45 protein-coding genes and 1 pseudogene (1 of these 46 running past the window's edge) are annotated in these 57,671 nt (G+C 39.9%); 26 read left to right on the top strand and 20 right to left on the bottom strand.

Annotated features, from left to right (window positions below; genetic code table 11):
- The 4 genes from H6G76_RS14860 to H6G76_RS14845 all read left to right on the top strand — a co-directional run.
- Positions 1-909: the 3' portion of a glycosyltransferase family 2 protein gene (locus H6G76_RS14860; protein ID WP_190701710.1), read on the top strand. Its footprint begins 24 nt before the window's first position; 909 of the gene's 933 nt are visible here — the last part of the coding sequence; the start codon falls outside the window, past its left edge; its stop codon occupies positions 907-909.
- A gap of 15 nt (positions 910-924) precedes the next feature.
- Complete coding sequence (locus H6G76_RS14855; protein WP_190701707.1) at positions 925-1,866, top strand: glycosyltransferase family 2 protein; 942 nt, start codon at positions 925-927, stop codon at positions 1,864-1,866.
- A gap of 81 nt (positions 1,867-1,947) precedes the next feature.
- Positions 1,948-2,529: a hormogonium polysaccharide biosynthesis acetyltransferase HpsU gene (gene hpsU, locus H6G76_RS14850; RefSeq protein WP_190701705.1), complete on the top strand. Its 582-nt coding sequence runs from the start codon at positions 1,948-1,950 to the stop codon at positions 2,527-2,529.
- 372 nt (positions 2,530-2,901) lie between these two features.
- Positions 2,902-3,987 carry an ABC exporter membrane fusion protein gene (locus tag H6G76_RS14845; protein WP_190701702.1) on the top strand — a complete coding sequence of 362 codons (1,086 nt, stop codon included), beginning with the start codon at positions 2,902-2,904 and terminating at the stop codon, positions 3,985-3,987.
- Positions 3,988-4,054: 67 nt separating this feature from the next.
- On the opposite strand, the gene H6G76_RS14840 is transcribed toward H6G76_RS14845, so the two are convergent.
- Together H6G76_RS14840 and H6G76_RS14835 are read right to left on the bottom strand one after the other, a co-directional pair.
- Positions 4,055-4,270, bottom strand: a complete 216-nt coding sequence (locus H6G76_RS14840; protein WP_242056400.1) for a hypothetical protein — start codon at positions 4,268-4,270, stop codon at positions 4,055-4,057.
- A gap of 7 nt (positions 4,271-4,277) precedes the next feature.
- Positions 4,278-4,772, bottom strand: coding sequence for a hypothetical protein (locus tag H6G76_RS14835; protein WP_190701700.1), 495 nt, complete (start codon positions 4,770-4,772; stop codon positions 4,278-4,280).
- A 271-nt stretch (positions 4,773-5,043) separates the two neighbouring features.
- On the opposite strand from H6G76_RS14835, the gene H6G76_RS14830 reads away from it, so the two are divergent.
- The gene (locus H6G76_RS14830; RefSeq protein ID WP_190701697.1) at positions 5,044-6,252 is read left to right on the top strand and encodes an FtsX-like permease family protein; all 1,209 of its coding nucleotides are present in this window, start codon (positions 5,044-5,046) and stop codon (positions 6,250-6,252) included.
- 26 nt (positions 6,253-6,278) lie between these two features.
- On the top strand, positions 6,279-7,511 hold the full coding sequence (locus H6G76_RS38040; protein ID WP_190701694.1) for an ATP-binding cassette domain-containing protein: 1,233 nt from the start codon (positions 6,279-6,281) through the stop codon (positions 7,509-7,511).
- A 10-nt stretch (positions 7,512-7,521) separates the two neighbouring features.
- Here the strand turns inward: H6G76_RS38040 and H6G76_RS14820 are convergent, their stop codons facing one another.
- The 4 genes from H6G76_RS14820 to H6G76_RS14805 all read right to left on the bottom strand — a co-directional run bounded on the left by H6G76_RS14820 (position 7,522) and on the right by H6G76_RS14805 (position 12,992).
- Entirely contained in the window at positions 7,522-8,484 is a 963-nt protein-coding gene (locus H6G76_RS14820; RefSeq protein WP_190701691.1) for a class I SAM-dependent methyltransferase, read from the bottom strand.
- Positions 8,485-8,771: 287 nt separating this feature from the next.
- A complete protein-coding gene (locus H6G76_RS14815; RefSeq protein ID WP_190701689.1) occupies positions 8,772-9,530 on the bottom strand; it encodes a DUF928 domain-containing protein in 759 nt (252 codons plus the stop codon).
- 61 nt (positions 9,531-9,591) lie between these two features.
- Positions 9,592-11,925, bottom strand: coding sequence for a CHASE2 domain-containing protein (locus tag H6G76_RS14810; RefSeq protein WP_190701685.1), 2,334 nt, complete (start codon positions 11,923-11,925; stop codon positions 9,592-9,594).
- 98 nt (positions 11,926-12,023) lie between these two features.
- Positions 12,024-12,992, bottom strand: coding sequence for a DUF1822 family protein (locus tag H6G76_RS14805; RefSeq protein ID WP_190701682.1), 969 nt, complete (start codon positions 12,990-12,992; stop codon positions 12,024-12,026).
- Between the two features lie 117 nt (positions 12,993-13,109).
- Between H6G76_RS14805 and H6G76_RS14800 the strand changes: the two genes are divergently transcribed.
- Positions 13,110-14,273, top strand: a complete 1,164-nt coding sequence (locus H6G76_RS14800) for a glycosyltransferase (protein WP_190701679.1) — start codon at positions 13,110-13,112, stop codon at positions 14,271-14,273.
- On the opposite strand, the gene H6G76_RS14795 is transcribed toward H6G76_RS14800, so the two are convergent.
- Positions 14,234-15,433, bottom strand: coding sequence for a glycosyltransferase family 4 protein (locus tag H6G76_RS14795; RefSeq protein WP_190701676.1), 1,200 nt, complete (start codon positions 15,431-15,433; stop codon positions 14,234-14,236). The two genes, H6G76_RS14800 and H6G76_RS14795, sit on opposite strands and share 40 nt — an antisense overlap.
- Before the next feature lie 162 nt (positions 15,434-15,595).
- Here H6G76_RS14795 and H6G76_RS14790 point away from each other — a divergent pair, with 162 nt between their 5' ends.
- From H6G76_RS14790 to H6G76_RS14780, 3 genes are all read left to right on the top strand, one after another.
- Complete coding sequence (locus H6G76_RS14790) at positions 15,596-16,507, top strand: hypothetical protein (RefSeq protein WP_190701674.1); 912 nt, start codon at positions 15,596-15,598, stop codon at positions 16,505-16,507.
- A gap of 75 nt (positions 16,508-16,582) precedes the next feature.
- Positions 16,583-17,254 (top strand): hypothetical protein, encoded by a 672-nt coding sequence (locus tag H6G76_RS14785; RefSeq protein ID WP_190701670.1) that lies wholly within the window; start codon positions 16,583-16,585, stop codon positions 17,252-17,254.
- A 3-nt stretch (positions 17,255-17,257) separates the two neighbouring features.
- Complete coding sequence (locus H6G76_RS14780; RefSeq protein WP_190701667.1) at positions 17,258-17,863, top strand: FHA domain-containing protein; 606 nt, start codon at positions 17,258-17,260, stop codon at positions 17,861-17,863.
- Between the two features lie 157 nt (positions 17,864-18,020).
- Here the strand turns inward: H6G76_RS14780 and H6G76_RS14775 are convergent, their stop codons facing one another.
- Entirely contained in the window at positions 18,021-18,545 is a 525-nt protein-coding gene (locus H6G76_RS14775; RefSeq protein WP_190701664.1) for a DUF937 domain-containing protein, read from the bottom strand.
- A 248-nt stretch (positions 18,546-18,793) separates the two neighbouring features.
- Between H6G76_RS14775 and H6G76_RS14770 the strand changes: the two genes are divergently transcribed.
- On the top strand, positions 18,794-20,347 hold the full coding sequence (locus H6G76_RS14770) for a YcjF family protein (protein ID WP_190701661.1): 1,554 nt from the start codon (positions 18,794-18,796) through the stop codon (positions 20,345-20,347).
- A 766-nt stretch (positions 20,348-21,113) separates the two neighbouring features.
- Complete coding sequence (locus tag H6G76_RS14765) at positions 21,114-21,725, top strand: PEP-CTERM sorting domain-containing protein (RefSeq protein ID WP_190701658.1); 612 nt, start codon at positions 21,114-21,116, stop codon at positions 21,723-21,725.
- A gap of 243 nt (positions 21,726-21,968) precedes the next feature.
- Here the strand turns inward: H6G76_RS14765 and H6G76_RS14760 are convergent, their stop codons facing one another.
- Positions 21,969-22,835 carry a metallophosphoesterase gene (locus tag H6G76_RS14760; RefSeq protein ID WP_242056399.1) on the bottom strand — a complete coding sequence of 289 codons (867 nt, stop codon included), beginning with the start codon at positions 22,833-22,835 and terminating at the stop codon, positions 21,969-21,971.
- Positions 22,836-22,976: 141 nt separating this feature from the next.
- Here H6G76_RS14760 and der point away from each other — a divergent pair, with 141 nt between their 5' ends.
- The 8 genes from der to H6G76_RS14720 all read left to right on the top strand — a co-directional run bounded on the left by der (position 22,977) and on the right by H6G76_RS14720 (position 32,997).
- Positions 22,977-24,338: a ribosome biogenesis GTPase Der gene (gene der / locus H6G76_RS14755; RefSeq protein WP_190701654.1), complete on the top strand. Its 1,362-nt coding sequence runs from the start codon at positions 22,977-22,979 to the stop codon at positions 24,336-24,338.
- A 67-nt stretch (positions 24,339-24,405) separates the two neighbouring features.
- On the top strand, positions 24,406-25,323 hold the full coding sequence (locus tag H6G76_RS14750) for an energy-coupling factor transporter transmembrane protein EcfT (RefSeq protein ID WP_190701651.1): 918 nt from the start codon (positions 24,406-24,408) through the stop codon (positions 25,321-25,323).
- A gap of 14 nt (positions 25,324-25,337) precedes the next feature.
- A complete protein-coding gene (locus H6G76_RS14745) occupies positions 25,338-26,891 on the top strand; it encodes an anthranilate synthase component I (RefSeq protein ID WP_190701833.1) in 1,554 nt (517 codons plus the stop codon).
- Positions 26,892-27,367: 476 nt separating this feature from the next.
- The gene (gene pipX / locus H6G76_RS14740; RefSeq protein WP_190701648.1) at positions 27,368-27,646 is read left to right on the top strand and encodes a transcriptional coactivator PipX; all 279 of its coding nucleotides are present in this window, start codon (positions 27,368-27,370) and stop codon (positions 27,644-27,646) included.
- The gene (locus H6G76_RS14735) at positions 27,643-28,311 is read left to right on the top strand and encodes a YggS family pyridoxal phosphate-dependent enzyme (RefSeq protein ID WP_190701646.1); all 669 of its coding nucleotides are present in this window, start codon (positions 27,643-27,645) and stop codon (positions 28,309-28,311) included. The genes pipX and H6G76_RS14735 overlap by 4 nt, the downstream gene beginning before the upstream one ends.
- A 364-nt stretch (positions 28,312-28,675) precedes the next feature.
- Positions 28,676-29,272 (top strand): cell division protein SepF, encoded by a 597-nt coding sequence (locus H6G76_RS14730; RefSeq protein ID WP_190701643.1) that lies wholly within the window; start codon positions 28,676-28,678, stop codon positions 29,270-29,272.
- A gap of 93 nt (positions 29,273-29,365) precedes the next feature.
- Complete coding sequence (gene proC / locus H6G76_RS14725; protein ID WP_190701640.1) at positions 29,366-30,178, top strand: pyrroline-5-carboxylate reductase; 813 nt, start codon at positions 29,366-29,368, stop codon at positions 30,176-30,178.
- 146 nt (positions 30,179-30,324) lie between these two features.
- Positions 30,325-32,997, top strand: coding sequence for an RNA helicase (locus H6G76_RS14720; RefSeq protein ID WP_190701638.1), 2,673 nt, complete (start codon positions 30,325-30,327; stop codon positions 32,995-32,997).
- 356 nt (positions 32,998-33,353) lie between these two features.
- Here H6G76_RS14720 and H6G76_RS14715 read toward each other — a convergent pair whose 3' ends face one another.
- The gene (locus tag H6G76_RS14715; protein ID WP_190701637.1) at positions 33,354-33,737 is read right to left on the bottom strand and encodes a hypothetical protein; all 384 of its coding nucleotides are present in this window, start codon (positions 33,735-33,737) and stop codon (positions 33,354-33,356) included.
- Between the two features lie 474 nt (positions 33,738-34,211).
- On the opposite strand from H6G76_RS14715, the gene H6G76_RS14710 reads away from it, so the two are divergent.
- Both H6G76_RS14710 and H6G76_RS14705 read left to right on the top strand, forming a co-directional pair.
- Positions 34,212-34,403, top strand: coding sequence for a CbtB-domain containing protein (locus tag H6G76_RS14710; protein ID WP_190701635.1), 192 nt, complete (start codon positions 34,212-34,214; stop codon positions 34,401-34,403).
- Between the two features lie 188 nt (positions 34,404-34,591).
- Positions 34,592-35,755, top strand: a complete 1,164-nt coding sequence (locus H6G76_RS14705; protein ID WP_242056398.1) for a hypothetical protein — start codon at positions 34,592-34,594, stop codon at positions 35,753-35,755.
- Here the strand turns inward: H6G76_RS14705 and H6G76_RS14700 are convergent.
- Both H6G76_RS14700 and H6G76_RS14695 read right to left on the bottom strand, forming a co-directional pair.
- Positions 35,752-36,420, bottom strand: a complete 669-nt coding sequence (locus tag H6G76_RS14700; RefSeq protein WP_190701632.1) for a tetratricopeptide repeat protein — start codon at positions 36,418-36,420, stop codon at positions 35,752-35,754. The genes H6G76_RS14705 and H6G76_RS14700 overlap by 4 nt on opposite strands.
- A gap of 59 nt (positions 36,421-36,479) precedes the next feature.
- Positions 36,480-37,814 carry an Nramp family divalent metal transporter gene (locus tag H6G76_RS14695; RefSeq protein WP_190701629.1) on the bottom strand — a complete coding sequence of 445 codons (1,335 nt, stop codon included), beginning with the start codon at positions 37,812-37,814 and terminating at the stop codon, positions 36,480-36,482.
- Between the two features lie 244 nt (positions 37,815-38,058).
- Between H6G76_RS14695 and H6G76_RS14690 the strand changes: the two genes are divergently transcribed.
- Positions 38,059-40,035, top strand: coding sequence for a heavy metal translocating P-type ATPase (locus H6G76_RS14690; RefSeq protein ID WP_190701626.1), 1,977 nt, complete (start codon positions 38,059-38,061; stop codon positions 40,033-40,035).
- 92 nt (positions 40,036-40,127) lie between these two features.
- Positions 40,128-40,805, top strand: a complete 678-nt coding sequence (locus H6G76_RS14685) for a hypothetical protein (RefSeq protein ID WP_190701623.1) — start codon at positions 40,128-40,130, stop codon at positions 40,803-40,805.
- Between the two features lie 256 nt (positions 40,806-41,061).
- Here H6G76_RS14685 and H6G76_RS14680 read toward each other — a convergent pair whose 3' ends face one another.
- The 3 genes from H6G76_RS14680 to H6G76_RS14670 form a co-directional block, all read right to left on the bottom strand.
- Positions 41,062-42,114, bottom strand: coding sequence for an aromatic ring-hydroxylating dioxygenase subunit alpha (locus H6G76_RS14680; protein WP_190701620.1), 1,053 nt, complete (start codon positions 42,112-42,114; stop codon positions 41,062-41,064).
- A gap of 384 nt (positions 42,115-42,498) precedes the next feature.
- Entirely contained in the window at positions 42,499-42,693 is a 195-nt protein-coding gene (locus tag H6G76_RS14675) for a heavy-metal-associated domain-containing protein (protein WP_190701617.1), read from the bottom strand.
- 25 nt (positions 42,694-42,718) lie between these two features.
- Positions 42,719-43,378 carry a DUF305 domain-containing protein gene (locus H6G76_RS14670; protein ID WP_190701614.1) on the bottom strand — a complete coding sequence of 220 codons (660 nt, stop codon included), beginning with the start codon at positions 43,376-43,378 and terminating at the stop codon, positions 42,719-42,721.
- 291 nt (positions 43,379-43,669) lie between these two features.
- On the opposite strand from H6G76_RS14670, the gene H6G76_RS14665 reads away from it, so the two are divergent.
- Positions 43,670-45,109 carry an RtcB family protein gene (locus tag H6G76_RS14665; RefSeq protein WP_190701611.1) on the top strand — a complete coding sequence of 480 codons (1,440 nt, stop codon included), beginning with the start codon at positions 43,670-43,672 and terminating at the stop codon, positions 45,107-45,109.
- A gap of 2,112 nt (positions 45,110-47,221) precedes the next feature.
- On the opposite strand, the gene H6G76_RS14660 is transcribed toward H6G76_RS14665, so the two are convergent.
- The 3 genes from H6G76_RS14660 to galE form a co-directional block, all read right to left on the bottom strand.
- A complete protein-coding gene (locus tag H6G76_RS14660; RefSeq protein WP_190701608.1) occupies positions 47,222-48,745 on the bottom strand; it encodes a response regulator in 1,524 nt (507 codons plus the stop codon).
- Between the two features lie 12 nt (positions 48,746-48,757).
- Positions 48,758-50,572 (bottom strand): PAS domain S-box protein, encoded by a 1,815-nt coding sequence (locus H6G76_RS14655; RefSeq protein WP_190701605.1) that lies wholly within the window; start codon positions 50,570-50,572, stop codon positions 48,758-48,760.
- A gap of 727 nt (positions 50,573-51,299) precedes the next feature.
- Entirely contained in the window at positions 51,300-52,286 is a 987-nt protein-coding gene (galE, locus tag H6G76_RS14650; RefSeq protein ID WP_190701602.1) for a UDP-glucose 4-epimerase GalE, read from the bottom strand.
- An 858-nt stretch (positions 52,287-53,144) separates the two neighbouring features.
- Between galE and H6G76_RS14645 the strand changes: the two genes are divergently transcribed.
- Complete coding sequence (locus H6G76_RS14645; protein ID WP_190701600.1) at positions 53,145-53,549, top strand: mannan-binding lectin; 405 nt, start codon at positions 53,145-53,147, stop codon at positions 53,547-53,549.
- 257 nt (positions 53,550-53,806) lie between these two features.
- Here H6G76_RS14645 and H6G76_RS14640 read toward each other — a convergent pair whose 3' ends face one another.
- Together H6G76_RS14640 and glf are read right to left on the bottom strand one after the other, a co-directional pair.
- Positions 53,807-55,999: a family 1 glycosylhydrolase gene (locus H6G76_RS14640; RefSeq protein WP_190701597.1), complete on the bottom strand. Its 2,193-nt coding sequence runs from the start codon at positions 55,997-55,999 to the stop codon at positions 53,807-53,809.
- Between the two features lie 137 nt (positions 56,000-56,136).
- Positions 56,137-57,570: pseudogene (glf, locus tag H6G76_RS14635) on the bottom strand (UDP-galactopyranose mutase); the annotation flags it as partial.
- Positions 57,571-57,671 lie beyond the last annotated feature (101 nt).

Below are 57,671 nucleotides of genomic sequence, written 5' to 3'. Positions count from 1 at the left end.
ATTATCTGCACCCACAATCGAGACACCTATTTAGGTGCTGCGATTGATAGCCTGTTGGCGCAGGATTTTGCGGCTGACTTTGAGGTGATAGTGGTAGATAACAACTCAAGCGATCGCACTCGTGAAGTTGTAGAACAGAGAGCCTGCAATCCCCGGTTAAAGTATATCTTTGAACCCACCACCGGCTTATCGGTTGCCCGTAACACTGGTGCTAGAGTTGCTAGTGCAGAAATTCTCGCATATTTAGATGATGATGCCGTCGCAAGCGATCGCTGGTTGCAAATATTGTACTCTGCCTATGCTAGTAACCCAAAACTAGCGATCGCTGGTGGCAAAGTTACGCTTTTATGGCCGCCAACTATCCAACAACCAAAATGGCTATCTTCTGGATTAGCAGGCAACTTAGGAGCCTACGATCTAGGAGATAAAATAGTTTATATCCAGCAGCCAGGTTTAACCCCCAGAGGCTTGAATTATTCTATCCGTCGGAGTTTTTTGACAGAAATAGGTGGTTTTGATCCCCATCTCGGTCGAGTCGGAAAAAACTTGTTATCTAATGAAGAACTGCAAATGACAGAATTTGCGCTTCAACGTGGTTGGCAAGTCGCCTATCTTCCAGAGGCATTAGTTGCTCATAACGTTGCACCCGAACGTCTCAATCGCTCTTGGTTTTTGAATCGTGGTTGGTGGCAAGGTATTAGTGAGTGCTATCGAGAACAACTTGCAGGTAAAACAGGTATCGGTCAGTTACAACGCGGTAGCGAGCGATTAATTCGGGGTTTATATAAAACATTACAGTATTTTTCTGACCCAGCAGAACGCTTCGACAAACTCGTGTATGCATATTGTCAGATAGCTTATTTAAATGCTGCAATTCAGGGTTTATTGTCTACCTCCAATAAAAAATAACCAATAACAACATATATGTCAGCTAAAATTCCAGTCTCTGTACTTATTCCGGCAAAAAACGAAGAAGCCAATTTACCTGCTTGTCTTGCGAGTCTTCAAAGAGCAGATGAAATATTTATTGTAGATTCGCAAAGTACAGATAAAAGCATCGAAATTGGTCAAAATTACGGTGCAAATGTTGTCCAGTTTCAATTTAATGGACGCTGGCCAAAAAAGAAAAATTGGTCTTTAGATAATTTGCCTTTTCGTAATGAATGGGTACTAATTGTAGATTGTGATGAACGCATAACTCCTGAATTATGGGACGAAATTGCTCAAGCGATTGAAAGCAATGAATTTAACGGTTACTATCTCAATCGTCGGGTATTTTTCTTAGGTAAATGGATTCGCCACGGTGGTAAATATCCCGATTGGAATTTACGTTTGTTTAAACATAAAATCGGTCGTTACGAAAATCTGAATACCGAAGATATAGCCAATACAGGCGATAACGAAGTACACGAACACGTTATTTTGCAAGGTAAGGTGGGCTATCTAAAAAATGATATGCTCCATGAGGATTTCCGTGACTTGTTCCACTGGTTAGAAAGACACAATCGCTATTCTAATTGGGAAGCCCGTGTTTATTACAATATTCTGACTGGTCAAGATGAAAAAGGCACAATTGGCGCAAACTTATTTGGTGATGCAGTCCAACGCAAACGCTTTTTGAAAAGAGTGTGGGTACACTTGCCATTTAAACCATTCTTACGCTTTATTTTGTTCTATATTATTCAGCGCGGTTTCTTGGATGGCAAAGCAGGATATATTTATGGACGCTTATTAAGTCAATATGAATATCAAATTGGCGTAAAACTTTATGAGTTACGCAACTGTGGCGGTAAATTAAATACTGCAAATACAGCTAAATCTGCACCACCATCTCTAACCCAAGAAATCGGACAAACGGCAATTTAAACAATTGACGATTGGGTAGTAAACATTGGGGACTGGGAAAAGAATACTACCCAGTCCTTATTATTTATTGACAAATGACAAATGATAAATGATAAATCTTTCATAGACTTACGCAAGTATGACCAATCTTGGTTTGACCGAGGTCGTCCCGGCTGGTATATTTTGCTATGGTGGTTTGTACAGGCGATCGCTTTTCCTTTAACTCCACATCCTTTCAATAATCTACGTTGTGCTTTACTGCGACTGTTTGGTGCGCGTATTGGTAAAGGTGTATTAATTCGCCCAACTGTTCGCTTTACTTACCCTTGGAAAGTTAGCATTGGTGACTATAGTTGGATTGGTGATGACGTAGTTATATACAGCTTGGATGAGATTTGCATTGGTGAACATTGCATCATCTCTCAAAAAAGTTATTTATGCACTGGTAGTCATGACATCCATGACCCTGCGTTTGGCTTAAAAACAGCGAAAATTACTATTGGGAATGGCGTTTGGGTAGCAGCTGATTGCTTTGTTGGCCCAGGCGTTGAAATTGGCGCGAATGCTGTGATTGGCGCGCGTAGTAGTGTGTTTACTAATATGCCATCTAGTCAAGTATGTTGGGGAAGCCCTTGTCGTTCCCAATATCCGCGATTAAGGGAACAGGTGATAGGGGACAGGTGACAGGTGATAGATACCATTTCACGAAATAAATGATACAAATAATTTCTCCTCTGCCCCTCTGCTCCCATGCCCCCCTGCGGCCTATTTGTATCAAACTTAAAGTGAAACGGTATGACAGGTGACAGAGTTAAAAGTCGTTGAGTAAACAGTATTTCGGTTAGTACGGAAAATCGAACCTGCTTTTGAGAGCTAATGCTGTTGAGTTTTCTTGTGAAGAGTGATCAGAATTACTAGTAAAAATAATTACAGCATATATTTAAAAAATAGGAAAATACCAGTTGATTTACTCTGGTATTTTTTGCGTAATAGAACTGAAATTAAACTAAATATCTATTGCCTGTCAAAGGTTTTGCCGCTTAATTTGGAGCAAGTATGACAAATTTTTTTATTCCAGGTTACAAAAGTAAAAATACTAAGATATTTGCATTTTTAGCTACGTTAGGTGCGGGCGCGATCGCTTTCAGCAGGGTCACGATACCGCCAATAGTTAACAGTCAAGAAATCGCACAACCCAAGCAAGATGTAGTCGCTCCAGCAATACAAGCAGTCACAGCTTTAGGGCGTGTAGAACCCAAAGGAAAAGTGACTCAAGTCTTTCCACCTTCTGCAACAGAATCGGCTCGTATTCAACAGCTACGGGTGAAGCAAGGCGACTGGGTGGAAAAAGGGCAAGTGCTTGCAGTGTTGGATAATTATGCCCGTCGTTTAGCTGCTGTGAAAGCGGCCGAAGAAGAAGTGCGGGTAGCCCAAGCTAAGTTAATGCAAGTACAAGCGGGAGCAAAAAAGGGTGATTTACAAGCTCAACAAGCAGAAATCGCGCGATTAGAAGCAGAACTGCACAACTCTCAAGCCGAGGAATTACGATATCGCACTTTGTCCAAAGAAGGGGCGGTTTCAGCTTCGCAGTACGATAGCAAACGCCTGCAAATGGAATCTGCACAAAGATATGTAAATCAAGCCCGTGCTGCGTTGAATAGTTTGGCGGAAGTACGTCCAGTTGATGTGCAGTTGTACCAAGCAGAGGTAAGACAGGCTAAGGCTAGGGTATTACAAGCTATGGCAGATTTGGATTTAAGTATAGTGCGATCGCCACAAAGTGGACAAATTTTGAAAGTGCAAACTTTTCCTGGCGAACTAGTAGGAAATAAAGGCATTGTTAGTTTAGGTGATACAACCCAAATGGTAGTCATAGCTGAAGTTTACGAAACAGATATCCGCAAAGTACAGCCAGGACAAACAGCAAAAATTACCAGCCCCAGTCTCACCAAACCACTCTCTGGAACAGTCTCGCAAGTAGGGTTAGAAATTGGTAATCGGAATGTATTAGATACAGATTCCACCACAAATGTAGATGCGCGTGTAGTAGAAGTAAAAATTAACTTGAATCAGGAAAGTAGTCATGTTGTTGCGGGACTAACTAATCTTAAAGTTGATGTATCTATAGGACTTGAACACTAAAATTTCTGCTTACAAGATGAGTATATTAACCTGAGTTCGGTTTAAAGATAAGCGGTTATCTAGTTATTTATTTTTCTATAGGTGCAGTACATAAATCCTTATAGCAACGACAAGAGTTTTCTGGATGGCGTTGCATTAAGCCTTCCCAGTCCCGATTAACCCGGCGATTTTTAGCTACCACTAACCAAGTGCTTTCTGTTTCAGATAATGCAGGAGCCGTCAGTTTAACTTCTGGCGGCTCCACATTCTCTACTATTGCATCTTCTTGTTGGTTGTCTGACATACACGCTTTACACAGCACCGTGAGTAGATGGTTTGGTTAAAGGCACTTCATCAGTTTCGGCACTAAAAGCTGCCGCCAGTTCAGGGCTAGAGATCGCAATGGCACTTTCATGCCATTCATGGATTATTGCATCAATCAAATCCCATGCATTGTCAGAGACATCAGTTAAACGAAAAGCTTCAGTAACCTCTTTAATCAAATCTTGAATATCATCCGCTTCAAACACTCTCAGCCATCCATAAGGATGCTCAGAACCGATTTCTTTTCCTAACCGCAAACTGAAAGCGACGGATAACATTTCAATAACAGCTTTACTTTGTGTTATTCCCTTAACAAGGTAAGCTGCATCTTCACGACGCATCAGTGCAAAGGATTGATCATTGCGAGTAATTGTTACTGGGCGTTCACAGGCTTTGTCTAGAATTCGCCCAGGTTGACGATTTAACTCAGTGGCTGTAATTAGTTCATCTGAGTAAGCATTGCTAAAAATTGTAAGAGACATGATCTGTACGTTTTCTGGAAACGCCGATTTAATAAATTTAATGAGATGAGTTAGGTGTATACGTATTATTGTACGTAATGCCTTTTAATTGTCAATAGGTATTCAAACTTTGATTGCTGTAAGTCTTGTCAAAAAAGCATTACAGATTTTTAGCTCCCATAAAATTTAATGAGTATATCACTAGTTTTTTTCACTTGAGTTTGAGTTAAGCTGTTTGAGATAAAAGCCTGTCCATCTGAAGGCTGGGTTTCTTATGTTGAGTTTTTAGCTCATGATTCAACGTTATTTAATTGAACTACGAAAAATTCCTATTGCTTTGTTGCAGTTGAGATATCAACGCAATCAAACTATTGCGGGAGTTATTGGTATTATTTGCATTACATTTCTGCTATTTATGCAGGTAGGGCTGAGAAATGCATTTTTAGAAGGGGCGTTACAATTACCGTTAAACTTTGATGCAGATATTGTTGTAATTAGCTCTCTTTCTTCGACTGCATTGCAACCAGTAACTTTTTCTTCAAGACCTTTATATCAAACACTAGCACTCAAGCAAGTTAAATCTGTTGCGCCACTTTACATTACTTCAACTCAATGGTACGACAAAAACAACTCTGTTTATCGCATTAGAGTTAACGTTATGGGCATTTCTTTAAATGTGCCAACACTTAGTTTGCCAGGAGTAGAGGCAAACCTGCAAAAACTCAATAAGCAAAAATTTGCTTTATTTGACAAAAATGCGAGAAATGAATTTTCTTCTATTATTGCCAACGTTAAGGCAAAAGGAGAGTCTTCAGCAGAGATTCAAGTAGGAAATAGTAGCTCATTGAGAGAACTTAGGGTTGTCGGACTTTTTGAATTAGGTGTTAATAATGCTTATGATGCTAGTTTTATTACCAGTTCAACAACTTTTAGTGAATTATTTGGACGTGACGAGACAAAAATAGATGTTGGCTTGATTAAATTAAAGCCAGAGTTTAAATCTGACGCAAATATAGAACAAACTGTTAAACAATTAAGGAGTTATTTACCTACAACTATTAAAATATTCTCGAAAACCGAATTAATCCAACGAGAAAAAATATTTCATGAAAATAATTCACCGATGGGTTTTATCTTTCGGTTTATTTTAATTATGGCTGTTGTGATTAGCATTTTTATTTTATATCAAATTTTGTATGTAAAAGTAACACACAATCTTGGTAATTATGCAACTCTAAAAGCTTTAGGCTTTAGCCAAAAATCTTTGGTTAGTGTAGTTATACAAGAAGCAATTATTTTAGTAATTGCTGGATATATCCCAGGTATAATCCTATCTTACCTCGCTTATGATTATCTACTTAATGTAACCAAGATATTTATTCAAATGTCTGTAGGTGTAGCGTTATTTGTTCTATCATTAGTAAGTCTAATTTGCCTAATATCGGCAGGGCTTTCTTTATTTAAGGTTAAAGATGCAGACCCAGTAGAAATTTTTAAATAGATTAATTAATAACTTTTAGACAATTTATGAATCCGGTTATTTGCATTAAAGAACTTAATCATTATTATCAAGAAGGTGGCAGAAAAAAACAAATTTTATTTGGAGTCAATCTAGAGATTCATACCAAAGAAGTTGTAATTTTAACTGGAGCTTCTGGTTCAGGAAAGACGACACTTTTAACTTTAATTGGCTGTCTGCGTTCTGTGCAAGAGGGTAGCCTGAAAGTATTAGATTATGAATTAAATGGTGCTAGCGAAATCGAGAGAATGAAGCTAAGGCAACGCATTGGTTATGTTTTTCAGCATTTCAATTTGCTGGATTTTATGACTGTGCTTCAGAATGTGATGCTGTCTCTAGAACTACAGAAAGATTTCACACCAGGGGATGCAAAACGCAAAAGTACGGAAATATTGCAAGCAGTAGGTATGGGAAAGCACTTAAATGCTTATCCTAGGGATCTTTCTGGTGGGCAAAAACAAAGAGTAGCGATCGCCCGCGCTCTTGTCCACCGCCCGCCTTTAATTTTGGCAGATGAACCTACATCAGCTTTAGATAGACAAACGGGGCGAGAAGTCGTAGAACTAATGACCGCACTAGCAAAAGAACAAGGAAGTGCTGTTTTAATCGTCACGCATGACAGCCGGATTTTTGATATTACCAATCGCATTGTTCGTATGGAAGATGGTCAACTAGATTTAGACTATCAAGGTCGGCTATCTGTTGCCCTACCAACCTTATCGGATAACCAATTGACTGAGGTAATTCCCCAAATAAAAATGTTGACTTTCCAACCCGGTGAAATTGTGTTCCGCCAAGGTGATGTAGCTGATAAATTCTATATTGTAATGGAAGGTGAAGTAGAAATAATTTTAGAAGATCCAGACTCAGAACCAAAATTATTAAAAACATTGGGGGCAAATAGCCATTTTGGTGAAGTAGGGTTACTTCACCAAGCTAAAAGAACAGCAACAGTAAGGGCAGCAAATGGCACAACAATAAAAGTTATAGCTTTTGACCGTACAGCTTTTCAGAACATGATGCTCAATTCTGAAATGACTTCTGCACTTTTAAATTATGAAGCCATGAAAATTGAGCAAAGGGAAGCAAAAAATCGTCCTAATGTGTATCAACAACTTCCCCTTGCCAACCAAGAATTACAAATCCTTGAGGATTACTGTAGACAAACCTCAAGGACTAAAATCGATGTGTTGAGTGAGTTAGTTAATCAGCTATCAAATCAACTCAAAGATAATGAATAATAGCTGTTGTTTAACTATTAAAAAATTTCTTTCTAGAAGTTGTCTGCCAGAGCATTTTCGGTAGCCAAAAAAGGTAGTCATATACTTGTTTTACTTGGCTATACCGCATTAATAACTGAGCTTCACTGAGGAAGGTATATGGTTGAACTGCTTTCAACGTTGCTCCCAATTTATCTTTTTTTGCAGTTTGATTTGCGCCACTAACAGCATAATTTTGTAAATGTGGAGGTAAACGCCAATCAATTGTTGTATCTGGCTGATGCATCACAGGCTCAACATTTCCTCGCCATGCAACTCCCATAATTTGCATAGTTTGATAAACCATTGTGTGCCAACCTTTGGCTTTTAAATAATCCAATCCTTGTCCGACATCGGGAGAAGACAAATCATGAAATAAAATTAACGCATCTGCTTGGGCTAGTTGTTCGCAAATTATTGCATCATTAAGTGGTGCTGGTGCTTCATGATGACCATCTATAAATATCAATGACCATTTTCGGTTAAATTTATTGGCTACCTCTTCTACTGTTTGTGGGCTATATCCTGGTATTAAATTCACAGAATCTTTCACACCTGCCCGCTTCAGTGAATCTGTGACACTTTCATTAAATAATGGTTCAGATAACATCGGATCAATGACATCTAGCTCTACTCCTCCTAAAGCTAGATGACAAGCTGACCAACCCATCCAACACCCTATTTCTAAAGCTTTTTTACCTTGAAATTTTAAGGCAGTGTTGTAAAGAATATGGGCTTCATCGCGGCTAACAAACCCAACATCAGAGCGTCGCTGATCTACATACCAGTTATGCGGAATATCTCTTCGCAGATAAAGCCAAAAAGTATCATACTTATTTCCTAAAATCATATTAGGAAAACATGAATCAGGCTTAATAGTAGACAATCCTGGCGAAATGTAATCTCCTTTGGGAAATAAGTTAGGTGCGATTTCTTTGATTTTTATTTCGCTCATGTAACACTCTGCTTTGATATTTGAACTGGCTATTGAGATTCAAAAAATTCTCAAGCCCAAATTGAAAATATCAAAGATTAAAAATTAAAAGGTCAATTCTTAAGGATTTTGTCTTTTTTTGTAATTTTTGTATAGGTTAAGCTGTGAACAAAAAGATCCCAGACTTCTCTAAAAAGTCTGGGATCTGAGTAAGTGTGATTTTCATAATGAAAATAGGAAGAAAACCTTCCTTTGACTCCTTATTATTTACACCGCCAAGAGAAGTTGGCGCATCCTTACTGAAATTTTCAAGGCTTCACCGACAAAATTGGTTCTTTTGCCACATTACTCAAGCGGATGCTGGCTAATAAATCTTGCCACTGTGTTTCTAGGGTTGGGTCTTTGGGGCTTTGCTGCCGCATTTGCGCTAGTGTTGTTATGGCTTCGTGCCAAATACCATGTTCGGCATAGATGGCAAACTGTTGTTGCAATGTTGCTTTTTGTAGTTGTTGAGCGATCGCAGGATCAAGATTAACTCGTTTTACTACGCCTTCAACATATACAGGCGGAGATTTTTTATCTTTGTCACAATAGACATTAAAAAACCAACGGTATTGTTGCTCTACAGCTAGTGAAGCAGTATCAGCAGGTAGAGAGATGTTAATGATACCTGGTTGCTTAGGGAGAGCGATCGCTTTTTGATAAATTGGGTTTGCGTTCTCATCTTCTAGCACAAACTCAACCGGATAAGGAAAATCTTGGGAGTACGGCACATAAAACCAAAATGTTGGGTGTGCTGCTGTCGTTAACCCCCAGACATTAGTCACAGTGGGGCGTTCTTGATTAAAGGGTACTAAGGCCGTCAATTCAGTTTGGACTTGCGGACAGGAACCACGTTTGGCACCACCCACTATCCGACCGCCAGGAGCAGGTTCTTTAGGGGGTAAAGGTGGGTTAAAGCTGACTTTTTGGCGCGACTTTTTCGGGGTTGGTACTGGTGTTGCTATTGCCATCTGGCTAGCCAAGAAAACTGTGAAGCCCAACGCTAATCTTAAATACAGTTTCATTAGTTGTAAACTCCAGTATGTCTAAGACTAAACGGTGAATTTTATCTGCTTATATAAATAGTTAATTATTTATTTTGTGACTTTTGTAAAAAGTTTTATGTTGGATGGAAATGATACTCACTGTCCCTACTAACGCCAAAGCTGATGGGACGAAAGCCACCCATACACCCCCAATTAACAGACTCAAGCACAGTAAATACAACACACTACTAGTAATACATACTACCAATAATAATATTGGCAGCGATCGCCACCTCCAAGCCAAAATTCCCCCTAAGAGTGACCAAGCCCAAATCCAAATGATTTCCACCCCAGGCGACCAAACTGTAAGTAACGGCCGCCCATCTAAGACAGCACTCAGAATTTGACTGATCATTTGCGCTTGTACTAGCACTCCGGGCATTTGGGTTTCTAAGGTTTTGCCATAGGGAGTCGCCCAGTAGTCGGGAAAATCACCTCTCGCTGTCACACCAATCAACACAATTCTGTCTTTGATGGCATTGGCGTTAACCGGACTAGATAAAAATTGGGTGAGTGTCACCTTTTCGGCAATCATGTTCGAGGCGCGGTAGTTAAGTAAGGTTTGCCCACCATTGGCATCAATTTTTTGATATGCACCGCTACGAGATGATAAACGGGGAAAAATAACCTTACCTAACTTTAACTGCCGTTGAGGAGTAAATTTTGGCTCAATTCCCAAAGGTAAAAGATAGCGGAATGCTAATTGGGTACTGAAAGCATATTCAGCCGGACATAAAGATGCCGTCTCTGGAGTCATAAACATCAGATGGCGACGCACCACATTATCAGCATCATGAATAAAGTCACTAAAACCTAGGCGTTGTTGGGGAATTTCTGGTGGTGGTTCAATGCCTTTAATATTGGCTGTAGCATCACTTCCCTTACACACGCCAATTAAGTTATCTGTTTTTTGCAGTCGCCCAATTAAATTTGCTTGTTCAGCCGGAAAATCACGATAAATATCTAACCCGATCGCTCGCGGTTGATGTTGTTGTAATTTGGTTAGTAGGGCATTGAGTGATTTGTCAGACAGAGAAGTTCCCTTTAAAATTTCACCGTTGCGACGTTGGGCGACTAAATCAGCATCATCAATTGTGACTATTAGCAGTCGAGGATCAGGGCCTTCATCAGGACGCGATCGCATCATTTGGTCGAATGCTAGCAATTCTACACCTTGAAATACTCCCAAAAACCGCAACGTACAAATTACGGCGGTCGTCGCCAGACTAGATAATAAACCTGACTTCCATCCTAATTTAGAGGGTGGAGGTGAACTCGGAATTTCTGGCTGGGCTGTAAATACTAGTTCCTGCCAAGTCAATGGTGTCTGTGCGGGATTTTGAAAAATTACTGGTAGCCACGTAGCGCAGGGAAATTTATCTTCTAAGCCTTGTAAGCGTTCCCGCCCTTGGCGTACTGCTTGATATAAAGGTTCGCCTCTGGCAAAACTAATTAAAAAATACTTTAAAAACTCTTGGGCTACCTGGTCAGGAACAGGTTCGCGCATAATTACCATTTGGGGAATGTGTAAATCTGCCAATTCTCGTGCCAGTCCTAAACCATCACAGGAGTTGAAAATTGCTAGATGTAAACCCCTCTCAATTGCTTGCTTGAGGGCGTATCTTAACTCATTAATGCTGAGACTATCAGTTTTATTTAAATAAATCAGCCCTGTAGCATCATTTCCCAGGCTAGAACTGTGTCCAGCGAAAAATATAATATCCCAGTTTTTTCCCCAAAGAAAATCATTTAATTCTTGCCTTGTTGGTTCTACTAAAAAGGTGACATCAGCATTGGGACACTGTTGCAAAATAGTTTGGTCTGCCTGGGTATCAATTCCTTGACTATTGCCAACAATCGCTAAAATTTTGACTTTTGGGTTTTGGGTGCGTGGTTGCAGAATCCGATCATATGTTGGTGAAGCGATCGCAATTTCTGCTTTAGAATAGCGTTCAAATATTTCCCACAAATGCCAAGGTAATCTCTGTATTTGACTATTATCTGTTTGCAAAACTACCCTTATTTCGTCTGTAGGCAGTAATTTTTCTAGCCATTTTTCTCTTAACAGACGAAACTCTTCTGCTCGTAACCAAGAGTTAAACCGAGCGCCTAAGGCATGGGCTAAATCTTGACAACTTTGGCTAATAGATACATTTGTTACTTGAATTTTTTCCGCATCTAAGCGGTAAGTCTTCCCTAATTGGAGATAGCTAAATTGCCACCTGGAGTAGTAAAGCGGCATTTCTGGGCATGGTGACAGTCTACCTGTAATTTCGGAGTCAGGGCGATCGCCTTCTTCACCAATCTGAAGAGTCACAGCAAACCCTTGGTTGAAATTACCATCTCCGAATTTCAAAACCACTAACTTCGTCATGACTGTCGTTATTTGTTATTTATCATTTGTGATTCGTCATTTACAAGCTTGAAGTAATCAACTATCCAAAATCTAAAATTATTCTGCCTCCTGCCTTTTTAAATAATAAAATGTTCTGTAAAACTCATATCCCCTAAAGAGATTTGCACGCTAAACTTTTCTTGAAGGTCACCACGAAGTTGCAACTGTATATAGTTGTCTGCGCTTCTAGCTTGAGCTTCTAAAAATACCTCTCCCGACTCATCTAATACCGTGAGTTTGACTGCCTCTGGCAAATAAATCTGATTACCTATAGGATGTAATTGTAAACGGATACTGGTTTTATTATTTGTTTCCGAGCTAATTTCTACAATCAGCATTACGGGATGATTAGCTATTTGAATACCCAAATCAATTAGCTTTGCTCGTTTCGTAGGTATTTGTGACTGATGAGGTGATGTTTCGTCTGTAGTTACGCCACCGCGAAACGCATAAACGGGCGTAGAGTCTAGTAAGTCCCATAAGGATTCTACTGTTTGCCAACCGGACTCAAACTGATTAATAAACCATTGGCTTAAATTTACCAATGGTTGAACTGGAGATGTTTTTAATTGGGCGATGCAGTCAATTAATGCTTCTATAGGTTGCAATTGATTTAAACGTAATATTTCAGCATCCACAGTGCGAATAAAACCTAATATATTTGCTTCTTGCAGTGATTCATCAATTTGCACCACCACATAACCAACTCGCTCTTCCCAAGTTTCTGGTGGCATTAAACATCCTTGTGCGTGCAATTGTACAGGACGACACTCTAACCGACCAACTGATGGGATTTCTAAGTCGGCTACATTGGCACACAACTGCATGATGGGATTCCAACTATCGCTGGCATTGAGATTAGTGGGAATTTCCATCATTTGCAAGTAATCATTTACTACCAACACAGCTAATGTATTTAAGCGGACTTGTTCGGCTTTGGCAGAAGTAGGTTGTTGATTGGCAAACTGTTGAGCAATGTTACGAGCAGTTTGAGAAATTGGCAATTGAATTCCTAAATCATCTACCCTATGGGTGGTTTTAGTCATACCTGAAAACCTAGTGTTTAATATTATTGTTCGTATGCTTACCTATCATCCACATTGATTAAATTTATGCCAAAAAACTGTAAATAAGTTGAAATTGAAATTGATATTCAGAGGTTTATGAAAAGATTGCTTTTTATGACAGAAAGATTTGCCCCAGATTTAGGGGGGTTAGCTAGAAGTGCAACAAGGTTAGTGGCTACACTCTCTCAATTAGATGTAGAAGTTGATGTAGTTACATGGAGTCGTTATCTGCAACCAGGGGAAGTTTTACCACCGGAATCTATAGATGTCAAATCTCGCGTTTATCGTATTGGGCTTTATCGTCACTGGGATATGACTATGCCGCACACTTTGAATGTGCTGGAATGGTTGCACTCTTCTCGGCAGTATGATGCTGTATGGGGACATTACTTATTTCCTAGTGGGTTTCTAGCCACTTGGTTTGCCAAACTTCAGGGGTTAGTTAGTACTGTTAGCGCGCGTGGTAATGATATTGATAAAGAAATGTTTCCACCAGGAGATTTTGCCCGTCTGCAATGGACGCTACAACAAGCTAAAGTAATTACGGCTGTGAGTGCTGATATGTCGCGCAAAATTCAGCTATTAAGTGGTAGAGATGATGTGTTGATATTGAAAAATGCAGTGGATACAGAGATTTTTGCACCACAGCAAGCGACTGAAGAAATTAGCAAGGAATCTTTAGGAATTCCCCCAGATGAATTAGTTATAGGATTTTGCGGTGAATTGCGCGAAAAGAAAGGGCAACAGTTTTTGTTAACGGCTTTGGCAACAGTAAGTTATCAGCGTCCTGCTTGCTTGTTAATTATCGGTGAAGTGCGGAATTCTCAAGAATCTGTGCTGCAAGTGTATGCCAGTCAGCAAGCAGAAAGTAGCCAAAGAATTATTATTACAGGACATTTATCTAATCCTCAAGCAGTCGCGGCACATTTACAACTGTGCGATGTTTATCTCCAGCCGTCATTGTGGGAGGGAATGCCAAATGCACTGTTAGAAGCAATGGCTTGTGGTTGTTGCTGTATTGCTAGTGATGCGGGTGGTATTCCCGAAGTAATTACACATGGTGAAAATGGTTTTATCTTGCCACGTTCACAACTACACCATCTAGGCGAAGCGGTGCTGGAATTTTTGACAATGCCGATATTAGAGAAAAATCAAATTACTCAAGCTGCACGCGATCGCATCCTCTCAGAATATTCTATCGCTCAAGAACAACGGCGACTTCAAATTTTAATTGACCGCTTGATGCCTAATTCTGTATAAGCTGCAATTAAAGCTTCCCCTGCATAGTTCCATGTGTAATATTCTGCAATTCTTTTTCTAGCATTCTCTGCAAGTTGATTTGCCAATTCTTGATCATTCTGCAACTGCAACACTGCATCTTTAATAGCTTTGGCTGAACCGGGTTTAACTAATAAAAAATGTACTCCATTTTCTCCCAGTTCTCTTACTACTGGTAAGTCACTAGCAATTACAGGTGTTCCGGTTGCCATGCCTTCTAAAATTTTGAGGGGACAACAACCTTGAATTAAGTTGCGATCGTTGGGTGTTAAAGGAGCCAAAATTACATCAGCAGTATGAATATATTGCACTAACTCTGGCTGTGAGATGGGTTCTAATATATTAAGTTTATCTGTTACACCTAATTTTAATGCCTGTTGTTTTAAACTTTTGATTTGGTCAGGTCTTGCTTGTCCAATTACTGTTAAACAGGCTGGAATATCTCGATTTAATAAACCTAAAGCTTCAATTGCTAAGTTTACTCCCTGCCAAGGTGAAAGTGTACCAAAATATAGCATCTGTATATCTGCTACGCTATTGTGATTTACTATCTTGGGTTGATATGTAAACACATCTAAATCTACGCCATTAGGAATTACTTTAATTTTATTTGCTGGGACTCCGCGACTTTGTAAATATTGCGATGTCACACTACTAGGCGTAACAATTAAATCTGCGGCTGACAAACAAATTTTCTCTTGCGATCGCAATTTATGTAAAAGCTCTTTGTCATCAGCAACGGCTGGATAACGATATTTTAATTCTATAGAAGGTAAGCCATTCACTTCAAAAATTAACTTATCGCAATATTGCGGTTTATTAAGGGCAATTATAAAGCCTTCGTAAATTGAACGAATATGTACTGCTTCAAATTGCTTGTCTTTTAACCATAGCCATAACCCATAGCGAAAATATAAAATTCGCTGAATCAAATTCTCACCCAAAGCTGGTAAAGTCGTTTGAATAACTTGCGGATAAATTTCTTTACCATCTAGACATTCGGTTGTTGGTGAAACTGTTAATAAATTAATGCTGCCAAAAGCATCTACTAATGCTCTAGAAAAAGCTGCAATATGAATTGCTGCTCCCTTTGGTGCTGGAAGAGTATCAAAAGAAATATACGCTAACTTTTGTTGGTTCATAAATATCTACATAATATCATTGTCTCCTATTTTTATGTCTTGCTATACTAGCCTTGAAGTTGGATAAAATATATTAAAAAATATTTCAATTTTTATAATAAAAAACTTGAGAAGGTTAAAAAATAATTTAAAGCTAGTAAATCTCATTAAATCTGCAATAATATGCCTATTGATTTAAAACAATTCCGCCAACACCTGATCTATAAAGCGCAAGCTCCAGTCGCTAAAATAATAGATGATCTACAGGAAATAGCAGAGGTTGATCATCTCGCCGAGCTAAAACAAAAGGAATACGGACAGCAGACACTATATTATTTTTTAGGAATAATTATTACAGTTGTATTGATGTTGGTTGCACCCAATGCTATCACCAATACTGGATTACAGAGTGTGCTTGTTGCCTTGTTTGCGTTAGCTATCATCGTGTTGAGTATTGGTTTTATTTATGCCTTAGTGAATAGGTTCAAGTTTGGCAGAATCAACGTTGTTAATTCTAGATATCAGTCAACGCAAAGAATATTGCAAATGCTATCTAGAGATATGGATGCAAATGCTGATATTGAGTTGCAATTATCCTTTCAGCCAATTGAGAAAGATGAATATAAAACAAATACAACACCACATCCTATCAAGTCTGGATGGAAAATAGACCACTATCAACATGAATGGCTGAAAATTCAAGGTCAATTTTTAGATAAAACTCGCTTTGAGTTATCTGCAACTGATATATCTAAAAAGCAATATGGCTGGAAGCGTGGTAGCAGTGGTAAAAGCAAGTATAAATCAAAAACCAAGTCTGGAGGATTAGATATCAACTTAAATATTACCTATCCTCAACGCCGATATGGAGCAGTTAAACTTTTAAAAAATGAAGCCACAAATGCAATTAAATTATCTAGATTAGCTCATCTTAGAGGGTTGAGAATTACAGATAAAGCGATGCATATAGTTGTGAGAGTAGCACCAAATGTTGTAGGTAGTCCAGAAGAGGTTTATCAAACAATTACAGCCATGTTTTTAAGCGTTTATCAAATACTCAATTTAGCAAAAGTATTGTCTAAACAAAATATATAGTAGGTTACAGATGACAGGTAATAGGGTGACAGATTTAAAAGTATTTTGATGTCTAAATAAATTAAATATTGTTATATGAAAAATGCAATTTTAAAAGTCTCACTTCTTGTTTTAATAGCTACAGTTTGGGGATGTAATAGCGTAAATAAAGCTAATATAGAGCCAAATCAAGTAAATAGCACTCCAATTGCAGCAACAGCAACTAATATAGATGCTCGGACTGACAAAATTAAATTTAAAACAGAAGGCGGTTCTGATTTATTTTCGCTTAAACAGCAAGCCGATGGCGCAAAATTAGTAGATGGCAAAGAGCAAGAGTTAGCTAGAATTAAGGCAGATAAATCAGGGAAAATTAAGTTAAAAAATTCTGCTGATAAAACCTTAGGATATGTAGTAACCAAACAAGATCATTGGAAAGTAGAAAATCCAGAACAAAATAAAGATTTATATATCCTTAGAAAGCAGAATAATGGCGATTATCAACTAGAAGACGCGGCTAAAAAAGAAATCTATCAGATTAAGTCACGCAATGATGGTTTAGAAATTCTAACGCCTAATAATCAATTAGTTTACAAAATAAAAGTAAAAGAAGGAAAAATTTCTTTAAGAAATCCATCAGAAAAAACCATTTTTTCGACAAAATCAGGCATATCATCAATTGCATTTGCTTGCTTTGGTTTTGATGTTATGACTCGTGAACAGCAGGCGGCTTTGGCTTATGCTGTAAATTCGACAGGAGGGCGATAGACTGTGCAAATACAGCTAACTTGGACAGATCCAAACACCAGCACTCGTACAGAATTAAGATTAGAAACTCCCGTGGCAATAGGGCGGCAAACTGCAACTATGCCTCAACAAATTGGCGAAAAAGGAGTTTCGAGAGTTGCGATCGCAGATGATTTAATTGCAGATTATCACGCTTTAATTGATGAACAAAATCAAGAGTTAATTATTATTGATCAAAATACCAACAATGGCATCAAGATTAACGGCGTACAATCATCTAATGGCATTCTCAAAAATGGCGATCGCATTCAAATTGGTACTGCGGAAATCGTAGTTAATATCACAACTACAGCCTGGGAATGCGATCGCATGGTAGGCTTTTTATTTAAACGCCGTTGTGGACGCACCGACAGAACTAACTGTCCCTTCTGCAACGAGTCATATACAGAAGACTACGCCTATTACCCGAACTACGGTAGCTATAGAGATAGCTGGGGTAGTAGTTATTATCGGGAGACTACTTATTCTTACGAATCTGAAACAGGTAATGTAGACTTTACCGATGCTGATGGTAATAGCCTAGAAGACGAAAGAAATACTGACTTTGAAACTAATATGGGAGCGAGTTAATTAGCAAGAGTCGGGTGTAAGGGTTTAGGGGAAAGAATTACAGCAGGTAACAGGGGACAGGCTTGAAAGTCTTTTGTTACATGGCTTTTTGGTGAAAACTTGTACCTCATTCACCTACACCCTAAACCCCTACCCCCTTACACCCTTTAATTAATGCTTACCGTCTGATATACTGGCTCGCTAACTGAATCGCATCAGCAATGTCAACATCGCCATCTCCGTCGGCATCCAAAAAGCTATTGAGTACCGGATTGCCGCCAGATTGAGGATTTTGCGAGTTGGCACCAACTTTTAAGAAATTCAAAACCACAGGCACCATTAAAGGTAGGAATTGTTGAATGATCCCAGCATCTAAGCCAGTGCGTTGGGCGGCTACCTGCGCTATCTGCTGTTGCATACCCAAAGAGAACAGTGAATCTACAGCCTGGGGGTTAGGAGAAGTACCCGCATATTCATTTACTAAAGTTTGGGCTTCGGCATTACCGCCTGTAGCTTGCTTTTCTTGTAACGAAGAACGTACATAGTTGCCGACAATACCCATAACCGATTGTATGGTAGAAGAATCTGCACCAGTGCGATCGCTCAACTGCTGCACAGTGTTGACAATACTACCTATTTGCCCCAAACTACCTTGTTGATTAGGGTTAGCTACAGCACCCAGAATTTGGTCAAAAAGTCCCATAAGTTTTTTCTCCCTGAATTACATTCAATATCTGATAATTGCGGTGTATTTTTCCAATTTTGCCTATATATTAATTTTTCATCCTACTCATTTCCAGGAATTCGAGGAACTATCTCTAGTACTAAGGACAGACTATTGTTTTCTTGTCCTGCCATTTTTTAGCTGCAAAACCTTGTGCGGATTTGTTTCACTGCTGAAACTATTAAGATTAAAAGCATCTGCCCATTAAATAGTGACTCCCGCTAACCATGCCTTTATCGCGTATAGTAACGCTGATTGTTGGTCTCATCGTCATCTTGGCACTTAGCCTGTGGCTGATTGATTCTCTGTCACGCCTGTATTGGCAATTGTCCTATTCCCCATTACTAGGCAATTTACTGTTGTTGCTGCTAGTTGTCCTCATTGGTGGATTGGTTGCTGCCTTTGTTTATTACGTGTTAGTGCTGCAAGGTGGAGAAAAACGTTCTAAGCAAAATCGCAGACGCGTCACACCAGCGCAAATTCCAGCTGTGAAATCTGATGCAGCATCTTCCACGCTGCAAGCTGTACGGCAACAAGTCTCACAAATTCAAGATGAAGTAGCACGGCAAGCTTTATTGAGTAAATCGCGGGAAATTGAAGCCAATTTAGCCAGGGGAGAAATTCAAGTTGTCGTGTTTGGTACAGGGAGTGCAGGCAAAACTTCCTTAGTCAATGCGATTATGGGGCGGATGGTAGGCCAGGTAAACGCGCCAATGGGTACAACTACCGTCGGCGAAACTTATTGCTTGCGATTGAAGGGCTTGGAACGCAAGATTTTAATTACCGACACACCGGGAATTTTAGAAGCAGGGGTAGCAGGAACAGAACGAGAACAATTAGCCAGGGAATTGGCAACTGCGGCAGATTTATTGTTGTTTGTCGTGGATAATGACTTACGACGCTCAGAATATGAACCATTGCGCGGTTTAGCAGAAATCGGCAAGCGATCGCTGTTAATTCTTAACAAAACAGATTTATATACAGATGAAAATAAGGAAATAATTCTCGCCCGATTACGTCAACGGGTGAAGGGATTTATTGCCCCTAACGATGTCGTAGCGATCGCAGCTAACCCCCAATCTGCCCAATTAGAAACAGGTGAACTCTTCCAACCAGAACCTGATATTGTACCGTTGCTGCGGCGCATGGCGGCTGTGTTGCGGGCTGAGGGGGAAGATTTAGTTGCAGATAACATTCTTTTGCAATCTCTAAGATTAGGAGAGGAAGCACGAAAACTCATCGATGCCCAACGTCGCCGCCAAGCAGATAAAATCGTCGAGCGATTTCAATGGATAGGTGCGGGTGTAGTATCTGTCACACCGTTACCAGTAGTAGATTTACTGGCGACGGCAGCTGTCAATGCCCAGATGGTTGTAGAAATTGGCAGAGTTTACGGCTGTGAGTTAAACATGGAACGCGGGCGAGAGTTAGCCTTATCTTTAGCAAAAACTATTGCCAGTCTAGGTATAGTCAAGGGCGCGATTCAATTACTATCTACCGCCTTGCAACTGAATGTGGCGACATTTATTATAGGCCGGGCAATTCAAGGTGTAACCGCCGCCTATTTAACCCGAATTGCCGGGAAAAGCTTTATTGAGTATTTTCGCCATGATCAAGATTGGGGCGATGGTGGAATGACGGAAGTCGTGCAGCGACAATTTCAAATTAATCGCCGGGATGAATTTATTAAAGCTTTTATTCAAGAAGCGATCGCCAGAGTTGTCAAACCCTTACAAGATAAAGCTGAGGTCGCAGAAGAAAATATCCAAGATAAAAGTTGACTCATATCTTATTACCCTATTGCCTGTTGCCTCTTCCCTATTGCCTGTGTTTTTTATGAGACTAAATTGTAGCGATCGCTTCTTGTAATGTCTGTTATGTACTTACGTCTTAGTAATGCAGTTATTACACATCTAAGTTCCAGTAAACCAGATAGATTGTAAACTTTCTACTAAGCTACTCTCGCGTAAATACTGAATATATTTTTTAGTACTAAAGCCTACAATCCTTAATATTGCTAGCAATTTTACACTTTTTTCCCCAATCATACTGAGGCTGTTAATTTAAGCTTTTTGTAAAAAACTTCTATTAGAGTTGCCGTTCGTTTTTTCTACTGACAGTATAGAAATATGCAAAGGCAACAAACAAAAAACGAAATTCAAAGATTAGGGAGTTAACAGAAATGTAGAGTTCAGCAATATTACTTAAGTGTGTTCATACTCAATGGATATATGTATAGCGAGTGACATAAACATCTCTAAAGCTCATAATTTGATTTCAGTATATTTGTCTAGGCTATGCTTTTTGATTAGAACTATCAAGCCTACCAAACATTTTGCCAAAATCAAGAATAGAAAAACTTTTGAGTTTTAGAAGCTTGCTGATATCAAAACTGATGCAATTTTTGAGTTTTAAATCAGTTTCAAATACCTAATAAGTAACATCTCTGCAAATAGAGATCAAATCTTGATGTGTACAGGATTCATGTAAATCATTCCTGACTCACTTTGCCAATTCATCAATTCTAATGTTGGAGAAAAGAAAACCATGTTGACAACAACTTTCAAAAAATTATCTCAAGCTACTGCTGTTACAGCCCTTGGTATTGCTATGTTGGCATCTGTAGGGAATGCCCCTGCTCATGCTGTCAATTTGCAAACATTCAATCTCTCAGGACAATTTGCATCACAAGCTCTTAATGGTTCAACTGGAATAGCTGTAGATTTGCAAAATGGTTTTTTTGATGGTAGCTACACAGTAGATACAGATTTATTACCTACTACTACGCAAGTATCTTTATCCAGTTGGATTATCAATTTGAAAGATGCTTCCAACAATATTTTGAAAACCTTTTCTAGTAGCACAATTGGCAATACTGGTTTAGTAGTAAATGATGGGCTTTTATTTACAAACAAAATTGCTTCATCCAAAGGTCAAGAAACTGCAAGTTTAGGATTAGTATTTGCACCAGGATTTACTAGTCCTGTTGGTGGCGCATCTGATGGCTTGTTCAGTAGTGTAGTGTTTAAAAAAGGTACTATAGTTTCTGGACAATTACCTATCAAAGCAGTACCAGAACCTCTTTCCACTACTGGTATTGCAGTTGCAGGTGCTATGGGTTTATGGATGAAGCGTAAACAAAAAGCTCCCGTAGCATAGTTACATTTTTGAAAGTCGGGGATAATTCATCAACTGGATTGATTTGATTGCAAAGTTTAAACTCAAACACGCTCAGGGGTTCCTTCTCTCCTCGCAAGGAAGGAACCCCTTTTCATTGATATTTCCAGCCCCTAATATCATTTCAGGAAAAATCTGATGTGTATACGGATCTTGTAGAGACGCGATATATCGCGTCTCTACAAAATTTATGTATATCGCCATAGATGTGAAATGGTATAACCTCTAACCCTTAGCCCCTGGTGCAACTAAAGTAAACACCGTAATCTCAGGACGAGCAAACAACCGCAGATGCAAACCTGTCATTCCTAAGCCTCGGTTGGTATATAAAAACATATTCCCTATTTGATATTGTCCTAAATAATATTTTTTTCCCCACGGTGGCAGAATTGGCGGTTCGATAAACGGTAAACGTACCTGTCCGCCGTGTGAATGTCCTGATAGTTGCAAATCAAACCGCCCTGTAGCCGCACTGATAGTTGCAAAATCTGGTTCGTGTGCTAACAATATTGCTGCGCCTTCTTTGGGTAGCTGCTGCATAACTAAATCTATGCGACTTTTACCCATTTGCACATCATCTACACCAGCAATATGCAGCATGGCATTACCCCGTTTTAGGGTGTAAACAGCATTACCAAGGTGGACAATATTACTTTTTTGTAGTGCTTCGATAATCTTTTGTGTATCATTTTCGTGGTCATGATTGCCCAATACTGCTACAGTCTTATCTTTGGGTGTGAGGTGAGTTAAAGAAACAGTCAGCGAAGGAATTAAGTGTGGTAAGTTCCGAGTAACTAAATCTCCTGTAATTGCTACTAAGTCGGGTTTTTGTTGATTAACTAATCGTACTATTCGCTGCAAACGCCGAGTACTCATCCATCTATCTCGGTGAATATCGCTAATTTGCACAATGCGATAACCATTAAATTCTGATGCCAGGTTTGGTAATTTCAGTTGTAAAGAATTGATTTCAATCCAATTTGGTTCTATCAACTTAGCGTATAGTAAAGTACCAAAGCCTAGCAAAATGCACAATCCCATACATCGAAAGGCTGATCTGCTGGCTTTTCTCAACCATTTACGAGTTCTCAAGGCATCATCTCCTTCGACGTGAGAGCTACTTTCTAAAAATTTGGTGGTTAATTTTCTCTAATTAAATAAAATCAAAGAGAGTCTTAAAGTCGCTAAAATGAAGAAATGTGATATAGTATCTGTTTCTCTACGCCTGGTTTTATGGGACTGCCAATTGTTGCAATTATCGGCCGGCCAAATGTCGGCAAATCCACCCTGGTTAATCGTCTCGCCGGGGAACAAACGGCGATTGTCCACGATGAGCCAGGTGTGACCCGCGATCGCACTTATCTGCCCGCTTATTGGAGCGATCGCGAGTTTTTAGTGGTAGATACAGGTGGTTTAGTCTTTAACGATGACACCGAATTTTTACCCCTAATTCGCCAACAAGCATTAGCAGCCTTAGCAGAAGCCAGTGCAGCGATTTTTGTGGTGAATGGTCAAACAGGCCCAAACTCAGCTGATGAAGAAATTGCTGAGTGGTTGCGTCAACAACCAGTACCAGTGCTGCTGGCTGTGAATAAGTGTGAATCACCAGACCAAGGCATAATTCAAGCTGCCGAGTTTTGGGAATTAGGGTTAGGAGAACCATACCCGATTTCGGCAATTCATGGCAACGGTACAGGAGAATTACTCGACGAGTTAATTCAATACATTCCGCCGGTATCAGAAGTACCAGAAACAAACGAAATTAAAGTGGCGATCATTGGTCGGCCAAATGTCGGAAAATCAAGTTTGTTAAATGCCTTCGTGGGTGAAGAAAGAGCCATTGTTAGCCCTATTTCTGGTACAACCCGCGATGCGATCGATACCTCAATCGAAAGGGATGGGCAACAATACCGACTGATTGACACTGCGGGGATTCGCAAAAAGAAAAGCATCGAATACGGGACAGAATTCTTTAGTATTAACCGTGCCTTTAAAGCAATTCGTCGGGCTGACGTAGTGTTATTAGTCATAGATGCCCTTGACGGCGTTACCGAGCAAGACCAAAAATTAGCTGGGCGGATTATCGAAGAAGGTCGCGCTTGCATCGTTGTAGTAAATAAATGGGATGCGATTGAGAAAGACTCTCACACTATCTACGATTACGAAAAAACTCTGCAAGAACGGTTACATTTTACAGATTGGGCTTCTACCATCTTTGTAAGTGCTTTAACAGGACAACGGGTAGAAAAGATTTTAGAGTTAGTCGTTGAAGCAGCAGCAGAACATAAACGCCGTGTTAGTACATCGGTAATTAATGAAGTCTTAGAAGAAGCTGTCAGATGGCACTCACCACCAACTTCACGCGGTGGTCGTCAGGGCAAAATTTATTATGGTACACAAGTAACCACCCAACCCCCGACAATTGCCCTGTTTGTGAACGAAGCCAAACGCTTCAACGACAACTACCGCCGCTATATTGAAAGACAATTCCGGCAACAGCTAGGGTTTAAGGGTACACCCATTCGCTTACTCTGGCGGAGTAAGAAAGTCCGCGATGTGGAAAGTGGCAATGTTAACCGCGCAACTCGCGTGTAATAATTGCTGGTCATTAGTCATTTGTTCTTTGTCTAATGACTAATGATAAATGACTAATGACTAAATTATGGATTTACTGCGATCGCTACCACTAGGACTATATTTAGAACAACCGCAAACTTGGCTACATAAATTAGATCCGCGTGTCAAGTTTTTTTGGTTGATGAGTTTTTTGACAAGCTATAGCTTTGCCAACAATCAATGGCGTGTTTTGTTAGTTGCATTGCTAATTATTTTTACATTAGTTGCTAGAATTCCCCGACGAGTCTGGCAACAGCAGATGGGCTGGCTATTAACACTGTCGTTTTTAGTATTATTAATTGCAGCTATCAGTCCTGATGGTTTGGGGATCAATTATCAGCCGCGTCTGCCAGGCAACGAACAAGTTTTAACCCAGCGCACCCCGCCCCCTGCTCCTAATATCATATTTCCTAGTAAGGATAAATACTCTTACGTCCTATTTCATCAAGGCCCAGTCAAAGTAACTCGTCGTTCTTTAGATTTGGCAGTGCGGCTGAGTACAATTTTGTTCACTGTAATTTACAGCACTAACTTATATTTACTTACAACCGCACCAGAAGAAATTACTGCTGCGTTTGAAAGCATCATGCAGCCACTACGTAGGTTTAAAATACCTGTAACTGAAATTACCCTAACTCTAACTTTATCGTTGCGGTTTATTCCCCTTGTCTTAGAAGAAATACAAAATCTCATTCGTTCTGTCATGACAAGGGCGATTAATTGGAAAAAATTAGGGTTAAAAGGCGCCGTCAAAGTTTGGATGATAATCGCAGAAAGACTGTTAGAAAATCTACTATTACGGGCGGAACAAATGGCTAATGCCATGATGGTGCGCGGTTTTACCAGTCCCCACGAACACAAAGTGCAGTGGCATGAATTACGGCTGAAAAAATGGGATTGGTTAGCGATCGCCACTTTAACTTTATTCTGGGGTGTGCGCCTAGTTTTAGGTAATCAATTTTAAGCTTTGAATTTATGATAACCAAGCCTTGGTATTGGCGATCGCTTCCCTTAGAAAATCGTACAGGCTCAGAAATTTTCGCTGCCTTATTTCTCACAAACACACCATCAAAAATCGCCACCCTTCTAGAAAGTCCTTACCCCACACCTACTGATCAACCTCAACTCAGCCGCTATTCCATCTGTGCAGGCACACCCCGCATCATCGATGGCGTACCGCAGATGTGGACACCTACTTTAGGCCAAATTCTCCCCTTTTTAGAAGAGTTACTACAGAAGAAACAAGCAGAAAACCATCCCTGCTCCCCTGCCCCCCTGCTCCCCTGCCCCCCTGCTCCCCTGCCTCCTCCACACCTCCCCTTCACCGGCGGTTGGCTAGGGTGGCTTGGTTATGACGCAGCTTGGGAAATTGAACAGCTACCTTTTGCCAAATCTGATACCTTACCCTTCCCCGTAGCTTTTTGGTATGAACCAGACTCATTTGCTGTTTTAGATCATGTAGATCAAATTCTTTGGCTAGCAGCTAGTGACATTGATGATGTAGATAGGTTAAAAATTCTTTTAGAAGAAAAAAATTCAGGGAATTCACTCTACCAAGTTACCTCCTCACAACATACACCCATCAGTTCTGCCCCTGAGTTCTTCACATCGCAGTCAGATTATGAAACATCAGTCAATCGTGCCAAAAAATATATTCAGGCTGGAGACATTTTTCAGGCGAATCTTTCTTTGCGATTTTCCGCCTCTACATCGGCTTCTGGCTGGTCGATTTACCAAGCATTACAAAAAATCAATCCTTCGCCTTTTGCCAGCTATTGGCGGACTCCCTGGGGTGAAGTAGTTAGCTGTTCGCCAGAAAGGTTGGTACTGTTAGAAAATCAGGAGGCACAGACTCGACCAATCGCCGGAACGCGATCGCGTGGTGCGACTCCAGAACAAGATCATCAACTGGCACAAGAACTACTCAGCAATACTAAAGAACGCGCAGAACATATCATGTTGGTCGATTTAGAACGCAATGATTTAGGGAGAGTTTGTGAATGGGGTACAGTCAAAGTCGATGAATTACTCACAATTGAGCGTTATAGTCACGTTATGCATCTTGTGAGCAACGTTCAAGGTAACTTACAATCTGGCAAAAACGCCGTTGATTTGATTCGTGCCATGTTCCCTGGCGGCACAATCACAGGGTGTCCAAAAGTCCGGTGCATGGAAATCATCGAAGAACTTGAACCTGTAAGACGTAGCCTATTTTACGGTTCCTGTGGCTATTTAGACTGGCGCGGTAACTTGGACTTGAATATCTTGATTCGTACCCTATTGTTGGCTCCTACTTCTCAAGCAGGGGTGCAGGGGTGCAGGGGTGCAGGGGATGCAAGGGAAGAATATCTTACTCCCAACTCCCAACTCCCAACTCCCAACTCCCCAATCAATACCGTTTGGGGACAAGTGGGTGCAGGCATTGTCGCTGACAGTGATCCCGAAAGAGAATGGTATGAATCTCTGCACAAAGCTCAGGCACAACTAGCAGCCTTAAAACTGCTGAATCATGAAATAGGCAATAGGCAATAGGCAACAGGCAACAGGCAATAGGCTTCAGTGCTGCCTGGTTTCCAAATTTGATGTGTTGTCTGTGTGATGTCTCATATATTCAGCATATCAATCCATCGTTAGCAATTTTGCGCCACCAAGCCAGAATTATGGCAACATGGAGAGAAGCCAGCGTCAGTTTTAATCTGAGAGTCAGCTGTGCGTGGTGAAAATTTTGCAGGGTAAATACCTTTGTCAAGGCAAAGCCAAACAGAAAGCAGAGACTTTTTGATGTTACCTCAGACAAATCAAATCTCTTGTGCGTTTATCCTTCCTAACTTTTAGCTTCATCTGCTCAAAAAGCATTCGATTCATGACTTCATCAATGCTAAAAAGGGCAAAAAGTTACACAACTTCACTTAGTATTGTCTAAATATTCTGACGAAAAGGCATTATCATCGTCTGAATGTTTATTTTTTACTAAGACAAAATATACATACTCCTACCTTGACTCCTAAATGACTTCAGAAACTTCAGAAATTTACATAAATCATCCAAATTGGGGCTTGCTTTATCGGATTTGTTTGGTTGACGAAAACCAAGATCTGTTCACTACACTTTATGCCCAACGCTTATTTTTTCTGGTCACAAACGACGTTAAAGGTATTAAGTTTCAATCCATTGGGCGGACTGAGGCCAGAATGATGTTAGAAAATCGTTTGCGTACCCTACGCCGTAATGGTCAATCTCAGGAGTACGATCAGCTTCAGAGTGTTTTCCAACGCACCTTCCAATGATTAGTTCGATTGACGAACGTATTGCCTCTATTCGCGCCTCTCTGCCTCCCTCAGTCAGGTTAATTGCTGTCAGTAAGCAAGTTCCGGCTGAGGTGATTCGCCTAGCTTATAATGCCGGACTTCGTGATTTTGGTGAAAGTCGCATTCAAGAAGCCGCTCTTAAGCAGGAACAGTTACAAGACTTATCTGATATCACTTGGCACTTGATTGGGCATTTGCAAAGCAACAAAGCCAAAAAAGCCCTAGAACTATTTGAGTGGATTCACTCGGTAGATAATTTGAAACTGGCACAGCGTTTAAACCAATTAGCCCAGCAGCTAGGAGTTAGCCCTAATGTGTGCCTACAAGTCAAAATACTCCCCGATCCTAGTAAGTCTGGTTGGAGTGTTCCCGAATTAATGGCTGACTTGGCGGAACTAAACGAGTGTAAATTTTTACAATTTCAAGGTTTGATGACAATTCCGCCGCTTGGTTTGGATGATGCGGAAATTGTTGATGTATTTAATAGCACTCGTGACTTAGCCAAAGAAATTCAATTACAAAATTGGCAAAACCTTAAATTACAGCATTTATCGATGGGTATGTCAAGTGACTATCACCTAGCTGTACAAGCTGGGGCTACTATGGTTAGATTAGGAACTATATTATTCGGCGATCGCTATTAAATTCTCAAATAGTAATTGCTAGGTACTGGTAGCCGAGCCTCTAAGTAGGGAATGCAGTCAATTTTCCTCGTTTAGAGGTACAATACGGCACCAAAAATAATATTAAAAAAAATAAAGAATAATCAAAGAAACCTGGTATTAAACTTTATATCCGGAAATGTTTGGGATATAATCTTGACTCATTATTGTATCTAGGTTATTGTACAGGCGTTTACATAAGCGTCAGTTTATTACTCGTAATTGTAATAGAAGCTACAAACAGCGATAAGATTACAAAAACTGTCTGACCTTTGTAGCGATCTCAGATGGCTACATCAGCATCATCGCTAAGTCGATAAAGGTAATTTGCATCAGGAGCGTACCAATGAACAATATTTTTTCCAAACTTCGGGACTTCGTGGGGTTGAACGAGCAGGTAGAGTACGAATATTACGAAGAAGAACCAGATACAGATAACTACCAAAATCTGTACCAACAAGAAAATCCTCAACCTGCACCCGCCGAAGCCACTACACAAAATCGACGTTGGCGCGAACCCATGTCTACAATGGGTGAAGATGTAGCAACAGGATCAAAGTCTACAATGGGGAACGTAATTGGTATGCCAGGAGCAGTGAACGGGATTTCGGAAGTATTAGTACTTGAGCCTCGTACATTTGAAGAAATGCCCCAGGCAATTCAAGCCTTGCGTGAGCGGAAGTCAGTAGTTCTCAACCTGACAATTATGGATCCAGATCAAGCTCAAAGAGCAGTTGATTTTGTTGCTGGTGGAACTTATGCCCTAGATGGACACCAAGAGCGAATTGGCGAAAGCATCTTTTTGTTTACGCCAAGCTGTGTGCAAGTCAGCACTCAAGGTGGAGTTATTCACGAAGTTCCACAACCACCAGCGCGTCCTGTACGTACCGCCCCGACTGCAACACCAAACTGGGGTAATGAACCTAACCGGATGGCACAGTAAATTTACATTTGTTGTTAGTCCATTGTCCTTTGTCCTTTGTTATTCGTCCTAAAATACAAATGATTAATGACAAGGACTAATGACAAGTAACAAATGACCATAAAATTTGGCTTAATTGGAGGCGGGGTAATGGGAGAAGCACTGTTATCCCGCCTTATTGCGCGTGGTATCTACCAACCTTCAGAAGTTATAGTTAGCGAACCCCAATCAGCGCGTCAGGCTTTTTTACAGCAGCAATACGATGTGACTGTGACGACAGATAACAGCTTGGTATTTCAGCAAGCTCAAGAAGTGATATTTTTAGCTGTTAAGCCGCAGGTATTTAGTGCGATCGCTCAAGAATTAGCAGATATCATTCTGAAAGAACACTCTCCTTTAGTAATCTCAATTTTGGCGGGAGTGTCTTTACATCAGCTAGAAGCAGCGTTTCCCCAATTACCAGTAATTAGAGCCATGCCTAATACCCCCGCCACCGTCGGGGCTGGGATGACAGCCATATGTTTAGGTGCTTATACCACCACCAAACACCAGCAAATCGCCCAACAATTATTTTCGGCAGTGGGGGAAGTTGTTGAAGTTTCTGAAAGCTTGATGGATGCTGTCACAGGACTATCCGGTAGCGGCCCGGCTTATGTATCAATCCTAGTAGAAGCCCTAGCCGATGGCGGAGTCGCCGCAGGTTTATCCAGAAGTATAGCCAATCAACTCGCCCTACAAACAGTTTTAGGAACAGCACAACTACTGCACGAGAGCAAAATGCACCCAGCAGAACTAAAAGATAGAGTTACCAGTCCTGGCGGCACAACCATTGCTGGCATTAGCCAACTAGAAAAAGCAGGTTTTCGTTCTGCTTTAATTGAAGCAGTCAAAGCGGCTACAATGCGATCGCACGAATTGGGGAAATAGGGGAGTAGGGATTGGTGAATAGGGAGTTGGGAAAGTAAAAAATAATGCCTATTGCCTATTGCCTATGCCCTATTCCCTATTTCCGATGACGAAGTTGACAAAAGACCCGTTAATATAGTAAACAGTCTGGTTGCAAAAGTGATTGAGTGAATTATCCCGCAGCGTCTCCAGAACTTAATTTAGGGTTGATATTTCCCTTTGATCTGGATCAGTTTCAGAAAGATGCGATCGCGTCCCTTAATGCTGGACGCTCCGTAGTCGTGTGTGCGCCCACAGGTTCGGGCAAAACCTTGGTAGGAGAGTACGCTATTTATCGCGCTTTATCCCGTGGCAAGCGCGTATTCTACACCACACCCCTCAAAGCTCTGTCGAATCAAAAATTACGTGACTTTCGAGAAAAATTCGGCCCCGACTTGGTGGGACTGTTAACAGGAGATGCCTCTATTAATAGAGATGCGCCGATTCTGGTGATGACCACAGAAATTTTCCGCAATATGCTCTATGGCACACCCATCGGGCAAGTCGGTACTTCTTTAGTGGACGTAGAAGCAGTGGTATTAGATGAGTGCCACTACATGAACGATCGCCAGCGAGGTACAGTGTGGGAAGAATCAATCATCTACTGTCCCCGTGAAGTGCAACTAGTAGCCCTCTCTGCCACAGTTGATAATAGCGAACAACTAACAGATTGGTTAAATCACGTCCACGGCCCCACAGACCTGATTTATTCTGATTTTCGGCCAGTACCCTTGGAATTTCACTACTGCAATCCCAAAGGTTTGTTTCCCCTATTAAATGAAAGTAAAACTAAGATTAATCCCCGCCTAGTTAAGAAACACAAAAAAGGGCAAGGGGATAAAGGCAAAAATGGCAGACCAGAAGCCCCTGGCATCATCTATACCTTGAGCCAGCTACAACAACGGGATATGCTGCCCGCAATTTACTTTATCTTCAGCCGTCGGGGATGCGATAAAGCCGTGGCAGAAGTAGGTGATTTATGGCTAGTGAATGGCGAAGAGTCACAAATATTGCGCGAGCAAATCGATGATTTCTTAAACCGTAACCCCGAAGCCGGGCGTTCTGGACAAATTGCCCCCCTTTATCGCGGAATTGCTGCCCACCATGCCGGAATTTTACCTGCTTGGAAGGTGCTAGTCGAAGAATTATTCCAGCAGGGATTAATTAAGGTGGTATTCGCCACTGAAACCTTAGCCGCAGGGATTAATATGCCTGCCAGGACAACAGTTATTTCCACCCTTTCCAAGCGTACCGATACTGGACATCGCCTATTGAACGCTTCCGAGTTTCTGCAAATGGCAGGTCGGGCTGGGCGGCGAGGGATGGATAAACAAGGTCATGTGGTGACAGTCCAAACTCCCTTTGAAGGTTCTAAAGAAGCAGCGTATCTGGCAACATCTAAACCAGATCCCCTAGTCAGCCAGTTTACACCTAGCTACGGTATGGTGCTGAACTTGCTGCAAACTCACACCATAGAACAAGCCAGAGAACTTGTAGAACGCAGTTTTGGGCAGTATATAGCCAACTTGCACCTCAAGCCAGAATATGACGAAATAGCGGAATTACAAGCCCAACTAACCCAACTAGGAGAACAAATTGCCGCCGTAGACGAAAACGAAATCGCTGTTTATGAGAAATTGCGACAACGGCTGAAAGTTGAACGCCAGTTATTGAAAACGCTGCAAGAACAAGCCCAAGATGACCGTCAAGAGGAATTGTTCATGATGTTGGGCTTTGCTGTCTCTGGGACACTGTTAAGCCTGAAAGGGAAAAATATTACAGTGTCTACACCTGTACCAGCAGTATTAGTTGGCAAAAGCCCTGGCTCAGGTCAAGCACCATACTTAATATGTTTAGGGCAAGATAACCGTTGGTATGTAGCCACGACGGCGGATGTCGTCAATTTGTATGCCCAATTGCCCCGCATTGACGTGCCAGCAGATATTTTGCCACCGCCAGAAATGCCCTTTAAACCAGGACAGTCGCGCCGGGGGAATGAACAATCAGCTGCGATCGCAAAACTTATTCCTGACGAAACTGAATCTTTGAATCTGCCACCAGAAGTCGCAGAACAACTCAGTCGCGTTACCGCAGTCCAAGAACAGTTAGAAAATCATCCGTTGCATCAATCAGGTAATGCTGGCAATATTTTCAAACGCAAAGCACGCTATATCGAACTCGAAGCCGAACTCGAAGAACTGCAAAGCCAAGTCGAACAACAATCACAACGCCATTGGGAGGAATTTCTCAATTTAATTGAGATTTTGCAACATTTTGGCTGTTTGGATAACTTAGTCCCAACCGAACTAGGTCGAATTGCTGCCGCTATTCGTGGAGAAAATGAATTGTGGCTGGGTTTAGTTTTTGCCAGTGGTGAACTCAACCAATTAGACCCGCACCACTTAGCAGCTGCGATCGCGGCTTTAGTAACAGAAACCCCACGTCCAGATAGTAAAGTCAATTTTGACTTGAGTGAACAAGTAGCAGAAGCTTTGGCAAAACTACGAGGAATTCGTCGCCAAATGTTCCAACTGCAACGACGGTATAACGTAGCATTACCTATTTGGTTGGAATTTGAGTTAATTGCGCTTGTAGAAAAGTGGGCTTTGGGCATGGAATGGACAGAACTTTGCAGTAACACCAGCTTAGATGAGGGTGATGTAGTCAGGATTTTACGCCGGACTTTGGATTTATTATCCCAAATTCCCCATGTTCCCCATTTACCAGAAGTTTTGCAGCGCAATGCCTACCGTGCAATGCAATTAATTGATAGATTCCCGGTGAATGAAGTGGTTGAATAAGCTGACAAAAGGCAAATTTACATTTAACAGTGAACAGTAAACAGTTATCAGTCAAATCCTTGGCGAAAACACCACACCAATTGGTGGAAGGCGTTGGTGGTGAGTCACTGCGGTCTTGGGGTCTCCCCAAGTGAAGCAAGTGACGAACCCGTTAGGGCGCTTCTTTATCCCCCACCATACGCTTTCAGGACTGATAACTGATAACTGATAACTGTCTTAAATAAATCAGGGGGTTTGCAGTTGTGTTACTACAAACCCCCTGAAGATAGATATAAATTTGTCCTGTATCAGTCATCGATTGTGGTTAAAAATGCTTTTTTTGGTTTTCGATTGGATAGAGATATTTCATCAATCTCTTAGTAAACTAAGTTGCCAGTACCTCGTAATTGCCGCAAAGAATTGATGCAATAAGGACAATCGCACTTAAAGATTCTAATTGCAGCATCACTTTCCTCATCAGTAAAATCTAGCTGTGCAATGTTGTTGTCAGATGGCCTTGATGAAACGACCATAGATTTTGGTGGAGGCGCAGCCTTAGGATCTCTTTCACTATCTCGAATACAGACAAAATCCTTCAGCCCGTGGGGATTTGTGATACAGGTACGACCGTCATTTGTATGAATTAATCGCTGGGTCAGGTTAACGTTAGCATGGGCTGGGTTGATGATTGCCAACGTAGACATCAGAGAAGTAAAAATCGCCGAACTAGAAAACAAATTAAGTATTAATTTCTTGTTCATAGGTCTCCTAATTAATCATATATAGTTGCCAAGCCTATCCGATTCCCTTTTACTGGTCAAGTCGGTGTTCATCAGCAATATTCAAAATTAATGTTATTTTTAGCTTAATTAAGCTTTTTTTGACAATTCAACAGGGTTATCCGGCTTTTTTCTCCATTTATAAGAAATTTATAAGTAATTGGATATTGAATGATGAATCCATTAAATAGAATAATCACAATCTCAATCAATTTTGTTCAATAGTACAAGAATTATGTCTACAACAAAACATGAATTTACAGGATTGCACGGTGGTAAAATCTAATATCTTGTGTTATCTGCTTAATAATCGGTTTTAGTGGATAACTGCCACTAGAAGCTATGAGTAAAGTTTAATCCTAAACTAAAGGATTACAACTGTAAAACAGTTACAGCTACTCTTAGCTAAAATCTTGACCGATAGGTTAAATGTTTCATATTCATCCGAGGTATTTGATGACTACTCAAGCCCATCCTTCAGTTTTGAAAAAGACAGCAAGTGTGGCTATATCCACACCTGTACAAGCAACCTTGTTCGTTTCTTTATGTGCTTTAACACTTTGGACTGTTTATTTTACTACTAATCCAGCTATTCACGATCGCGTACACTCTGTACGTCACCATACTTTGCTAGTAGGTTGTCACTAGTAGCCTTGATTGTATAAACCGATGGTCAGGGAGATAAGAAATTTAAACTATTCTCCCCATCATCTGCAAAATATATCAAAATTATTGCGATCGCTAGGGCTAGAGGAACTACTCTAGCCTCTTTAAAATATATGCTTCAAATCAGAAAATTAAGGTTTTATCTACTCGTCAGTTTTGTAGTTTGTTTGATGAGTATCGGGTTTTATAACTCAGTTGGCTTTTCTCAGTCACCCCAACCAAATGTACGCATAACTACTGAACCTCCTATTAACAAAATAATACCCTTTGAGGCAGAAGCTAGTACACTTCAATCTCCGGTAAAACTGACACTGCAAGCGGTAGATGCAACAGGCAAAGCATTAGAAAATGCCAAAGTTAATTTAAAAATTTTCACTCCTCCTAAAAATCCTTGGTTTACGACAGACTTTCCCATAGTAGAAGGAACCAAGCTATTAGATATAGAAGCGATCGCGCCTAAAGGTCAACTGCAATTCCAACAAATATTACCAATTCGAGGTAATTACCAGCTACAAGTGAATGTTACCCCGATAACGCCCAATGCTTTTACCCCAATTAAACAAAACCTCAACCTGTCAGTTCCTGAAAATGGGGTTAAATACCGCAATTTTGCGATTCTCGCTGTAATTCTGTTGCTGGTTGGCTTAGGTGGTGGCTGGGTAATTGGTGGACGGCAAGAAACTCAACCAGGAGAAATTGCACCTCAACGAGTAAGATTGCTGTTGAGTGGTGCTGCTGCTGTGGCAATTGTTGCTTTATTGGCAGTTAACCTGAGTGCAGAAATGGCACAATCGCAGACATCGCACGGAGATCATCACCATCATACAGCTGCTGATTCAGCCGCAGATCACCATACATCGGCGGCTGAACCCGAAACTGATAACTATGGCATTGTTCGCCAACAGGGTTTAGAAGTGCAACTGTTGGGAGATAACAGTGCTACAGTTGGCGAACCTGCTAAATTACAAGTACAAGTCCTCGACCAAAAAACCAAGCAGCCTGTTTCAGATGTCTTGTTAAATATTAAGACTACAGCCTTAGAAGATGGCTGGGTTCCTTTTGCTTACCAAGGTATCCCAGATGCAACCGGAAAACTCTCTTGGGAACAGCAATTTTTTGATGGCGCACCCCACAACATTCAGGTAGAAGTTTCGCCGCAGCCAAATGCATCACGGCAATTTTCACCTGTGCGGGTGCAAAAAAATGTCGATGTGGAAGGAGTTGCGCCACCTTTGTCAATTAGGTTAATTGTTTTGGCTTACCTGACAGGGATTATTATTGTCGGTTTGTTAGTAGGATTGCAGCTAAAACAGAAACTTAGACTGCAATACTAACGTTGAACCTGCTGAATTAAGGTTTGTGTTTGTTGATAGCTTACGGTGTCTCCTTGCTGGCGAAAAAGTGTTGCGGCTTGCTGTAAATCCGCGATCGCGCTACGCTGATCTCCTAAAGCATTCTTGGACAGCCCGCGATTGCCGTAAGCATCAGCTAAATTAGGATTTAAGCTAATTGCTTGGTTAAAGTCAGAAATGGCTGCTTGAGGATTTTTTTGTTGAAAGTAAGCTAATCCCCGATTGTAATAAGCATCTACAGATTGGGGATCAATTTTGAGTGTAGTGTTAAAATCTGCTATTGCTTTTTGCAGATTTCCTAATTGGACATGAACTATTCCCCGACTATTGTAAGCATCTACATGGTTAGGATTAAGTTTTAGTGCTTGGTTAAAGTCGGTAATTGCTGCTTGTAAGTCTCCGATTTGCGATTTAGCTAAACCTCGCAAACAAAAGCCTTCGTAGAAGTCAGGATTCTGCTGTACTACTTGATCAAAATTTACAATTGCCGCCTTAAAATTCCCTTGTTCTAGCTTTTGTACCCCTTGTTGATAATATTCCTGAAACTTCGTTTGGTTGCTTGGTGTTTTTGCATATACAACCGCAGGTGTTACGCCAAACAAGATTGTGATTCCTAAGACTGCAATTTTTTGCTGGATATGGTTCATAATTTGACCCCTTCACACTTGCAGCACGAGTTAGGATTGCTCCTATTGCACCATTTTAACTAAAAACTCCCAAGCAACAAAGCAGAAAGAGTTTTTAAGAGCAGCCAAGCATTTAAACTAACAATTGCGATCGCTACTAACCATGATAAAACTTTCAACCACCAAGGATTAACAAATTCACCCATTAAGCGGCGATTACTGGTAAACATTACTAACGGTACTACCGCAAATGATAACTGTAAACTTAAAATTACTTGACTAAAAATTAATAAGCTACTAGTACTTTTTTCACCAAAAAACATAATAGAAATCAAAGCCGGGACAATTGCAATTAGTCTGGTGACTAATCTACGTAACCAAGGTTTCATACGTAAATTTAAAAAGCCTTCCATGACAATTTGCCCTGCTAAAGTGGCGGTGAGGGTTGAACTTTGTCCAGAAGCTAACAATGCTAAACCAAAAATTGCACTAGCTGCATTCACCCCCAACACAGGAGAAAGTAATTTATAAGCATCTTGAATTTCTGCGACATCTTGATGTCCTGAAAAATGAAACGTTGCGGCTGCCACAATTAATATTGCTGAATTTATAAACAAGGCAAAACACAATGCCAAGGTAGAATCTATCGTGGCAAATTTAATAGCTTCCCATCGTTTTTCTGTTGTTGGTTGCCAATCTCGCGTTTGGACAATTGAGGAGTGCAAATATAAATTGTGTGGCATGACTGTTGCCCCTAAAATGCCAATGGCAATGTACAGCATTTCTGGATTTTGCAAAATCTCTACTTTAGGGGCATAACCTAATAAAATTCCGCCCCAGTCAGGACGTGAAAAGATAATTTCTGCTGCAAAACAAATGCCCACAGTTGCTACTAACATAATTACTAAGGCTTCTGTATAACGAAAGCCTTTATTTTGTAGTAGTAACAATACAATTACATCTAATGCCGTGATGCACACACCCCAACTCAGAGGAATGCCAAAAAGTAATTGTAGCGCGATCGCACTACCTAAAACTTCTGCTAAATCACAAGCAGCGATCGCAATCTCACACATTAACCATAAACAAAAGCTGACACGCGGACTAAAGTAATCCCGACAAGCTTGGGCTAAATCTTTCCCAGTCGCTACCCCCAACCGCACACACAGCGACTGCATTAAAATCGCCATCAAGTTAGACAGCATAATTACTGTTAGCAGTGCATAGCCAAATTTAGCCCCGCCAGCTAAATCAGTCGCCCAATTCCCAGGATCTATATATCCTACAGAAACTAGGTATCCTGGCCCTGCATATGCCAAAATCTTACGCCAGAAACTTTTGGTATGCGGGACTTTAATACTGCGGTGGACTTCAGGTAGGCTAGGCTTTTTAGCCGAATTATCCGAAAATGGCATTCGTTTGGACTCAATTTATCATAATCTTTTCATAATTTTATAAAAGACTAAGATACATACATCTTTCCTAAGTTAAATTTGCAAATATTCATATTGACGGAAAGTTTATCAGCAAATTCAATAACATATCTAAAATATCGTTTGATAAAGATTCTCTTTCTTAAAATTTTAGCTTGCATAAAATATTGCTTTCTAATAAATTTGAATATATGCTCATACATTAAATAGATGGGATTTTAACAAAATGCAGCATAAAACACATTCAACGCATTCCAGTTGTTGCAATCACGATCATGAACATCAGCATCATGATAATCATAATCACGATCATGATGATAATCATAACCATGACCACGGGGGAGAATTTATCCTGAAAAATGAAATATTTTCTCTAGCTTTGATTGGCATATTGTATATAACTGGATTAGTTTTTGAGCAGCAACTGCATAATACACCTTACGCTATTGGTGAATATCTAATTTTTATTCCTGCCTATCTTCTTAGTGGCTGGAGTGTTTTAACAATAGCCGGACGCAATATACTCAAAGGCAGAATTTTTGATGAAACATTTTTAATGACAATCGCAACACTTGGTGCTTTAGCAATTCATAAATTACCTGAAGCTGTGGGTGTGATGTTGTTTTACAAAATTGGCGAATTATTTCAGGATACAGCCATTAGTCGTTCTCGCAACTCTATTAAAGCTTTATTAGAGGTACGTCCAGATTATGCCAATGTGGAGACAGAAGATAAATTAAATAAAGTATCTCCAGAAACAGTCAAAATTGGAGAAATTGTTGTTATTAAACCTGGAGAAAAAATTCCTTTAGATGGTGAAATTATCTCAGGAACTTCCCAGATTGATACATCTGCTTTAACGGGAGAATCTGTACCACAAACAGTTAGGGTAGGAGATAGGGTATTAGCTGGGACAATCAATCAAGTTGGATTAATTAAAATTAGAGTTATAAAACTATTTAATGAGTCTTCCATCGCCAAAATTTTAGACTTGGTACAAAATGCCAGAAGTAAGAAAGCAGCAACAGAGAAATTTATTACAAAATTTGCTCGTTATTATACGCCAGTAGTGGTTTTTATATCTCTAGCAGTAGCGATATTACCACCTTTACTTATTCCAGGTGCTACTTCTTCAGAATGGGTTTATCGGGCTTTAATATTATTAGTGATATCTTGCCCTTGTGGACTGGTAATTAGTATACCTTTAGGATATTTTGGTGGGATTGGTGGTGCTGCAAAACGGGGTATTTTAATTAAAAGTTCCATGTTTTTGGATACTTTAACCACAGTCAAAACAGTGGTTTTTGATAAAACAGGCACTTTAACTAAAGGAGTATTTAAAGTAATAAAAATCGTTCCATTCAATGGTTATAATGAACAAGAAATTCTGGAACTATCCGCAAAAGTAGAATCCCATTCTAATCATCCGATCGCTCAATCAATTCGAGAAGCATACGGTGATAGTTTTGAGATAACAGAAATCAAAGATTATGAAGAAATCGCAGGACATGGAATTAGGGCAAAGGTAGGAAATAAACTAGTATTAGCGGGAAGCGATCGCCTACTACATAAAGAGAATATTATCCATAATACCTGCAACGTAGAAGGCACAGTTGTGCATTTAGCAGTAGATAATATTTACGCTGGATATATTATTATTGCTGATGAGTTAAAAGCGGATGCTAAAGAAGCGATTCTAGCACTCAAACGGATGGGTGTAGAGAAAACAGTCATGTTAACAGGAGATAATCAGGCGATCGCTTCTCGAATTTCTCAACAACTGGGCATAGATTCCTATATTGCAGAGTTATTACCAGAAGAAAAAGTCAGTGCAATTGAAAAGTTACTTAGTAACAACAGTAAACATGGTAAAGTAGCCTTCATCGGTGATGGTATTAACGATGCACCTGTAATTGCTAGAGCCGATGTAGGTATGGCAATGGGTGGTTTAGGCTCAGATGCAGCCATAGAAACTGCCGATATAGTCATCATGACAGATGCGCCCTCCAAAGTAGCAACAGCAATTCAAATTGCCAGAAAAACCCGTACAATTGTTTGGCAAAATATTAGTTTTGCTTTAGCAATTAAAACTGCATTTATTGGCTTGGGTATTTTAGGCGTAGCAACAATGTGGGAAGCTGTCTTTGCTGATGTTGGTGTAGCATTACTAGCTATTTTTAACGCCACTAGGGTAATGAAATAAAATCTGTAATTGAGAATTTAGGAATTGGTAATAGGGAACTGTAGGTAATAGGAGTCGTCACTTTTACTCCTACTACTCAACCGAGAATTACAGTGAATTTACCAATCAAGAAAATTACAACAGCTGCGTTAGCTTTGTTGATTAGCTATTCAGCAACCCCAGCCATTGCAATACCGCAAAACAACTCTCACCGCCTCACGGTTGCTAAATCACAACAGTTAACAGATAACTTAATTGTGCCAGGTGAACGTGTAGGGCCAATTAAACGCACAACTACTAAACAAGATTTAATTAAGCTATTTGGTGCATCTCGCTTAGTCGATAAAACCATTTCTGGGGCGGAAGGAATCGGTAGTTTTGCTGCTACTCAGGTAAATTTGGGTAAAGAGCGATCGCTTTTGGTAGTGTGGAGTGATAACACTCGTACTAAACCTCTCGATGTGCGTAACTTAGGCACTGCTTGGAAAACGCGTGAAGGTATTGGTGTTGGTACTAGGTGGAGTGAGTTACGCCAAAAATTAGGTAATTTTAAACTTTTTGGACTGGCTTGGGACTACGGTGGTACTATTTTGCTAGAAAGCAGCCGACTATCCCGCTATCAAGGTAAACTTATCCTGCGCGTGGATGCTGCACCCAACGCAGGGCAAAAATACCCCAGAGACTATCGTGCAGTTTTAGGCGACAGCACATTTTCTTCTACCGACCCCCACTGGAAACCTCTAGGAATTAGGGTGTCAGAGGTGATTGTCTCACTTGACCCAGGTCAGTAGCATTCAGCTGTAAAACCTTGAGTTAGCACATGAGTAGAAATTGAAATTTTCTAACTAATATCCGAAGTAAAACTCGAATATCAAATTAATTAGTGTTGTTTTATACCATTTTCGATTTTTATAATCGCTATACTCATTTTTAGGTTCTACCTGGGAATGATGAAGTGGCTTTGTTTGCCACTTCTTTTTATTTAAGCCATCAACTATAAAATAAAAAGTAGAAAGTAGGTGTTAACTTTTTACTTTTTTGTCTTACTTAATCGTTAGTTAAATCCTCGCGCCATTTGTTGTTTTCTTTGGGTTCAACCTCGCGCGATCGCGCTAACTGCCAAGTTTCCCACATTAGCGGTTTTTGCTTTTCAATATAGTTAATAAACTGGATAATTGCTTGATCTGCTTTGATAGGTGTTTTAAAATCAAACCGAATTGTCTGCAAAACCTTAGCATCACCTTTAACAAAGTACCCAGCGAAGAGACTAGTCAACCACAGCACCCATCGATTTAATACCTTACCAACAATTCCGCGACGTTTTTTAGTGATAAATATTAGCTGAGTTTCACATTTACCAGCTTTAAGTAAATGCAAGGTTACCATAATGTGTAAATGTATAAAATCAGATCCAAATGTTAATGTAAATGTACTGCCATTCCAATAGCAGATTTGGTAAATATTATTGTTATTGAATAAATGAATTAATTTTCCGAAAAATGTCTCTTCGTTACCACGAGTATAATTGTTGAACATCAGAGCATTTTGATAGATTTCTACTTTTTCAAAGAAAAAATCTCCTGGTAGTTGATGAACTGTAGAAAAATGTTGTGCATCAATAGGATTGATCATTACAACATTCGGGTGACAATTAGTTATAATGCGAGGGCCGATTAAACTTTCATATTCTTCAAATTCTAACTCAGGAACAAATGGTATCGGTTGCTGCGGATTTTCCCCAGTCCAAACCCAAATCATCTTATACTTTTCGGCTGTAGGCCAAGTTTTTAATTTCACCGGGATAGATTCTGTTAAACAAGGAATATCAGTGCAGACTCCTTGTTCATCAAATTTCCAATGATGGAAAAAACAACGTATTTCATTACCCTCAACTTGGCCTTCAGCTAGGTGAGCACCCATATGTGGACAGTAGGCATCACAAATAACAACTCTTTTATCTTTACCACGATAAATTACTAGATTTCTGCCTAAAATAGTAACAGGTTTTACCTCACCTATTCGCAGATTTTGAGATGGCATTACCCAATACCAGCCCTCAACGAAACGCTCTGGGTTATTAAAAGTTTTAGGTTTACGCATCGAAATAAACTCTGCGAGTTAACAGGAATTTTCCAATTTCACTAAAAGTGAAGCGGTTCCTCTAGAGATATCATGTTAATTTCATTAAAACAGTTATTTTCAGTACCAGTTAAAATGTTGTTCTCATCAACTTTTTATATATATAATTAATTATAAAGTTAAAATTTTGCCTAATTACTATAAGCTTGTATCACCTAAAAACTAATAGCAATCAATATTTATAAAAGTAAAACTGCGGAAAATACTAATCTATTTTAAAACTATTTTTAGTTCAGAATACTTTTAAAAGGTTATGATTTCATAAACATAAGGGTTAAAGGAAATTCATCCTTTAACCCTTACTCTAAATTTATACAATAACCCTATTAGCTTCTAATGTAAGAATTAGGCTGCGGGATAGCCAGCTTCAGCTAAAGCATCCTTAATCTTTTGCTCAGAAACTTGAGTTTCTACACTAACAAGCTTAGTTTTAGGATCCGCCTGAACGATCGCATCAGCATCAACTGTCTTGACGGCATTAGTAATATTGTTTGCACAAGCAGAACAAGCCATGTTAGGAACTGTGAGTGTAACTGTCATAGTTGTAAAATATTGAACGATAAAACTATTTAGACCAAGCTTGGTACCATTGCTGCATTTGCTGAATTTCAGCAGCTTGTGATTTGATGATAGCTTCAGCTAAGTTGCGGATTTCAGCATGGGTAGCTTTATTGGAGACCATTCTTGCCATCATCACTGCTGACTCATGGTGAGGAATCATCTGCCGCACAAATTCCTGATCAAAATCAGAAGCATTTTTTAACGCCTCTAAATTCATCTCCATACCCATCATTCCTGAGTGCATAGACATTCCTGACATACCTTGGCCTCTACCATGATGCATTGCCATGCTAGTTTTTGGAGTAGCAGGGACTTCAGTCCCATACCATTGTTTGTACCAAGCTTTCATTTGCTCAATTTCTTTGGTCTGATCAGCTTTAATCGCAGTAGCTAGATTCTTGACTTCAGGACGTTGCGCCTTTTGCAAAGCTACGTCTGACATCTCTACTGCTGCCTGATGGTGGGGAATCATCATTTCGATAAAATGCTGATCTACTTGCTGTCTTCCCGCCATCTTGTGTGGCATCGTGCTGGTTGTACCGCAAGGCGGAGATTGCAAAGAACGCTGTTGTTCGGCTCTGACATTATAGGTTATGGATAAACCTGCAATAGCAGCACCTGCAAGTATACCTATCAGTCCATAAATTTTTGATTTATTTAACATACTGTTCCTCCTTTCTGGTTCAAAGGAACTATTTTTGTCTTACATAGTTCATCTGGCTAACCTTGACTTAAATTCACTTTAAACTCTCCATTTGGATGGAGAATCTAGCAATATTTACAAATCTTTACACTTGTCAGGCGATTAAAGTCTGTGTTATCAAAAAAGAATTAACTAGTTGTTTTTCCTATAACTCTGAAAAACGACCTGAAAAAATCTTCGAGACGCGGCTGCTGAACCCATGTCTCTGCAATCAATTTAAAACAAGAGTCTTTAGACTCTCATGGAGTTTTCATGCAGCCCAAAAATCTTCAACGACTGCTGCGTGCTTTAGCGCGGCAAGGTTTGGATGTGACTTATAGCAACGGTATTTATTCTGTCCGTTTAACTAATTCTCCTGATGCACCAGCAGCAGAAGTGCTATTACCAGAAGGCTTTCCCGTCGAAGCCAAAGCACTAAAACAGTTAGCTAATTTAGCAAATGTACGCCACCCCAATGGCGGATGTGTCTGTCGTGCCTGCGCTACACCTGATTTTCACCCTGGTGATGCGGGTGTTGCCATTGGTTCTGTAGTCGAAACGGTAGATCAGGTGATTCCGGCAGCTGTCGGTTCTGATATTAACTGCGGGATGCGTTTGCACGTCGCTGATTTGACGATTGAAGAATTTCTCTCCAAGCGGGACTTATTTGTAGAACGCATGAAAGGGGATTACTTCTTTGGTACCAGGGATGTCACCATGACGGCTAACACAATGCAAGCTTTATTTCAGTATGGTGTTCCCGGTTGGTTGGATGCCATGTTGGATCAGCCTACAGGTAGTTTTGTCAAGTCTGACTTAGATCAACTTTCTCAGGAAAGCGAATCTATATTTTTGGATGGTGCAATGGCTGGCGACTGGAAGTTAGCACCAGAAGAATTAGTTCCTGATGCTGGACTAGTAAGGGATGGAGGATTGGCTACTATCGGTTCTGGCAACCATTTTGTAGAAGTGCAAAGGGTTGATCAAGTCGAAAAGCGATCGCTTGCCTACGCTTGGGGAATCAGAGAGGGACAATTAGCTTTTATGGTTCACTCTGGTTCGCGCAATGTGGGTAAATACATTGGCGGAATGTGGCGAGATAAAACTAAGGCAACTTGGCCTAAAGGTCTGAAATACCCAGAATCGCAAATTTTCCCTTTGTCTGTACATTCACACCCAGAATTAGTTGCTAGTTATCTGCAAGCCGAGGCGACTGCTGCAAATTACGGCTTTATGAATCGCCTGTTGTTAGCGGAACTGCTACGTCTGCGTTTGCGAGAAGTCTACGGTGATGTGGAAGCACCTTTAATTTACGATTTGCCCCACAACATTACTTTAAGAGAAGGTCAAGGATGGGTAACGCGTAAAGGTGCTTGTCCCGCCCATCCAGGGCAACCTGTAATTATTCCTGGTTCAATGGGTGCTTACTCTTACCTGATGGTAGGCAAAGGCAATCCCGCTTTTTGTAATTCGGCTTCGCATGGTGCTGGCAGATTACGTAGTCGATTTGACTTGAGCCGCAAAGGTGCATCCCAAACTGAATCTGAACTGGGATTAAGTGGAGTAGACTGCATTACCTTACGTGAAGAACGTCGTATTGAAGAAGCACCTGCTGCCTACAAGCCAATTCAATCAGTCATTGATGTGCAGGTAGCGGCGGGAATGGTAGATGTCGTAGCACGGTTAAGTCCAGTGTTGACGTTTAAAGCATAAGATGTCAGCTACAAATAAAAAGCCCCTGGTTTGTGTCCAGGGGTATCTATCTCTATCAGCATCAACCTATTCCTACATAACGAGAATCGCACTAGTTGGACACTATTGCATCACTCTTTATGCAATTTTTACATAATTGTAATCCGTTATTTGCAATATCAGGTACAAAAGGAAGGCGATGTCCAAGGACAAGCCCTACTCTTCTCCTGACGGAGACACTGCGCGAACGAGAACGACTTCGTCGAACGGGTTCAGGGGTTCAGACTCGACAGGAAGCGGAGCCACTGCGGTGGAAGGGTCTCCCAACTTGAGGCAACTGTCGTCAAGTGGCATCCAAGACTCTGACCCCTTCACCGCCTTGCGTCTACGTGCCAAATTTTCCAGCAACAGCAGGCGCAATGGCTGAATTTAGGTGAGCAAAATAAAACTTAAAAAAAAGGCTTAGTATTTAACTAAGCCTTGAAATGTCCTAATGCTTAAGCAGACATCCCAAATTAATGTAGACAGACTTAGCCTACAGATCATCTTCCTAGAGGTTGTATCTAAATACTCGAATATCTGGTAATTATCAAATATTTCATACAGTTACTAATTGCTGTATATTTATCTCTGAGATTTTATAAGATAAATCTCAATTCTTTTGCTTGCTCACAGTTAAAAGCAATGATTCCTCTTCACTGCTGCACTAAAGCCCAAAAAAGGTTAATACAAAATATTTTAGATTTTCTTAATATTAATTTTCTAAGCTAGTCCAACACTTATGTAGAACAACGTAGCAATAACACAACTAGATTAATCTGATGCTCTACACGAAAAAAGGCTTGGTTTATCCAAGCCCTATGTATACCAAGCATTTACTACACCAATTTTAATTTACACTGGTACTTACTTTAGTTCATCTTCCTAAGGGATGTATGCAAAATATTTTAAAACTGATATTGAAAGAACAAAAATTGGGGTTTTAACTTCGATTAGGTCAAAAAATGCTCAAAATAAAGTTCTGATTAATTACAAAAAATTAGTTAAAGATAAACATAGATAGTTTTTTACAAAATATTAAACCAGCTTATTACATATTATTTTTACAATTCATCTATCTTGAGGATATGTCTAAAATTATTAGAAATTGCTAACTTATGATCTAATAAAAGAATAAACATTGCTATATAAGCATAAATTTATATATGCTATGCTGATAAATTAATAAACTTTTTAAGCATCGACAAATGAACTGCTGTTTTTCCACTGTCTAAAAATATAAAAAAGGCGTGGCTATTAGCCACGCCTTGATATAGCAGGAATAAATCATCTTTGAATAGCAAAATTTCCTACCTCTCTAATAAGCTGATTAAATAAACTATCAAAAATAAAACCCTGGTTTTTGCCAGGGTAAATATACTTTTTTCAGGCATTCTGTCACAAAATATTACCTCTACAAATAACTTATTTAAACTATCTATTGAAGTATAGATAAAAAATCCCATCTATGTTAAAGAACATATCTCAAATATGCTTTTTATAAAAGCCTAAATTATCAGTTACTTAATGATAAGCTAATCAGCATTTGCTGCACTATTGAATTTGTGAATAAATGACTTAAACTTTCTCCTCTGCTGCTTTGCCCCTCCGCTCACACCAGTTGCTACAACGGAGGGAAGCTTCGCAACGTACTGGATCCCCTGCGGTCTAAACTGCAAATTAGGTGCTTAACAGCTTATGACTTGTAAAATTAGTGAAAAATTTAAAAAAACTTGGTTTGTTTATATATTGACCTAGCTGATAGCTAGGTCAATATATAACAAGAGTTTACTATAACAATAATTTATTGCGTCTACTCCTTTAGTTCATCTATCTAAGGGTTATAGCTAAATACCACACTATATGCTTTTATTGCGTTCATTTTAATTATTGTGAACTATTGTCGAAAAAACTCAAAGTTAATATTTTAGAATTTTAAGAATTTACAAAAAAGGTTTAGCACTGAGCTAAACCTTTGTAGAAAGCAGTTATTTGACACACCAGGATTAATCTAAACTCAGTTACAAATAAGCACATCTTCCTAGAGTTGTGTCTAAGTAATAAAAAGTTCGACTTACTAACTTAATGCTTGCACTAGCTATTAAGCTCTAAATCACTCAATATTAATGTAAACCTTGTCCAGCCCTGGGTGCTTTCAACTTGAATGCTACCTTGCAGTTGTTCTGTTAGTTTCTGCACAATAGCTAAACCTAAGCCCGTACCGCCTTGGTTCCACAGGTCGTTATTGGGAATGCGGTAAAATTTTTCAAAAATTCTTGGTAACTCTGTTGCTGGAATGTGTGCTGAGTTACTCACTGTAATAATAGTTTTTTGGGGAACTTCAACAGCAGAAAAACTAACATTCAAAATAATTTCACCACCAAGAGGAGTGTATTTACAAGCATTATTAAGCAATTCTACTAAAATGCGCTCTAAGCTATTACGATCTGAAAATAATGCGGGTTGATTGGGAGACAGATTTAATTGCAAAGTTTGTTGATGTTCTTTAGTTCTAATTTGGAATGGCTCGATTAGCCAAGGTAACCATTGTTGTAATAGCAATAGTTCAGGAGCGAGCAAGAAATAGGATGAATTTTCTAGTTTTTGCAAATCTAATAAATCATTGATTAATTCCATTTCGCGATCGCACTCTGCTTCTAGTAGAGACAGCAAGTGCTTTTGGTGAGGCGTTATAGAAATCTCTAGAGTTTGAACGATTCCCTTAATATTATATAAAGGCGATCGCAGTTGGTGAGAAACTAAATCCAAAAAGTCATTCTTGAGTTGATTAAGCTGTTCTAATTGCGCTACAAGTTGCTCCTGTTTTATTTGTTCTTGTCTAGCTTCGATGGCTTGTTGGCGTTCCGTGACATCGCGGAATACTAACACTGCACCAGTAATGTTGTCTTGGTCGTCTTTAATGGGTGATGTGCTGTCATCAATTGGCGTTTCTGTACCATTTTTAGCAATTAGTCTAGTTGCTGTTGACAAAGATGAAATATCACTTGATTGTAGAACTTTTTTTAAGGGAATTTCTAATGGTTGCCGAGTTTTTGCATCCACAATTCTAAAAATCTCTGCAATATTTTTTCCCAAAGCTTCTTCTTGCCGCCATCCTGTTAATTTTTCTGCAACAGGATTCATAAAAGTTATTAGTTGATTCATATCACTAGCTATCACACCGTCACTGATACTATTTAGCAATGTAGCTAACCACTTTTTGTTAGATTTTAATTGCTTTTCTAGACTATGCTTGGTAAGGGCAATTTCAATACTCGTTTGTAATTCTCTTTCTTTAAAAGGTTTGAGTAGGTAGCCAAAAGGGTCAGTAATTTTGGCTCTTTCTAAAGTATTTTCATCCGCGTATGCAGTTAAATATATTACAGGTACATCTAAATACTTATGAATTTCTTCAGCCGCTTTTATACCGTCTATTTGGCCTTTTAATCTAACATCCATTAGTATTAAATCAGGTTTAATTTCTCTAGCTTTATTAATTGCTTCCTGTCCTGAAGAAGTAATACCACAAACTTTATAACCAAATTTTTTAAGTCGATTCTGCAAGTCTTTTGCAACAATAGCCTCATCTTCTACAACTAAAATATTTGCGTTCGTCATGTATATGTATTTTTAAATTAAAGGAAATATTATTTGAAACTTTACACCATTGTTACTTACAATATTAATATCGCCTGATATTTGGTAAATTAAAGCATCAACTAACTGCCAACCTAACGAGGCTGTATTTTTAAAGTCAAAATTAGGTGGTAAGCCTATTCCATTATCACTGACAGTGATAATGGATTGCTGCTGACTGTTTTGTCGAATATCAATATCAATCTCACATTTGCCACCTAGAGGAAAAGCATATTTCAAAGAATTAGAAACTAATTCATGAACAATTAAACCACAGGGAATTGCTAAATCTAAGCCGAGCAGAACATGATTATCAAGATTTAAGTTTAAAGAAATTGAACCTTCTTGAACTTCGTAAGAACTAAATAAAGTTGCAACCAAATCTTGAATGTATTCCCCGAAATCAATCCGAGCTAAATCTGGAGATTGATACATTTTTTCATGAATTAAAGCCATTGAAGCAATACGTTGCTGACTTTTTTGGAATATTTCTAGGTCTTGTTTGTCTTTAATATATTCAGATTGCAAGTTAAGCAAACTAGAAATTACTTGCAAATTATTTTTAACTCTATGGTAAATTTCCTTAAGTAAAACTTCTTTTTCTACAATTGATGCTTGAATTTGATTTTGGGAATGTTTGCGATCGCTAATATCTTCAACAACATAAATAAAATACTTTGGTTCCCCCGCAGATGTGTGCGTTAAAGACACCGTGATATTCACCCAAATGATAGAACTATCTTTGCGGATATAGCGTTTTTCCATTGTATAGGTTTGAATAATACCTATAAGCATTTCATTCACATATTTCAGAGCCGCCTCTAAATCTTCTGGATGAGTAATCTCTTGAAAAGTACGTAACTCTAATTCCTGTGGTGTGTAACCAACAATATCGCAAAGTCTTTGGTTTACTAATAACCATCTACCATCTAATCCGACATGGGCAATACCAACGGCGGCTTGATGGAATGCAGTACGGAATCGCTCTTCACTTTCACGTAATGCCTTTTCTATCTCTTCACGCTTTAATATTTCTGCTTGTAGAGATGTGTTAATTCTTTTTAACTCTGCTGTTCGTTCCTCGACCTTTATCTCTAGTTGTGCAAGTAATTTGCTAACAGTAGCTTCTGCTTGCTTGCGCTCAGTAATATCTGTATGCGACCCTACCATTCTAACTACTTGACCATTTTGATCCCACAGTGCTTGACCTCGATCTAAAATCCATTTGTATGTTCCGTCTTGACAAAGAACACGAAATTCCGCAGCATAAAACGGCGTAATTTGAGCAAAATGATTTTGAATTGTATTATTTACAAAATCAACATCATCTGGATGAATTCGTATCCATATTTCTTTAAGTTGATTGACAATCTCATCGTCTTCATAACCGAGCATTTTCTTGCAACGAGCCGAGAAGAAAATTTCATTGGTTTTGACGTTCCAATCCCAAATCCCATCATTATTACCGCGTAATGCTAACTGCCAACGTTCTTCGCTCTCTCTTAGTACTTCTTCAGTACGTTTGCGTTCAGCAATCTCTGCTGCAAGTTGGGAATTTGCTGCTTCTAATTGTGTAGGACTTGGTAAAGCAAGTGCTAGAGGTATCAAAGGAAAGAGCTTAATAGCAGTAGTTACTGAGACAAAAGCCGTAATTGCTTTAATAAATCCTGATAACCAATAGGTAGGATGCCATAACGTTAAAACATCCATCACATGGGTTGTGCCGCAAGCAACAATAAATGTACTAAACATTAAAAATATCCAGCCGAAAGGTATATCTTTTCGTCGGCGGACAAAATAAACTAGCATTACTGGGATGGAATAATAGGCTAAAGCAATGAGCGAATCTGATATGACGTGTAACCAGACTAATCCAGGCTTCCAGAGATAACAATGTCCGTGAGGAATGAACTGGTTAGTAAAAAAAAATTATCTAAAAACGCCATACTAAAAACCTATTTAATGTAAAAATATTTACTAACATATCAAGAGTAAGGAGGGGTTTTTTACCTAGTTTGTTTATGCATCCTCACTAATTCCATATATATATATAAGACTCATATTTTGATTTAAAAAAAATCTGTACATTCTTAGCTCCCTTAGTTGCTGTTGACTATTGCCTGACTACATCGGTATGTTCAGTAATCAAACCGGATTCTTATATCTTTCATACTGCATAGTTATTGTCTCTTTAATTGATTGTCATCAAAGTATCTTATAAAGCTGATTATTTGTTACCGTAAATTTCCTGAAAATATTATTTTAAGATATAACAAATATAACATATAGCATAAATCTATTAACCTGTTAGTAACTTGATTTTTGAATTCAGAGTAGAACCAAAAACGGAGAAAAGAGAGTTTGAGATTGATTAACATTTTGTAACGGAGTTGTGTTTTTTTGCCGACTTAGCGATCGCATTAACTTTTGAAAAATAAACTAGACTCATATAAACTAATAAATTATTTATGAATAAAAATATCCCCAACTTTTTAAAGTAGTCGGGGAGCTAAACCTATTAAATTTTTCAAAATCGTTACTGATGCCGCCTCTGATGCCATTGCCAAGCATGGCTAATAATTTCATTCAAGTTTGGGTATTGGGGTTGCCAGCCTAAAATTTTCCGGGCTTTATCACTACTGCCTACTAAAATAGGTGGGTCACCTGGACGGCGATCGCGTTCCTCAATTTTGATTTCTTTATCTGTAACTTGATTTGCAGTTTCAATCACTTCTCTGACTGAAAAACCACTACCATTTCCTAAATTAAATACCTCGCTTTCCACTCCTTCTAGCAAATATTTCAAACCTAAAACATGGGCTGCGGCTAAGTCGTTTACATGAATATAATCTCGGATGCAAGTACCATCTGGGGTTGGGTAATCAGTGCCGAAAATTAAAATAGATTCGCGCTTACCCAAAGCTGCTAGTAAAACTAATGGTATTAGGTGAGTTTCGGGGATATGGTCTTCACCCAGCAAGCCATTTGGATCAGCCCCGGCGGCATTAAAATAGCGAAAACGTACAGACTTGAAATTGTAGGCGACATCAAAATCAGATAAGATTCGCTCTACCATCCATTTGCTAGTAGCATAGGGGCTAATCGGGTCTTGTGGATGGACTTCGGTAATTGGCACAAACTGAGGTACACCATAAAGAGCGCAAGTAGAAGAAAAGATAAATTTATTAATAGAAGCAGCTACCATTGCCTCTAAAAGAGTGAGTGTACCTGCAACATTATTTTGGTAATATTTGGCTGGGTCGGTAACAGATTCGCCCACAGCAATATAAGCGGCGAAATGCATAACTGCGGCTATATTATGGCTGGTAAAGATATTGTCAAGTAGGGCGCGTTCGCTCATGTCGCCTACAATCAACTTTACCTGCAAAACCTCTTCAACAATTTCTCGATGCCCATTAGATAAATTATCTAGAACAATGACTTCATAGCCTGCATTTTTCAGAGCTAATACTGCATGGGAGCCAATATACCCGGCTCCACCTGTGACTAAAATAGTTGACATAATGCTGCCCTAGGAAAGTAGTTTGAGTTTCTGAAATTTCGACAGTATCTTATCTAATATTTCCAACTTAACGTCACCTTTTATTAATCGGTCGCGGAATTTTCTTACAACAGTAAAGTCAAAACCTGGCTCTGTTAAATTTAGGGACAAGGCAGATTTCTAAGTAGGAGAGGGGTAGGGGGAGAGGTTTTTTCAAGATTACTTAATTGCTGTTCTAGTACTATCGCTAAGGAGCTTGTACGGTTTAACCAACTTGCGGATCAACAATATCAAATCAAGACTTATTGTAAAGAGATATTACGAAATCACCAATCTTGCGTAAAAGAAAAATGTAACGCCGTTGAGTATTTAGCAGCTTTAAAACATTTTTTTAGCTTGTGCTGCACCTCTAATTCTGTATATACGCTACTTATAAATATAGCGTGACTATTACATTATTTGAGATATAGGATATATCTCAAGGAGAAATCAATTGAAATAAGATTGCACACAAAAAACCAACAAAAGCCATAATTTGATTTTGTGTATGCCTATAAAAAATATTAAATCAAAGCTACCCCGCTTGACTTCTGTTTAGCAATTAATGTAGGCATTACACAAAACTAAACTTGGATCAATGCTTAATTCCTAAAAGTTTGCCTCTGAAGACAAATTTTTCTAAAGTCCAAGCTTAGTGTCAGCATTTTCTCTAACTGTAATATTTGTTGAAAAAGCAAATTGGGGTAGCGTCCTGATTGGTTCCTAGTAAGCTAAACCATATGTACTTTGCATCAGAAATGTAAGTTAAATATGGAACAGCTGAATACTGTCTGGTGTATGCGAATCAAGTCCAATTCAACTAATAACCATAAGGAATCCATGAAAAATAAATTTTTGCTATCTCTCGGTGCAGTTATTATTGGCAGTTCTGCTGTTTTTGGTTTTTCTAGTCAGGCTTCTGCCCTCGATGTTAAAGCTGGCCCAATCTGGAACAATGATGATGCACAAATTAAATGCCCTGTAGCTGCTCAAGTTTATAATGCTCAATGGAATGGGCAGTGGGTAACGACTGTATTCGGACAAATGTCAGTTTGTGGTACGAACTTAACTTTTCTACCTACGATTGCTTTACCCGGAGATGTAAACGCTGGCCCGATCTGGAACAACGATGATGCACAACTTAAATGTCCTGTAGCAGCAGCAGCAGCCAATGGAGTTTGGAACGGTAACTGGACAACAACTATACCCGGAATCATGTCAGTTTGTGGCGTTAATCGGCCCTAATTGTATTAATTGAAGAACAAACCCTTTCCCCTGCGGCCTTAATGATAAGTCTTTAACAGGACACGATATCAGAGGGTGTTTGAAAAGTCCTCTTGTCTGTATTAAAGGTTCTAGATCCCTCTAAATCCCCTTTTAAAAAGGAGGATCTGATTCAGTGTTCCCTTATTCAAGGGGGTTAGGGAGATTTAAAAGTGCCTAAAGTCACAGCGAAACACTTTTCAAACAACCTTGAAGACAAATGCCAACAAAAGAAATTATTAATTTCCCCTTTCCTCGAAATAACGGGATATAGCACTTTCAAGACAAGGCATGATTTCACCTCTATCGCTACCAAGAACACTGTAAGTTGGACGAGGAGCAACTAAACCTATTTCTTCGGTAGGCAAAGCCACCAAACTTTTAACACTCACACCTGCTTGTTTTGCTGCTAGTCGTGCTAAATCAGCCCAGGCGATCGCACTTTTGTTGGCTAGATGCCATAAACCACTTTCACCATCAATTAATAAATCGAGGCTTGCATGAACTAAATCCGGTACATAGGTAGGCGAAACAATCGCATCTTCAGCCGCAACAAAGGTGTTTCCGGCACTAAGCTCACGTAGTGCGATAGTTACGAAGTTGTATTCATCCCAGGGGCCAAAAAATGCACTGGTGCGAATCACTAACGAGCTTGGATTAACTTGCAATACCAGTTTTTCTGCTAAAACTTTACTGCATCCATAAACATTGAGTGGAGCAACAGCATCAGTTTCAACGTAAGGATTGGTCACAGCACCGTTGAAGACTAAATCTGAGGAAAAAGTTAGCAGTGCAGCGTTATGTTTGGCGCAAGCAGTAGCTAAAATTTCGGCTCCTTCAGTGTTGATTTTGAGGCAAAGATGAGGTTCACGCTCTGCATCATCTACACGCACATATCCCGCAGCATTCACAACTGCCCAAGGTTGCAATTGAGCCAACACTGCATCCACGGAATCTGCATTGGCAATATCCATTTCTTGACGTGACAGCAAGCGATAGGTAATGCCTCGCAGTTCGCACAACCGCGCAAAAGCTCTTCCTAATGTGCCTGTAGCTCCGACAATCGCCAGGGGGCGAGTGGGTGTAGGGGTAATTGTTTCCCCACTTCCTTCATTGAGACAACTGAACACTGGGTAAACCAAGCGTTCTGGCCGATGCCACCATCCGGGTGTTTCCAGTAGGGGATGATTTGGTTGATGTCCGGTGGCTAAATCACGCACCATTTTAGCGATCGCAGTTGGTCTAGGCTTGGCAGAACGCAAATCAAATACACCAGATTCGTAGTAACCAACCCAGCGAGTTAATAAGCTATTCCAGTCATAACTACCTAAAAGTGACCATGCAGTAATCGCCCGGATATCTACACCATCCTCTCGTAATTTTTTGGCTGCACTCCAGACTTCATACAGCCAGCGTATTTGCTCTTCACGAGTACAACTCAGGTGAACTTCAGTGACAGCTACAGGCAAATTGTAACGTTCCCATACTTCTTTAAGTAATGTGTAGGGGCCTGTTATCCCATCTGCACAAACTCGCACAGCCTCGACATCTGCATACGGCTCTTTTCCATTACCACCATGTGTCCAAGTTGGATAGTTTTCTAAATGCTCGTCTAAAAAGCGATCGCTTGTTAAATAATGGTTAATGCCAATGATGTTAGGGGGACAGGGATTTTGTAAAACTGCGGCAATTTCCGCCTCGCTGATTCCACAGTGGTTGCGTAAGTAATCCCAAACAAGATGATTGTTATTTGGGTTCATTTGACCACACAAGAAGTCTAAACTTAACCAGCGACGCTCGTTTTCAAATTGGGCTTGATAAGCGAGCTTTGGTGTACTGTAAATTTTAGCTAAGTCTTCAGTTTGGACTAGTTGAGCATTAGGGTTGACTTCGCGGATAGCTTGCATCGAAAGTGCGATCGCGCGGCACTGTCCCAACAAAGCACGGGCGAAAGTTGTACCATCCTGGCCATGAGGATACCAATGACCATACATCCCGCTAAATCTTGCTGTTGTCAGAGGTTCATTGATGGGTGTGTAATAAGTCACCCAAGGATACCGTTCTACCACCGCACGGGCAAAGACAGCTAATTTTTCAGGAAATTGGGGATCTACCAAACTTGTATCACGCGGCCCACTTCCGTGATGTACTAATCCGACAATCGGAGTAATCCCAAGTTCACGCAGTTTTGCCAAGCGTTCATCAGTCCACGACCAGTCTGCATTCTCTAAACCATCGGGAGCGACTTTTTCCCACAAAACTGGATAGCGGATTTTCTGAATACCGAGTTGGGCAAATAACTCCAGATCATCCAAACGCTCTGTATGACCGTTGCGTTCTAACTGATCAAAATACTCATCACCGACACGATTAACCGTACACTCCACACCAGCCCAAATTTCCAGAGGAAATTTTGAATTAACAAAAGCCATAGTTATTCCTAATTCGTAATGCGTAATGCGTAATTCGTAATTAAGAAAGTCAAATTTAATTAAAAAATTTAGTGACCTTCAGATCCCCGACTTCTTTAAGAAATCGGGGATCTTACTCTTCACAAATCACCAATTACTCAAGCAGTAACAGCAATTTGTTTATACGTAGCCAAAGCCTGAGCAACACATTGATCCATGTTGTAATACTTGTAGGTTGCTAACCGGCCTACAAAGTGGATTCCTGGTGTTGCATCTGCCAGTGCCTTATATTTCTTATAAACTTCTTGGTTTTCTGGGCGTGGCACAGGGTAATAAGGATCACCCTCAGCTTTAGGGAATTCGTAAACAATGCTAGTTTTCGAGTGTTCCTGTCCAGTTAAGTATTTAAACTCGGTGACACGAGTATAAAGGTGTTCATTGGGATAGTTAATAACTGGCGCAGACTGAAATACTTCGGTGTTATGTGTCTCGTGTTTGAAATCTAGGGAACGATAGGGTAGCTTACCGTAACGATATTCAAAAAACTCATCAACTGGCCCTGAATAAACCATCTCACGGCAAGGTATCGCCTTTTCAATTTCTCGATAATCGGTGTTGAGCATTACCTTGATGTTTGGATGATTTAACATATTCTCAAACATCTTGGTAAAGCCATGCAGGGGCATTGCTTGGTATGTATCAGTAAAATAGCGATCGTCCCGATTGGTGCGGGTAGGAATCCGGGCAATTACTGATTTATCAAGTTCTGAAGGGTCAAGTCCCCATTGTTTGCGTGTGTAATTTTTGAAGAACTTTTCATACAGTACTCGACCAACTTTGCTGATGACGACATCTTCAGAAGTTTGGATGTATTCTTTGGGTTCAGCAAGTGATTTGAAAAATTCTTCTGCCTCAAATGAGTTGAGGTTCATACCATACAGTTTATTGATGGTATCTAGGTTGATGGGGATCGGCACAAGTTGCCCATCGACACTAGCCAGCACGCGATGTTCGTAAGCCCGCCACTTTGTAAAGCGTGAAAGGTATTCAAAGACTTCGCGGGAGTTGGTGTGAAAGATATGCGGCCCGTATTTGTGAACAAGAACACCATTTTCATCGTAATGATCGTAGGCATTACCGCCAATATGGTTGCGCTTATCAACAACTAGTACTTTCTTGCCAGATTCTCTCGCCAAGCGTTCAGCTATGACGCTACCAGAAAAACCAGCACCGACAATTAAGTAATCAAAGACAAATTCTCTAGTAATGACATTGGGTGCTTGCTTACCGGCGATCGCTCCATTTAAATTAGCTTTATCTTCTAGATCACGAGTTGCGATCGCAGAGTCTAGCAATTTCATCATTGCAGCCCAAGTCCGATCCCAAGAAATTTGTTCTAAAAAGGCATCTACTCGGCTTAACCACCCTGAAGTTGCTGTGTCTTCTTGCATCGCTTGTTCGGCGGCTGCAACAAAATCTGCAACTGTGTCTGCAATTCGCACCAGTTTCGACTCACCATAAGGACGCACCACATCTCGAATGCTGGTAGAAACTACAGGCTTACCTGCGGCTAAATATTCTGGTGTCTTGGTTAGAACTCTTGCAAAAGTGTTTTATGGTATGATACGAGGTTTGGCAATTTGCGATTAGGACTTTGAGGAGCAGTGAAAATAGAGAACGCCAAACAGCTTAC

This window comes from Nostoc sp. FACHB-152 (genome assembly GCF_014697475.1).
Taxonomy (GTDB): Bacteria; Cyanobacteriota; Cyanobacteriia; order Cyanobacteriales; family Nostocaceae; genus Nostoc_B.
This window is presented reverse-complemented; position numbering and strand designations above follow the sequence as displayed.

Bases quoted from the DNA above. Each gene is read 5' to 3' on its own strand.
- galE (WP_190701602.1), bottom strand. From the start codon at position 52,286: ATGTCAACTATTTTAGTCACAGGTGGAGCCGGGTATATTGGCTCCCAT.
- H6G76_RS14820 (WP_190701691.1), bottom strand. From the start codon at position 8,484: ATGAGCGAAATAAAAATCAAAGAAATCGCACCTAACTTATTTCCCAAA.
- H6G76_RS38040 (WP_190701694.1), top strand. From the start codon at position 6,279: ATGAATCCGGTTATTTGCATTAAAGAACTTAATCATTATTATCAAGAA.
- H6G76_RS14795 (WP_190701676.1), bottom strand. From the start codon at position 15,433: ATGAACCAACAAAAGTTAGCGTATATTTCTTTTGATACTCTTCCAGCA.
- H6G76_RS14845 (WP_190701702.1), top strand. From the start codon at position 2,902: ATGACAAATTTTTTTATTCCAGGTTACAAAAGTAAAAATACTAAGATA.
- H6G76_RS14695 (WP_190701629.1), bottom strand. From the start codon at position 37,814: ATGCCATTTTCGGATAATTCGGCTAAAAAGCCTAGCCTACCTGAAGTC.
- H6G76_RS14775 (WP_190701664.1), bottom strand. From the start codon at position 18,545: ATGGGACTTTTTGACCAAATTCTGGGTGCTGTAGCTAACCCTAATCAA.
- H6G76_RS14670 (WP_190701614.1), bottom strand. From the start codon at position 43,378: ATGTTAAATAAATCAAAAATTTATGGACTGATAGGTATACTTGCAGGT.
- H6G76_RS14730 (WP_190701643.1), top strand. From the start codon at position 28,676: ATGAACAATATTTTTTCCAAACTTCGGGACTTCGTGGGGTTGAACGAG.
- H6G76_RS14715 (WP_190701637.1), bottom strand. From the start codon at position 33,737: ATGAACAAGAAATTAATACTTAATTTGTTTTCTAGTTCGGCGATTTTT.
- H6G76_RS14800 (WP_190701679.1), top strand. From the start codon at position 13,110: ATGAAAAGATTGCTTTTTATGACAGAAAGATTTGCCCCAGATTTAGGG.
- H6G76_RS14815 (WP_190701689.1), bottom strand. From the start codon at position 9,530: ATGAAACTGTATTTAAGATTAGCGTTGGGCTTCACAGTTTTCTTGGCT.
- H6G76_RS14830 (WP_190701697.1), top strand. From the start codon at position 5,044: ATGATTCAACGTTATTTAATTGAACTACGAAAAATTCCTATTGCTTTG.
- H6G76_RS14750 (WP_190701651.1), top strand. From the start codon at position 24,406: ATGGATTTACTGCGATCGCTACCACTAGGACTATATTTAGAACAACCG.
- H6G76_RS14790 (WP_190701674.1), top strand. From the start codon at position 15,596: ATGCCTATTGATTTAAAACAATTCCGCCAACACCTGATCTATAAAGCG.
- H6G76_RS14840 (WP_242056400.1), bottom strand. From the start codon at position 4,270: ATGTCAGACAACCAACAAGAAGATGCAATAGTAGAGAATGTGGAGCCG.
- H6G76_RS14655 (WP_190701605.1), bottom strand. From the start codon at position 50,572: ATGCTAGTTTATTTTGTCCGCCGACGAAAAGATATACCTTTCGGCTGG.
- proC (WP_190701640.1), top strand. From the start codon at position 29,366: ATGACCATAAAATTTGGCTTAATTGGAGGCGGGGTAATGGGAGAAGCA.
- H6G76_RS14660 (WP_190701608.1), bottom strand. From the start codon at position 48,745: ATGACGAACGCAAATATTTTAGTTGTAGAAGATGAGGCTATTGTTGCA.
- H6G76_RS14645 (WP_190701600.1), top strand. From the start codon at position 53,145: ATGAAAAATAAATTTTTGCTATCTCTCGGTGCAGTTATTATTGGCAGT.
- H6G76_RS14700 (WP_190701632.1), bottom strand. From the start codon at position 36,420: ATGAACCATATCCAGCAAAAAATTGCAGTCTTAGGAATCACAATCTTG.
- H6G76_RS14690 (WP_190701626.1), top strand. From the start codon at position 38,059: ATGCAGCATAAAACACATTCAACGCATTCCAGTTGTTGCAATCACGAT.
- H6G76_RS14835 (WP_190701700.1), bottom strand. From the start codon at position 4,772: ATGTCTCTTACAATTTTTAGCAATGCTTACTCAGATGAACTAATTACA.
- H6G76_RS14640 (WP_190701597.1), bottom strand. From the start codon at position 55,999: ATGGCTTTTGTTAATTCAAAATTTCCTCTGGAAATTTGGGCTGGTGTG.
- H6G76_RS14735 (WP_190701646.1), top strand. From the start codon at position 27,643: ATGATTAGTTCGATTGACGAACGTATTGCCTCTATTCGCGCCTCTCTG.
- hpsU (WP_190701705.1), top strand. From the start codon at position 1,948: ATGATAAATGATAAATCTTTCATAGACTTACGCAAGTATGACCAATCT.
- H6G76_RS14705 (WP_242056398.1), top strand. From the start codon at position 34,592: ATGAGTATCGGGTTTTATAACTCAGTTGGCTTTTCTCAGTCACCCCAA.
- H6G76_RS14805 (WP_190701682.1), bottom strand. From the start codon at position 12,992: ATGACTAAAACCACCCATAGGGTAGATGATTTAGGAATTCAATTGCCA.
- H6G76_RS14785 (WP_190701670.1), top strand. From the start codon at position 16,583: ATGAAAAATGCAATTTTAAAAGTCTCACTTCTTGTTTTAATAGCTACA.
- H6G76_RS14855 (WP_190701707.1), top strand. From the start codon at position 925: ATGTCAGCTAAAATTCCAGTCTCTGTACTTATTCCGGCAAAAAACGAA.
- H6G76_RS14665 (WP_190701611.1), top strand. From the start codon at position 43,670: ATGCAGCCCAAAAATCTTCAACGACTGCTGCGTGCTTTAGCGCGGCAA.
- H6G76_RS14710 (WP_190701635.1), top strand. From the start codon at position 34,212: ATGACTACTCAAGCCCATCCTTCAGTTTTGAAAAAGACAGCAAGTGTG.
- H6G76_RS14770 (WP_190701661.1), top strand. From the start codon at position 18,794: ATGCCTTTATCGCGTATAGTAACGCTGATTGTTGGTCTCATCGTCATC.
- H6G76_RS14675 (WP_190701617.1), bottom strand. From the start codon at position 42,693: ATGACAGTTACACTCACAGTTCCTAACATGGCTTGTTCTGCTTGTGCA.
- der (WP_190701654.1), top strand. From the start codon at position 22,977: ATGGGACTGCCAATTGTTGCAATTATCGGCCGGCCAAATGTCGGCAAA.
- H6G76_RS14680 (WP_190701620.1), bottom strand. From the start codon at position 42,114: ATGCGTAAACCTAAAACTTTTAATAACCCAGAGCGTTTCGTTGAGGGC.
- pipX (WP_190701648.1), top strand. From the start codon at position 27,368: ATGACTTCAGAAACTTCAGAAATTTACATAAATCATCCAAATTGGGGC.
- H6G76_RS14765 (WP_190701658.1), top strand. From the start codon at position 21,114: ATGTTGACAACAACTTTCAAAAAATTATCTCAAGCTACTGCTGTTACA.
- H6G76_RS14810 (WP_190701685.1), bottom strand. From the start codon at position 11,925: ATGACGAAGTTAGTGGTTTTGAAATTCGGAGATGGTAATTTCAACCAA.